General features: G+C 57.2%; 22 protein-coding genes, 1 tRNA gene, 32 pseudogenes and 1 other annotated feature (1 of these 56 running past the window's edge). Of the genes and pseudogenes, 28 read left to right on the top strand and 27 right to left on the bottom strand.

The window, feature by feature from the left end; all coding sequences use genetic code 11:
• Nucleotides 1–14: pseudogene (locus ACTBDU_RS04595) on the top strand (FecCD family ABC transporter permease); it begins 861 nt to the left of the window's first position.
• Nucleotides 7–787, top strand: a pseudogene (locus ACTBDU_RS04590) (heme ABC transporter ATP-binding protein). The pseudogenes ACTBDU_RS04595 and ACTBDU_RS04590 overlap by 8 nt, the downstream one beginning before the upstream one ends.
• 68 nt (nt 788–855) lie before the next feature.
• Here ACTBDU_RS04590 and ACTBDU_RS04585 read toward each other — a convergent pair.
• The 4 genes and pseudogenes from ACTBDU_RS04585 to ACTBDU_RS04570 all read right to left on the bottom strand — a co-directional run bounded on the left by ACTBDU_RS04585 (nt 856) and on the right by ACTBDU_RS04570 (nt 4,934).
• Nucleotides 856–1,712 (bottom strand): annotated as a pseudogene (locus tag ACTBDU_RS04585) (oxidoreductase).
• A 61-nt stretch (nt 1,713–1,773) separates the two neighbouring features.
• A complete protein-coding gene (locus tag ACTBDU_RS04580; RefSeq protein ID WP_438805693.1) occupies nt 1,774–1,941 on the bottom strand; it encodes a hypothetical protein in 168 nt (55 codons plus the stop codon).
• Between the two features lie 60 nt (nt 1,942–2,001).
• Complete coding sequence (locus ACTBDU_RS04575) at nt 2,002–2,451, bottom strand: hypothetical protein (protein ID WP_438805692.1); 450 nt, start codon at nt 2,449–2,451, stop codon at nt 2,002–2,004.
• Between the two features lie 374 nt (nt 2,452–2,825).
• Complete coding sequence (locus ACTBDU_RS04570; protein WP_438805691.1) at nt 2,826–4,934, bottom strand: TonB-dependent copper receptor; 2,109 nt, start codon at nt 4,932–4,934, stop codon at nt 2,826–2,828.
• Nucleotides 4,935–6,610: 1,676 nt separating this feature from the next.
• Here ACTBDU_RS04570 and ACTBDU_RS04565 point away from each other — a divergent pair.
• The 3 genes from ACTBDU_RS04565 (at nt 6,611) to ACTBDU_RS04555 (ending at nt 7,571) form a co-directional block, all read left to right on the top strand.
• Nucleotides 6,611–6,745 carry a hypothetical protein gene (locus ACTBDU_RS04565; protein WP_438805690.1) on the top strand — a complete coding sequence of 45 codons (135 nt, stop codon included), beginning with the start codon at nt 6,611–6,613 and terminating at the stop codon, nt 6,743–6,745.
• A 63-nt stretch (nt 6,746–6,808) separates the two neighbouring features.
• Complete coding sequence (locus ACTBDU_RS04560) at nt 6,809–7,012, top strand: hypothetical protein (RefSeq protein ID WP_438805689.1); 204 nt, start codon at nt 6,809–6,811, stop codon at nt 7,010–7,012.
• A gap of 181 nt (nt 7,013–7,193) precedes the next feature.
• Complete coding sequence (locus tag ACTBDU_RS04555; protein ID WP_438805688.1) at nt 7,194–7,571, top strand: GGDEF domain-containing protein; 378 nt, start codon at nt 7,194–7,196, stop codon at nt 7,569–7,571.
• A 226-nt stretch (nt 7,572–7,797) separates the two neighbouring features.
• Here the strand turns inward: ACTBDU_RS04555 and ACTBDU_RS04550 are convergent, their stop codons facing one another.
• The 3 genes and pseudogenes from ACTBDU_RS04550 to ACTBDU_RS04540 form a co-directional block, all read right to left on the bottom strand.
• Entirely contained in the window at nt 7,798–8,130 is a 333-nt protein-coding gene (locus ACTBDU_RS04550) for a hypothetical protein (RefSeq protein ID WP_438805687.1), read from the bottom strand.
• Nucleotides 8,127–8,894, bottom strand: coding sequence for an alcohol dehydrogenase catalytic domain-containing protein (locus tag ACTBDU_RS04545; RefSeq protein ID WP_438805686.1), 768 nt, complete (start codon nt 8,892–8,894; stop codon nt 8,127–8,129). Before ACTBDU_RS04545 ends, ACTBDU_RS04550 begins: the two co-directional genes overlap by 4 nt.
• 14 nt (nt 8,895–8,908) lie before the next feature.
• Nucleotides 8,909–10,077 (bottom strand): annotated as a pseudogene (locus ACTBDU_RS04540) (IS3 family transposase).
• Nucleotides 10,078–10,108: 31 nt separating this feature from the next.
• On the opposite strand from ACTBDU_RS04540, the pseudogene ACTBDU_RS04535 reads away from it, so the two are divergent.
• The 4 genes and pseudogenes from ACTBDU_RS04535 to ACTBDU_RS04520 form a co-directional block, all read left to right on the top strand.
• Nucleotides 10,109–11,529: pseudogene (locus tag ACTBDU_RS04535) on the top strand (ABC transporter ATP-binding protein).
• 639 nt (nt 11,530–12,168) lie between these two features.
• Nucleotides 12,169–13,540 (top strand): annotated as a pseudogene (locus ACTBDU_RS04530) (anaerobic C4-dicarboxylate transporter).
• A gap of 140 nt (nt 13,541–13,680) precedes the next feature.
• A tRNA-Asn gene (locus ACTBDU_RS04525) sits at nt 13,681–13,756 on the top strand.
• 160 nt (nt 13,757–13,916) lie between these two features.
• A pseudogene (locus ACTBDU_RS04520) lies at nt 13,917–14,912 on the top strand (tyrosine-type recombinase/integrase); the annotation flags it as partial.
• A gap of 7 nt (nt 14,913–14,919) precedes the next feature.
• Here the strand turns inward: ACTBDU_RS04520 and ACTBDU_RS04515 are convergent.
• From ACTBDU_RS04515 to ACTBDU_RS04505, 3 pseudogenes are all read right to left on the bottom strand, one after another.
• Nucleotides 14,920–16,093, bottom strand: a pseudogene (locus ACTBDU_RS04515) (IS3 family transposase).
• Nucleotides 16,094–16,166: 73 nt separating this feature from the next.
• Nucleotides 16,167–17,043, bottom strand: a pseudogene (locus ACTBDU_RS04510) (sigma 54-interacting transcriptional regulator); the annotation flags it as partial.
• A gap of 119 nt (nt 17,044–17,162) precedes the next feature.
• Nucleotides 17,163–17,267: pseudogene (locus tag ACTBDU_RS04505) on the bottom strand (hypothetical protein); the annotation flags it as partial.
• Between the two features lie 135 nt (nt 17,268–17,402).
• Here ACTBDU_RS04505 and sapA point away from each other — a divergent pair.
• The 4 pseudogenes from sapA to sapD form a co-directional block, all read left to right on the top strand.
• Nucleotides 17,403–18,797 (top strand): annotated as a pseudogene (gene sapA / locus ACTBDU_RS04500) (ABC transporter substrate-binding protein SapA); the annotation flags it as partial.
• Nucleotides 18,789–19,341, top strand: a pseudogene (locus ACTBDU_RS04495) (ABC transporter permease subunit); the annotation flags it as partial. The pseudogenes sapA and ACTBDU_RS04495, both read left to right, overlap by 9 nt.
• Nucleotides 19,328–20,235 (top strand): annotated as a pseudogene (gene sapC, locus ACTBDU_RS04490) (putrescine export ABC transporter permease SapC). The pseudogenes ACTBDU_RS04495 and sapC, both read left to right, overlap by 14 nt.
• Nucleotides 20,235–21,225 (top strand): annotated as a pseudogene (gene sapD, locus ACTBDU_RS04485) (putrescine export ABC transporter ATP-binding protein SapD). The pseudogenes sapC and sapD overlap by 1 nt, the downstream one beginning before the upstream one ends.
• Here sapD and ACTBDU_RS04480 read toward each other — a convergent pair.
• On the bottom strand, nt 21,198–21,452 hold the full coding sequence (locus ACTBDU_RS04480) for a hypothetical protein (protein WP_438805699.1): 255 nt from the start codon (nt 21,450–21,452) through the stop codon (nt 21,198–21,200). The pseudogene sapD and the gene ACTBDU_RS04480 overlap by 28 nt on opposite strands.
• Between ACTBDU_RS04480 and ACTBDU_RS04475 the strand changes: the two are divergent.
• Nucleotides 21,351–22,044: pseudogene (locus ACTBDU_RS04475) on the top strand (ATP-binding cassette domain-containing protein). The gene ACTBDU_RS04480 and the pseudogene ACTBDU_RS04475 sit on opposite strands and share 102 nt — an antisense overlap.
• Nucleotides 22,045–22,226: 182 nt before the next feature.
• Nucleotides 22,227–23,015 (top strand): enoyl-ACP reductase FabI, encoded by a 789-nt coding sequence (gene fabI / locus ACTBDU_RS04470; protein ID WP_438805685.1) that lies wholly within the window; start codon nt 22,227–22,229, stop codon nt 23,013–23,015.
• A 29-nt stretch (nt 23,016–23,044) separates the two neighbouring features.
• Here fabI and ACTBDU_RS04465 read toward each other — a convergent pair.
• Together ACTBDU_RS04465 and ACTBDU_RS04460 are read right to left on the bottom strand one after the other, a co-directional pair.
• Nucleotides 23,045–23,958: pseudogene (locus ACTBDU_RS04465) on the bottom strand (LysR family transcriptional regulator).
• 116 nt (nt 23,959–24,074) lie between these two features.
• On the bottom strand, nt 24,075–25,673 hold the full coding sequence (locus tag ACTBDU_RS04460) for a PTS transporter subunit EIIC (RefSeq protein ID WP_438805684.1): 1,599 nt from the start codon (nt 25,671–25,673) through the stop codon (nt 24,075–24,077).
• Between the two features lie 254 nt (nt 25,674–25,927).
• On the opposite strand from ACTBDU_RS04460, the pseudogene ACTBDU_RS04455 reads away from it, so the two are divergent.
• Both ACTBDU_RS04455 and ACTBDU_RS04450 read left to right on the top strand, forming a co-directional pair.
• A pseudogene (locus tag ACTBDU_RS04455) lies at nt 25,928–28,111 on the top strand (molybdopterin-dependent oxidoreductase).
• 190 nt (nt 28,112–28,301) lie between these two features.
• Nucleotides 28,302–30,228, top strand: a pseudogene (locus tag ACTBDU_RS04450) (exoribonuclease II); the annotation flags it as partial.
• 349 nt (nt 30,229–30,577) lie between these two features.
• Here the strand turns inward: ACTBDU_RS04450 and ACTBDU_RS04445 are convergent.
• Both ACTBDU_RS04445 and ACTBDU_RS04440 read right to left on the bottom strand, forming a co-directional pair.
• Nucleotides 30,578–31,174 (bottom strand): annotated as a pseudogene (locus ACTBDU_RS04445) (2-keto-3-deoxygluconate permease); the annotation flags it as partial.
• A gap of 425 nt (nt 31,175–31,599) precedes the next feature.
• Nucleotides 31,600–32,295: pseudogene (locus ACTBDU_RS04440) on the bottom strand (L-ribulose-5-phosphate 4-epimerase).
• A gap of 284 nt (nt 32,296–32,579) precedes the next feature.
• On the opposite strand from ACTBDU_RS04440, the gene ACTBDU_RS04435 reads away from it, so the two are divergent.
• Nucleotides 32,580–32,744, top strand: coding sequence for an osmotically-inducible lipoprotein B (locus tag ACTBDU_RS04435; protein WP_438805698.1), 165 nt, complete (start codon nt 32,580–32,582; stop codon nt 32,742–32,744).
• 80 nt (nt 32,745–32,824) lie between these two features.
• Here ACTBDU_RS04435 and yciH read toward each other — a convergent pair whose 3' ends face one another.
• From yciH to pgpB, 5 genes and pseudogenes are all read right to left on the bottom strand, one after another.
• Nucleotides 32,825–33,148 carry a stress response translation initiation inhibitor YciH gene (gene yciH, locus ACTBDU_RS04430; protein WP_438805683.1) on the bottom strand — a complete coding sequence of 108 codons (324 nt, stop codon included), beginning with the start codon at nt 33,146–33,148 and terminating at the stop codon, nt 32,825–32,827.
• Nucleotides 33,141–33,850 (bottom strand): annotated as a pseudogene (gene pyrF / locus ACTBDU_RS04425) (orotidine-5'-phosphate decarboxylase). The gene yciH and the pseudogene pyrF overlap by 8 nt, the downstream one beginning before the upstream one ends.
• A 155-nt stretch (nt 33,851–34,005) precedes the next feature.
• On the bottom strand, nt 34,006–35,175 hold the full coding sequence (gene lapB, locus ACTBDU_RS04420; protein ID WP_438805682.1) for a lipopolysaccharide assembly protein LapB: 1,170 nt from the start codon (nt 35,173–35,175) through the stop codon (nt 34,006–34,008).
• A 6-nt stretch (nt 35,176–35,181) separates the two neighbouring features.
• Nucleotides 35,182–35,505 carry a LapA family protein gene (locus ACTBDU_RS04415; protein WP_438805681.1) on the bottom strand — a complete coding sequence of 108 codons (324 nt, stop codon included), beginning with the start codon at nt 35,503–35,505 and terminating at the stop codon, nt 35,182–35,184.
• Between the two features lie 250 nt (nt 35,506–35,755).
• Nucleotides 35,756–36,512 (bottom strand): annotated as a pseudogene (gene pgpB / locus ACTBDU_RS04410) (phosphatidylglycerophosphatase B).
• 261 nt (nt 36,513–36,773) lie between these two features.
• Between pgpB and ribA the strand changes: the two are divergent.
• Nucleotides 36,774–37,373 (top strand): GTP cyclohydrolase II, encoded by a 600-nt coding sequence (ribA, locus tag ACTBDU_RS04405; RefSeq protein ID WP_438805680.1) that lies wholly within the window; start codon nt 36,774–36,776, stop codon nt 37,371–37,373.
• Nucleotides 37,374–37,499: 126 nt separating this feature from the next.
• On the opposite strand, the gene acnA is transcribed toward ribA, so the two are convergent.
• From acnA to topA, 3 genes are all read right to left on the bottom strand, one after another.
• Complete coding sequence (gene acnA / locus ACTBDU_RS04400) at nt 37,500–40,193, bottom strand: aconitate hydratase AcnA (RefSeq protein WP_438805679.1); 2,694 nt, start codon at nt 40,191–40,193, stop codon at nt 37,500–37,502.
• 459 nt (nt 40,194–40,652) lie between these two features.
• A complete protein-coding gene (gene cysB, locus ACTBDU_RS04395; RefSeq protein WP_438805697.1) occupies nt 40,653–41,627 on the bottom strand; it encodes an HTH-type transcriptional regulator CysB in 975 nt (324 codons plus the stop codon).
• A gap of 196 nt (nt 41,628–41,823) precedes the next feature.
• On the bottom strand, nt 41,824–44,412 hold the full coding sequence (topA, locus tag ACTBDU_RS04390) for a type I DNA topoisomerase (RefSeq protein ID WP_438805678.1): 2,589 nt from the start codon (nt 44,410–44,412) through the stop codon (nt 41,824–41,826).
• Between the two features lie 419 nt (nt 44,413–44,831).
• On the opposite strand from topA, the pseudogene ACTBDU_RS04385 reads away from it, so the two are divergent.
• Nucleotides 44,832–45,082, top strand: a pseudogene (locus ACTBDU_RS04385) (DUF2498 family protein).
• Nucleotides 45,083–45,362: 280 nt separating this feature from the next.
• On the opposite strand, the pseudogene sohB reads toward ACTBDU_RS04385, so the two are convergent.
• Nucleotides 45,363–46,399, bottom strand: a pseudogene (gene sohB, locus ACTBDU_RS04380) (protease SohB).
• A gap of 356 nt (nt 46,400–46,755) precedes the next feature.
• Here sohB and ACTBDU_RS04375 point away from each other — a divergent pair.
• A complete protein-coding gene (locus ACTBDU_RS04375) occupies nt 46,756–47,520 on the top strand; it encodes a YciK family oxidoreductase (protein ID WP_438805677.1) in 765 nt (254 codons plus the stop codon).
• A gap of 54 nt (nt 47,521–47,574) precedes the next feature.
• Nucleotides 47,575–48,156: pseudogene (cobO, locus tag ACTBDU_RS04370) on the top strand (cob(I)yrinic acid a,c-diamide adenosyltransferase).
• Between the two features lie 226 nt (nt 48,157–48,382).
• Here cobO and rluB read toward each other — a convergent pair.
• The 3 genes and pseudogenes from rluB to rnm form a co-directional block, all read right to left on the bottom strand.
• Nucleotides 48,383–49,276: a 23S rRNA pseudouridine(2605) synthase RluB gene (gene rluB, locus ACTBDU_RS04365; RefSeq protein WP_438805676.1), complete on the bottom strand. Its 894-nt coding sequence runs from the start codon at nt 49,274–49,276 to the stop codon at nt 48,383–48,385.
• Nucleotides 49,277–49,722: 446 nt separating this feature from the next.
• Nucleotides 49,723–50,342 (bottom strand): annotated as a pseudogene (locus tag ACTBDU_RS04360) (L-threonylcarbamoyladenylate synthase).
• Nucleotides 50,343–50,378: 36 nt separating this feature from the next.
• Nucleotides 50,379–51,284, bottom strand: a pseudogene (gene rnm, locus ACTBDU_RS04355) (RNase RNM).
• Nucleotides 51,285–51,484: 200 nt separating this feature from the next.
• Nucleotides 51,485–51,590: a sequence feature (Trp leader region), on the top strand.
• A gap of 100 nt (nt 51,591–51,690) precedes the next feature.
• Between rnm and ACTBDU_RS04350 the strand changes: the two are divergent.
• The 6 genes and pseudogenes from ACTBDU_RS04350 to ACTBDU_RS04325 form a co-directional block, all read left to right on the top strand.
• Nucleotides 51,691–53,180: pseudogene (locus ACTBDU_RS04350) on the top strand (anthranilate synthase component 1).
• A pseudogene (gene trpD / locus ACTBDU_RS04345) lies at nt 53,180–54,752 on the top strand (bifunctional anthranilate synthase glutamate amidotransferase component TrpG/anthranilate phosphoribosyltransferase TrpD). Before ACTBDU_RS04350 ends, trpD begins: the two co-directional pseudogenes overlap by 1 nt.
• 7 nt (nt 54,753–54,759) lie before the next feature.
• Nucleotides 54,760–56,019: pseudogene (gene trpCF / locus ACTBDU_RS04340) on the top strand (bifunctional indole-3-glycerol-phosphate synthase TrpC/phosphoribosylanthranilate isomerase TrpF).
• Nucleotides 56,020–56,052: 33 nt separating this feature from the next.
• Nucleotides 56,053–57,223, top strand: a pseudogene (trpB, locus tag ACTBDU_RS04335) (tryptophan synthase subunit beta).
• Nucleotides 57,223–57,391, top strand: a pseudogene (locus ACTBDU_RS04330) (tryptophan synthase subunit alpha); the annotation flags it as partial. The pseudogenes trpB and ACTBDU_RS04330, both read left to right, overlap by 1 nt.
• A gap of 73 nt (nt 57,392–57,464) precedes the next feature.
• The coding region (locus ACTBDU_RS04325; RefSeq protein WP_438805675.1) for a transposase at nt 57,465–57,671 on the top strand (207 nt) is incomplete at its 3' end.

The following is a 57,671-nucleotide window of genomic DNA, read 5'->3' as shown; positions in this document are numbered from 1 at the left end:
CGGCCGGTGTCTAACGCCTTATTGCACGCCGACAATCTCCACTATCGCGCCGGCGGCCGCACGCTGATTGAAGGCGTCTCGCTGACGTTGGCGCCTGGGGAAATGGTGGCGCTGATTAGCCCCAATGGCGCCGGTAAATCGACGCTTTTGCGGCTGTTGAGCGGCTATCTCGATCCTCTACAGGGGCAGTGCCGGCTGCAAGGACGGGAGGAGCTGGCCGCCTGGCCTGCCGCCCGCCGTCGCACGCGACGGCGGGCGATAATGGCCCAACAAGGCAGCGTGGCATTTCCGTTCCGGGTCAGCAAAGTGGTGGCGATGGCGCGCTCGCCCTGGTCCGGCACGCCGGCAACCACCTTACTTGCCGAGGTTATGACGTTGACCGGCTGCGAAATGCTGGCGTCGCGCGAGTTTCGCCGTCTGTCCCGGCGGCGCGCAGCAGCGGGTTCGGCTGGCAATGGCGCTGGCGCAGCTTTGGCGTCAGGACGGCCCGGAGGGCTGGCTGTTTCTGGTCAGCGCTGGATCTCTATCATCAGCAGGCGCTGTTGCGCCTGCTGTATCAACTCACCCGCGCGGGCAAGCTGGCCGTGTGCTGCGTATTGCATGATGTGAATCTGGCGGCGCTGTGGGCCGATCGGATACTGCTATTGCAGCAAGGGCGGCTTGCTGCCAGCGGGACGCCGGCAGAGGTGTGTTAACTGAAGCGCAGTTGCGCGCTTGCTATCAGCCCGACCTCCGGGTACAGACCCAGCAAGAGAACGGTGTGCCGCAGATTTACCTGCGGCGCTGACGCGTTCTTAGAGCATTCAGCCTGCCACCAGTTACACCGTCGAGGGGGAAAGGCACGGTAGCGGCGTATCACGCCTGTTGCGGATAATCGGCGCCGAGACTGACATCGCGCAAGGCCTCCATTTCATCCAGTCGCTCGCGTAATTTGCCGGTCACCGTCTCGAAACCCCAGGCGCCAAGCAGCAGATGGCGCGGCGGTCGCGCATTGAATTGAGGGTAATATCCAGCATGGCGTCAGCGGCGCGCACCGGATCGCCGGCCTGCTTACCGCTGTTGGCGGCGGTGGTTTTCATCCGCACCGCGGCGGTTGTGGCGTAACCCGCCAGGGCGCTTGGCGTTTAGCGTAACGATCGCCCGGCCCAGTCGGTACGAAACGGCCCCGACTCAACGCAGGTCACCTTGATACCCAACGGCGCAACTTCCGCCCATAGCGCATTGGACCAGCCTTCGACGGCATGTTTGCTGGCCGCGTGATAGCTGGAACTGGGGAAACCCACCAGCTCCGCCACCGAGGTAATATTGATCACATGCCCCTGACGCTGCGCGCGCATCAGCGGCAGCACCTCGCCGGTCAAGGCGAACAGGCCGAACACATTGGTATCGAATTGGGCGCGGATCTCCTCCTTGACGCCTTCCTCGACGGCGCTTTGATAGCCATAACCGGCATTACTTACCAGGACATCAATAGCGCCAAATTTGTCGACCGCCGCTTTGACCGCGTCGGCTATCGCTGCGTCATTGGTCACGTCCGGCGCCAGCGCCAGCGCGTGATCGGGCGCCTCCTGTGTCAACGCCTTGACCTGTTGCACATCGCGAGCGGTGATAACCGCCTGCCAGCTGCGGGACAGTACGCGCTGCGCTAGCTCCCGGCCAAACCCTGTCGAGCAGCCGGTAATAAACCGTACGGGGATTTTTTCTGCGGACATAATGTTTTCCTGTTGTTTTGGCCATAAACGCTGGCGAACCGTGTAACCGATCCGCGCCAGATCAGGAACGCAGGTCGCGCGCGAGTTGTTCCACCCGGCGCAGTGCCGATGCGATCTGCTCTTCGGTCACGCCGGGCAGTGCCAGCCGAAACGTTTCTTGCTCGCTGGCGGCATAATAATGCGCCAGTAGCCTAACGGCCTCTTCGGCGGGCCTAGTGATGCCCAGCATGGCAAAATCATAAAGAAACCATTGTGGCGATAAAATGGCAGCGGCCGCACGACCTCCTGTTCATCGCCGGTAGCGACCAGCTGTACCAAGAATGCCGTAAGCGACTTTCATGCCGTGCAGCACCGGATGGGTTTCTGACAGATGGCTCATGGCGTTATGGATGGCATGCGCACCGGTTATGAGGTCCGACTCCCCTGCACAACCGCCCACCATGCCTGCTACGGCAATGATCGCTTCCTCCACGCGCTGAAATGCCGGCGCATCGCGCAATAAGACGTTTCGACATTTGCGCGCTGCCGTCAGCCCCATACGCACCATGACCGGCAGCGTTTCCGCCGGCGCATGGCGAGTGATGGCTTCCGCTTCATACCACTTCGCCAGCGTATCGCTGATGCCGCCGAGAAAATAATCACGCGGCGATGTGATTAGCAGCGTCAAATCAACCAGGGTCAGATAGGCGGATCGGTGATAGTAATCCACCGAGCGGAACGCATGATCCGGCCAATACACCGTTAATTAGGACATCTGCGCCAGCCGGCGCATGTCTTCGCAACTGGCGCTACCGTCGTAAAGCAACGTCGGCAGCGCCAGTGTTTCCGGCATGCCTCGCTGAAACGCAGCAAGCGCCTTCTCACCGGCGATAATGCAAGGTTATTGAAAATGCCGTAACTTTGCTGCCAAAAAACGCAATGCGCCGGCCTGACAAAGAAAGATATTGACCAGGTCCGCTTCTCACTACCTGACTTAGTCGCATGTCATTGCCTTACGCAGGGGCGTTAAATTGACAGTGTAGCACCGGTTAGATCAGCGGTTAAACGGTTATCCCTGTAGTGCGGGCTTTTCTGGCGCACCGCCGGGGCTTATCGGCCCGACGGTGCGCGGCGTTAGAAGGTGATGCCGGCTCTGGCCCATAAGGTACGGCCGGGCTCCATCAGCGGCGCATCGGCGGCGTAGCCGAAACCGCGGTTGCCCACCAGATTAAGATGTTCGCTATAGCCCCGGTTCAACAGATTATCCACCCCGGCGCTTAATTTTATCGTGGTGGCGGCCTGCCAGGCCACATTAGCTGACAATACGCCAAAACCTGTGCTGCGGTCAAAGTCTTTACCCACTACATTTCCCTCGTTCAGCGTAACCCGCTGCTGGGCCGCCACCAGCCGCCACAACCCCGTGGCGCTCCAGTCGCCCTGTTCCCAGCTCAGCGCCAGCCGGCCTTCAAGCGGCGGGATCTGAGGCAGCGGCCGCCGGTGCGTATCCCGATTTTCCCCGAACGCCCAAGCCAGACTGCTTTCTAACCGCCAATGGTCGTTGAAGCGGTAGGCGAGCCCCGTCTCGCCGCCGTGAATGCGGGCGTCGATATTATCCGCGCGGCTGATGTTTTCGGGCGGAATACCGTAACGGAACAAGATAAAGTCTCGCACCTGCCCAACATAGGCCGATACCCAGGCATCCAGGGGCGCGAATTGCAGATGCGCGCCAAGATCGATCTGGGCGGTTTTCTCACGCTTGAGCCGGTAAAAGGCATCCTGCCCGGCACGGCGACCGGAGGAGAGCGTAATAAGTTCCCAATAATCCGGAAAGCGCTCACTCAGTCCCGCACCGACGTAGGCCATCAGCGGCAGCGTCTCGGCCTGGTGCTCCAGGCGAACAAAGGCGGTGGGATACACTTCGCTGCGGCGCTCTGTTCTGCGCGCGCAGTTATACTGCGCCGCGGTATGCTCAAGCCGCATACCGCTTATCAGCGTCTGCGCCGGTTTGAATCGCCAACTGACCTCCGCGAATACCCCACTATCCTGAAATTGGGCATCCTGCTGCCATTGGCCGCCACTCTTTCTCCGATGCCGATTGACCTGAATATCCGCCCCGCTCTGTAGCTGTACCTCTTGCCATTGCCAGGTGCTGATGCCGCGCCCCCCCAGCGTCAGGCGATCGACGTTGCTGCGACAGGGGGTCCAATTTCCGGGCACGGCGCTGGCCTGGCACGCCAAACGCCGTGCGATCCGGCGGGCGTGATTGTCCATAACGTGATCGGTATAATGGTACCAGCCTTGCATCTCGACGCTTTCCAGCATTTCGCCCAGCGCGCGCTGCTCGAAGCGCATGCCGAGGCTTTCCCGTGCAAAACGGGTGCCGTCCATACCACGCCCGGCGTAGCGGGCCTTGCCGTCTCCGCGCCCCACCGTCAGCTCCATGACGGCATCGGGCGTCGGGGTAAAGCCGACCGCCACATCGCTATTCCGTTTATGCCAGCCAGAATGGACCCGCTGACCCGCGCCATCTTGATAATCCCCGGCGCGGGAGACATTGCCCAGCAGGCGCAGATAACCAAACGGGTTGCCGAAAGCGCCATCAACATTCTGGTCCAGCCGCCCGCTTGAGCCGGCAAGCGTACTGGCATGCAGCGTTATTCCCGGTGCGTCGAAGCGCGGTCTCACCCTTTCAAACCGTAAGGTCCCGGCGGAGGCCCCCGGTCCCCAGAGAACAGTCTGGGGGCCTTTCGTCAACGACACGAGGTCAAAACTTTCCGGGGGAATATAGGCGCTGGGAGAGTCCATGCGCGAAGAGCAGGCGCCGAGCATCTCGCCGCCATCTACCAGTATGCGCAACCGGGAACCGAACGTCCCCCGAAAAACCGGATCCCCGTTAGTGCCGCCGTTACGGACCACGGCAAAACCGGGGATGGTTTTGAGGTAATCGGCGCCGTCGCTGGCGGGCACGGGCTGGCGTGGTATTTTGGGCGCCATTATCGCCATGAGCGGAGACGCCTTGGGCGCGGTAACAGTAATAACATCCTGTTCGCGGACGTTGGCCGGCGCAGTCGTCACGGCACCGGCGGTAGGCGGCAACGCCTGGGCGGACCGAGGATCGCTCCCGGCAGGGGAGATTTCCGGTGCGCGCGCACCGGGGGACATACTGTAGGCCAATAACGCCAGCAGCGACATTGCGCGCGGCGCCAGGATGGCGCGCGATCGCGCCTGTAGGTCAACGTACATTTCTTTTCTTCCCTTATGCAGAAAACCGGCTTCCTGGCCATGACCCTCTGGCGCACGCCTTAGCGAGCGACAGCTGTTCCCTCACGTAAACCGGGTTTGTGTGCGGTTGCGCGGACGTCATTAAGTGGACTAGTGCCGGATGGATGTTGGTCCGTCCCGGCTGATGAAATTGTAACTGAATGCAACAAAGACGTGTGGCAATTTTCTTAAGGGAAGCGCACTGCCGTTATTCTATTTAGCGATGGTATACGGAATAGCATTATAATTATTAATTTATTTAAAAGCTAGCTAAATAATAATTAGCGTTATTATCCTGCACTTTACATTCTCGCCACAAATGAAGCCCACGCGGCTAGCAGACGGATTGGGCCGGCGGTGTCATAGTGTCGCTACACTGATACCGCACCCCCGGCGCAATAGCAATCCCGCACCCGAGATAGCCAAAGAGGCATCTGATACCCCATGGACTGTCAATTCAAATCAGCCGCGAGTGCCCTTTCTTAGCAACCTCAGCAGGACTACCAACTAGAGTTTGCCCCGCGCATCAGGTGAGACGCCCCCCTGCGGCACACCCTGACGGCATGCTTTATCTGCTTCGTCCCGCCATGTCGGGGGCCGCGCCCGCAGAGCCGGCCACGCCCGCCGCATTCCATAATGATGACGGTCATACTAACGCCTATAAGCTTCGGCGACGTGTTTCTGTGAACCGGGGGGCATTCACGCGCCTGGGTATAGGGATGCTCAAGCTATTTCTTTCGGGCCAGCGGAATTAGAGCAAAACGAGATGGCCCGGGCGGATATAAGCATTTCTGATACCCGCATGATATCGTTTATATTGCCCAGGCAGCATGGCATCCGTTATTTACCTGATTGAGTAACCTTATAGCACCTGAAATAGTGTTGTCATGCATTTTTGCCGTCAATTTGTCTATGTACTGCTAAAATTATGGTTAAATCGCCTCGTTATTTCGCAGGCTGAAGGATTACTCTCTTTTTTTGTCGCTTGTGAGGCCCCGGTTTTGGTCAATTAAGGTGTTCTATGTTATTTTTTCTAATTTTTTTAAATTTTAAAATAAAAAGCCTCTTTTTGAGAATTAATAAGGATATAATCCTGAAAATATGATAGTTATCCAATTTGCGGCCTTCGTAACGCGAGAATTCTGTTCACGGTATTATGCGCAGAAAAGGCAAAGTCTTATTTTTAATAGGTACATCTATTCACAGAAACGTCTAGTATAAATATTGACCAGCGGCTGGTCAATATGGAGTAGCCAATGAAGTATATTATCAATTCAACCCTGGCGTTTGATACTACCGAATACCCTCTTACGCTGGTGGATGATGCTGATACATCAGTGAAACTGTCCAATTCCGCGGGTAGGGTAATTGGAGGAGCTTATTCAGTATCGCGGGACAGGTCACCTGGGAGCACGTTTTCGCCAGGGTATTGAGCGCCTACGGGATACAATTCTCCAACGGTAATTTAAATTAACAGGTTAGTTTAATACGTAAAAGATTAACCTCATTAGGCTTGGACGCTTCGGCGATAATCACCATCCAAAAACGCGGTCCAAAATTAAATGATCAGTTGGTGATAGGCACGCTGGAAGAGGATATCTTTCGGGCCACATGCATTCCTACGGTTAACATTCCCGATGGAATTAGCACCGCCCGTCATGCTTGGCAGCGGGCGAAAAAATATCAATGGCGCGCTGACCTTGTCAATGGTGATTGTCACGCTGCTGGTAGTTATCATGGTGTATATTTATTATGAAGATGATGACAACCAGAAATTATACTTCTTCAGTTAGATCAACTCATGTAAAGTCTATACTTTTCATCCTATTCCCAGTTTGGAAAAAGAGGACTACCGTTTGCGGATCGTCGAAGCTATGAAAGGGAATATCGAAAAATACAAAAACAACTATATCGTCATTTTTTCTAAAACGCTCATTTCTGACCCGCTTATCCAGGATAATATCAATGTCCGCACTTTCATGGCCAAGTGCCGCAAAGACGAGGACGACTACATTTCCAATTGTTTGGATTTCTTTTTTTATAATTGGAGCGAGACATAAAAAAGTTCATTGTTATTGTGGTGATGTGCTTTATCGCGGGTTTTCTTTTTTATCTGCATCAGCATAAGCAGTCGCTATCAGGTTTCAACTGTTCCGGACTGATGGTGATGAAGGCTAATACCTTCCCCGGCACCTACAGCTATGTGGTGGATGTTCGCATGTATTTTACCAACGCCGCCGCATGCGCGTGGAAGAAGGGTTACGCTACGCCCAGCGCGAGCTGCGCAAGTTGAAGCAATCACTGGAACATTTAGCGCGCCGTGACGGCCTCACCGGCCTGTATAATCGCCGCCATTTCGATTTGGCCCTCACCGATGAGTTCAACCGTGCGGTGGTTAGCCAGGATTCACTAGGTATCATCTTGCTGGACATCGACTTTTTCAAGCAATATAACGATCCCTACGGCCACGTCGCCGCCGATAATTGCCTGAAACACATTGGCGAAGAGCTGAAAGCCCTTCCATTGCGACACCGGGATCGGGTGGCGCACTACGGTAGCGAGGAGTTCATTATTCTGCTGCCGCAAACTGATGCGGCGGGCGCGCGGGAAGTTGCATAGCGGGTGTATGACGCGATAACCGGCCTGGCGATTGCGCATCAGGCAAGTCCTACCGGTACCCTTACGCCAAGTATATCGGCGTCTATGTGGGGCAGCCGGCAACCCGTGACGACTCCCCGTCGAGGATGCTCAGACGGGCCGATACTGCGCTCTATCAGCCCAAGGGCGAGGGACGCAACCGCATTTGCATCGCCTGATGAAGAGCGCCGCCCCTGTTCTCTCCCGCTCAGGGTTTGAGGATCACCTTGGTCCAGCCCGGGTTGCGGTCGCCAAAATGTTGGTACGCCGCGGGCGCTTCACTCACTTTCAGCCGGTAGGAGATGATCGCCGCGGGATGGGCTTTGCCTTGGTGGATAAGACAGCGCCAATGGCCGGTTATAGGCCTTGACGTTTGCCTGCCCGGTGCGTATCTGCTGGCCTTTAAACCAGAAATTGCCAAAATCGAACGGCATTTTTCCGGCGTGCGCCAGCTCGGTAGGTCCACCGGATCCTGCGGCACAAAGACGCCCACCGCCCCAATGCCGCCGGGGGCGCGGGTAGCGGCAACCAAACTGTTCATGGTCGCGGCGTTATCTTCATGCCCATGTGTATTGAAGCACTGATAACCAACGCGTTCACACCCACACAATCGGTCCCCCGGCCGTCGGTCAAATCGAGGATCTTTTGCACGGCGGCTTCACCCACCGCATTCACGGTTGTAGCGCCGAGCTTTTCGGCCAGCGCTAACCTGTCAGGATGTGTATCCACCACCAGCACTTGAGATGCGCCCTTAATGACTGCCGCATGTGCCGCCATCAACCCGACGGGACCGGTGCCATAGATAGCCACGCTATCGCCGGGTCGCGAACCCGCCAGTTCGGTGGCATGCCACCCGGTCGGGAAGATGTCGGATAGCATAACATAGTCATCTTCTTTCTCCGTGGCGTTCTCCGGCAGCATGAGACAATTGGAATCCGCATAGGGAACGCGAAGTGATTCCGCCTGACCGCTATCCCACGGTCCCATCTCGGCAAAGCCATAGCCCGCGCCCGCTGCGCCAGGGTTTGCGGTCAGACAAAACACCGTCAGCCCTCGTTCGCAATTCTCGCAAAAACCACAACCGATATTAAACGGTAAACAGACATAATCCCCGATTTTTACCCGTTCTACCGCGCTGCTAATTTCCACCACCCGGCCCAGATTTTCGTGGCCGAAAGTCCGGCCTGGCTCAAAGCTGGTTCTTCCTTCGTACATATGTAAATCAGAGCCGCATATATTCGTTGTGGTAATGTTAACCAACACGTCGGTCGGTTTGACGATCCTCGCATCCGGTAGCGTTTTCACTTCAACTGTAGTGATCAACTAAAACTGGCCACCGCGTTAGCGTTTTTCCAGTATCTATTTTTTGATTCGTTTGGTGGCAACCCACCGTTATATTCATGCGGCCTGAGTGCGCTGTAATATCCCACGATATAGTCGGTAATTTCATGAGCTGTTTTACTGAAGCTTATGTAGCCCGTTACCGGTATCCACTCGTTTTTCAGACTTCTGAAGAAGCGCTCCATCGGACTGTTATCCCAACAGTTACCCCGCTGACTCGTGCTTTGTTTGATCTGGTAACGCCATAGCAACTGTCGGAACTGCCTGCTCGTATAGTGGCTACCCTGATCGCTGTGGAACATCACTCCGGCTGGTTTACCACGCGTTTCTCATGCCATTTCCAGTGCTTTGATAGTCAGTCTGCTGTCCGGGGAGAACGACATAGCCTAGCCCACCGGTTTCCTCGCGAACAGATCAAGAACAACCGCAAGGTATGCCCAGCGTTTCCCGGTCCAGATGTACGTCACCTCGCCGCATCATACCTGGTTTGGCTCCGTTACAGTGAACTGGCGCTCAAGATAATTCGGGATCGCAACATGCTCCTGACCGCCGCGCTTATACCTGTGCGTCGGCTGCTGATAACTGACCAGCCCCAGCTCTTTCATGAGCCTGCCTGCGAGCCAGCGCCCCGTCCTGAAGCCTCTCTGGGTTGCCATGGTGGCGATACTTCTCGCGCCAGCGGCACCATGGCTGATACTGTGCAGTTCATGAACCTGACTGCGCAATACCGTTCGCCTGCCGTCTGGCCTGTCAGGACGACTTTTCCAGTATTTGTAACTGCTGCGATGAACCCTGAACACGTGGCAGAGTGTGGCGACAGGATAATGCGCTCTGAGTTTCCCGATTAACAAGAACTGTTCAGGGAGTCTGACATCAAGAGCGCTGTAGCCTTTTTTAATATTTCGTTTTCCATTTCGATGCGTTGTACCTTCTTCTTAAGCTCACGTATTTTGATTTGTTCCGGGGTTACGGGAGAGGCTTTTGGCGTTTTCCCCTGTCGCTCATCACGCAGTTGTTTTACCCATTTCGTCATCGTAGAAAGGCCGACGTCCATGGCTTTTGCTGCTGGCGCGGCGGTGTAATTTTGGTCGACAACCAGTTGAGCGGATTTGCGTTTGAATTCAGGACTAAAATTTTTTCTTTTCATTGGTGCACCCGTGTTGTTCTGAGGTGAGCATATCACCTCTGTTCAGGTGGCCAAATTCAGTGTGCCACTACACATCAACACGAGATTGATGGCGGTAGTGAATTACTGGGGGCATGCGCTCGGTGTCGGCATCGAGACCGATATGCGCCGGGAAGCGTTCAATCATCTGTAAAAGCTGTCTTTTTCTTATTATGACAATACCAAGACCGGCCACATTATTATCGTGCCGTCGGTGACCTGGCTGGTCAGCCGCCACGGCGCGCAAATGACCGAAACCTGGCGTCGTTTGTTCGGACAGGTCGGCAATTTCAATGCACGCATTGAGGAGAGCATTGGCGGTATTCGGGTGGTCAAGGCGTTTGCCAATGAACATTAGGAAGAAAAGCTGTTCGCCCAGGATAACGATAATTACCGCACGACCAAACTGCACGCCTACCGCATCATGACCGTCAACCTGACCTTGAGCTATCTCAGCACCCGGCTGGTGCAATTGATCGTCATGGTCGCCGGCACCTAGTATGTCGTGGATGGCGAGCTGAGCTACGGCGGTTTTGTCGGCTTTTTATTACTGGTCGAAGTTTTTTTCGCCCGGTGGCGAAGATTTCTTCGGGGCTGGAAAGCTACCCGAAGGGTATTGCCGGTTTTAAACGCTTTACCCAATTAATGGACACGGATCCTGCGATCACTGATAAACCCGGTGCGATCACGGTCACGCGATTACGCGGTGACATTTGCTATCAAGACGTGCATTTCAGCTACACCGCCGACAAATCGCTGCTCAAAGGACTCAATCTATCCATCCGCGCCGGCGAAACCGTTGTGTTCGTCGGGCCCTCCGGCGCCGGGAAAACGACGCTATGCTCGCTGCTGCCCCGTTTTTATGAACCAACCGCCGGCGCCATTACCATTGACTGTATCGATGTTAACAACATGACGCAGGCCTCGCTGCGCAGCAATAGCGGCATCGTTCAGCAGGATGTGTTTCTGTTTAGCGGCTCGATACGTAAAACATCGCCTACGGCCGCCTTGACGCCAACGATGAGGAAATTTGGCAGGCGACGCGGTGCGCCAAGCTTGACGAACTTATCCATACGCTGCCGGCCGGCATGGGTACGGTGGTGGGCGAACGCGGGGTCAAACTGTCCGGCGGCCATCAGCAGCGTCTGTCCATTGCGCGGATTTTCCTGAAAAACCCGGCCATCCTGAATTCTCGACAAAGCAACTTCCGCTCTGGACACCGCCACCGAACAGGTAATCCAGCAGGCTCTGACCGCGCTTTCCGCGGGGAGAACGACGCTGGTGATTGCCCACCGGCTGGCCACTATCCGCAACACCAATCGGATTATTGTCGTCGACAATGATGGGATACAGGAACAGGGCAGCCATCATGAGTTACTGCAACGTCAGGGCACCTATGCCCGGTTGCACCAGGCGCAATTCGGCGCCGTTTGAACGGCTGACGGCCGCCCTGAGATGCTGTGGCCCCGAAACGGGGCACCACGTTGGACCCGCCCGCTGTCCGCCGGTGCTGCCGCATTCCCCTTGCCTGTCGTTCGCCGTGATCTCGGCGTGGCGCTGAGCTGAATAGATGCCTAGCGGGGCTTGCCGAGAGGCATAGTCCAACGCCCGACCCCACTACCTCGCTGCATTGTCCAAACGCTTACCGCTACTATACCCCCCTGCATTGTCCAAAGGCTTACCGCCTCCACCACTCTGCATTGTCCAAACGCTACCGCCACCCTTGCCTGTTACCGAGATGGCGTCCTACGGAGCCAAGATTTTCTTATGCCAGCCTCCACCAGTAATATTTTCATCGGATATTTTGCGACGCCTGTTATTTATTCTGTTACTTATCGCAAGGTCATTATGGGCGAAGATTTATTTTTGCTGGCCCTGATATAATTCGTTAAAATCCGCAGCGGCCGCGCGGAAGGAATTAATGCAACCACTTCAATGAAGTATAAAAATATCGTCATCGCACGCCCAAAATTCGATCCTAAGCAACGATTTTTCGGTCACAAACCGCCATGGGATCGACAGAAAAAAGCGTCACTGATTATTAAAATATTACATGAGGGAACCGTGTAATTTATTATTCGACTCGCCGGCGTTGTCATTTGCTTGTTATTCGGCGCGCGTAAAGGTGGTATCGGCCTGGGATTAGCGGGTGGCGACGGCATGCTGGCATTGGTCTGGTTTTTTGGTCTGCAGCCGGGTCAACCGCCGGTGGATGTAATGTTAGTTATTATTGCCGTGGTCGCCGCCTCGGTTATGTTGCAGGCCTCCGGCAGGACTGGAGGTCCTGCTGCAACTGGCGGAAAAGCTGCTGCGCCGCAACCCGAAATATATTTCGGGGGCCGCGCCGCTGGTCACTTGTTTGCTCACTAGGCTTTGCGGCACGGGTCATGTGGTGTATACCCTGCTGCCCATCATCTACGATGTGGCGTTAAAAAATAACATCCGCCCGGAACGTCCGCTGGCCGCCAGCTCTATCGGCTCGCAAATGGGCATCATCGCCAGTCCGGTATCGGTGGCTGCCGTCTCGCTGCCGTCTCGCTGCCGGCAATGCTGACGTTGCCCGGCGTTGACGCAACCATCGATTTCATCACCCTGCTCTCGCTAACCATACCATACCATACCATACCATACCATACCATACCATACCGGCCACGCTGTGCGGCATCCTCGCCATCGCCCTTTTCAGCGGCTTTCGCGGCAAGGAATTGCGGGACGATGACGCCTTTCTGGCGTTTATCGATACCAAGGAAAATCATGACTATGTCTATGGTACTGCGCCGGCGCTACTCAACACTGCGCTGCCGCGCTACCGCGCGGCAGTTGGCGGGCGATGGGCATTTTTATCGCCACGATCGCGCTGTTGGGCGCTTCCCCGGCCCTACGGCCGCAGTCCGACGGCGCACCGCTCTCGATGGTGCTGATGATCCAAATGTGCATGTTATGCGGCGGAGCATGCATTGTACTATTGACTGGCACCGCACCCGCCGCCATTGCCAAAAATAACGTCTTTCGCTCCGGCATGGTTGCCATTGTCGCCGTATATGGCGTTGCCTGAATGGCCGATACGCTGTTCAGTAACCATTTAACGCAAATTGAGGCCTCGTTAGCCGGCACGGTCGCCGACTATCCGTGGGTCTATGCGCTGGTGCTGCTGTTATCGCAATTTGTCAATTCCCAGGCGGCGGCCCTAGCAGCCGTGGTGCCAATCGCCCTGGCGGTTGGCGTGCCGCCGGCGCTTATCGCCGCTACGGCCCCCGCCTGCTACGGTTACTATATTTTACCGACCTACCCCAGCGATTTGGCGGCGGTCCAGTTCGACCTCGCCGGCACAACGCGCATTGGCCGCTGGGTCATCAACCACAGCTTTTTGCCCGTCGGGCTGATTGGCGTAGGCGTTTCCTGCGGCGCCGGCTGGTTGCTGGGCCACGCCTACGGGCTGATGTAGCCGCAGCGTCCGGATAAGTAAAACGCTTCCAGGCCGGTTTGACCCAAGATGCGCATTCTCTGAGCGATCGGCCGATTTTCCCCGTTTACCCCTTTGACAACCCTCCAGGCCCCCGCTATCATGCCAACCACTTTTGCGATTCCTCTGTAGTTCAGTCGGTAGAACGGCGGACTGTTAATCCGTATGTCACTGGTTCGAGTCCAGTCAGAGGAGCCAATTTTCTGCTTTCATGTTTCTTTACGAATTTTTATCTGATGTTGTTTCGATAGGTTAGCGTGAAAAATCTTCCCGCTGTACTTTGATTTTACCCTCCGCATCGGGAAAAATTGGTGGTCAAATCTAAGGTCAGGTTAGTTCGATAATGGAGTGACCCCATATGTCCCTTACCGACACGAAAATTCGCACTCTTAAACCTTCTGATAAACCTTTTAAAGTCTCCGATTCCCACGGTCTGTATCTTCTTGTCAAACCGGGCGGCTCCCGTCACTGGTATCTCAAGTACCGTATTAACGGTAAAGAATCCCGCATTGCGCTGGGTGCATATCCTGCCATCACCATCCCTGATGCACGACAGCAGCGAGAAGGTATCCGCAAAATGCTGGCGCTGAACATCAACCCCGCACAGCAACGCGCTGCTGAATGTGGCTCACGGACACCGGAGAAAGTTTTTAAAAACGTGGCGCTGGCGTGACATAAAAGTAACAGGAAATGGTCGCAGAACACCGCTGACCGTCTGCTTGCCAGCCTGAACAATCATATCTTTCCGGTCATCGGGAACCTGCCTGTATCAGAACTTAAAGCTCGTCATTTCATTGACCTGCTGAAAAGATCGAGGAAAAAGGTCTGTTGGAAGTTGCGTCCCGCACGCGGCAGCACCTGAGTAACATAATGCGCCATGCGGTCCATCAGGGATTAATCGATACCAACCCGGCAGCAAACCTTGGCGGCGTGACGACACCTCCCGTCAGACGGCACTATCCCGCCCTGCCGCTTGAGCGGCTACCTAAGCTGCTCGAACGCATTGAAGGGCATCCCCCATCAGGGCCGCGAACTTACCCGGCTTGCCGTCCTGCTGACGCTGCATGTGTTCATTCGCTCCAGTGAACTGCGTTTCGCCCGCTGGTCAGAGATTGATTTCAGAAACAGAGTCTAGACGATACCCGCGACGCGAGAACCCATTGCTGGAGTGCGTTATTCCGGGCGCGGTGCCAAAATGCGAATGCCGCATATCGTCCCCCTCTCAGAACAGGCCATGGCCATTCTGAAACAGATTAAGGATATCACCAGTAATAATGAATTGGTCTTCCCCGGCAACCATAACCCGTATAAACCGATGTGTGAAAATACGGTCAACAAAGCACTGCGGCTGATTGTAGTGGTCAATTAAAACTGGCCACCGCGTTAGCGTTTTTCCAGTATCTATTTTCTGATTCGTTTGGTGGCAACCCACCGTTATATTTATGCGGCCTGAGTGCGCTGTGATACTCCACGATATAGTCGGTAATTTCATGAGCTGCTTCGCTGAAGCTTATGTAGCCCGTTACTGGTATCCACTCGTTTTTCAGACTTCTGAAGAAGCGCTCCATCGGACTGTTATCCCAACAGTTACCACGCCGACTCATGCTTTGTTTGATCCGGTAACGCCACAGCAACTGTCGGAACTGCCTGCCCGTATAGTGGCTACCCTGATCGCTGTGGAACATCACTCCGGCTGGTTTACCACGCGTTTCCCATGCCATTTCCAGTGCTTTGATGGTCAGTCTGCTGTCCGGGAAGAACGACATAACCCAGCCCACCGGTTTCCTCGCGAACAGATCAAGAACAACCGCAAGGTATGCCCAGCGTTTCCCGGTCCAGATATACGTCACATCGCCGCACCATACCCGGTTTAGCTCTGTTATAGCGAACTGGCGCTCAAGATAATTCGGGATCGCAACATGCTCCTGACCGCCACGCTTATACCTGTGCGTCGGCTGCTGACAACTGACCAGCCTCAGCTCTTTCATGAGCCTGCCTGCAAGCCAGCGCCCCATGCGGAAGCCTCTCTGGTGGGTTGGCATGGTGGCGATACTTCTCGCGCCAGCTGCACCATATAGCTGATACTGTGCAGTTCATGAACCTGACTGCGCAATGCCGCTCGTCTGCCGTCTGGCCTGTCGGGACGACTTTTCCAGTATTTGTAACTGCTGCGATGAACCCTGAACACGTGGCAGAGTGTGGCCACAGGATAATGTGCTCTGAGTTTCCCGATTAACGAGAACTGTTTAAGGAGTCTGACATCAAGAGCGCTGTAGCCTTTTTTAATATTTCGTTTTCCATTTCAATGCGTTGTACCTTCTTCTTGAGCTTATGTATTTCGATTTGTTCCGGGGTTATGGGAGAGGTTTTTGGCGTTTTCCCCTGTCGCTTATCACGCAGTTGTTTTACCCATTTCGTCATCGTAGGAAGGCCGACGTCCATGGCTTTTGCTGCTGGCGCGGCGGTGTAATTTTGCTCGACAATCAGTTGAGCGGATTCGCGTTTGAATTCAGAACTAAAATTTTTTCTTTTCATTGGTGCACCCGTGTTGTTCTGAGGTGAGCAGATCACCTCTGTTCAGGTGGCCAAATTCAGTGTGCCACTACACAAGCGCATTGGGATAAGCGCCCGCGGCATGGCCAAACAGCTCGCTTTCGGCCACTTCGTCGGGCAAGGCGGCGCGATTGAGCGCCAAAAAGGGCTGGTGTCCCAGTCCGCGCGCTAAGCAGATGCCAGGCGTGCGCCAGAAGATCTTTACCGGTACCAGTCTCGCCGATAATCAGTAGCGGTGCGTCGAGCATCGCCAGCTTGCGGGCATTGTTGATGACCTGGCGCATACGCTCGCTGCTCGCCAGCAGATGCCTGAACGCGCTGTCGTCGTTGACCGAATGGTCTTTTAATTGCCGATCTATGCGCAATGCCGATTTCAACATCACGACTCCGCCGACGGTGGCGGTATGACCATCGTCCCCGGGCAGTTGCACGGGCGTGATATCCAGCAGAAAATCCTGGCCTTGAATCACCACCCGTTCACCACCCGTTCAGCGGCCGGCTGCGGCAGGGCATTCTTCCAGCCAGCGAGTGAAATCAAACCCGCCGATCAGCGCCGATACCGACTGGCCGAGTAATTTCTCCCCGCTGGCATTAAACAGCAGCGCGGCCGCCGGATTGGATAACGTGATCCGGCCTTTCAGGTCGATGGACAACACGGCTTCCGGCATGGCGGCCAGTATTGCCTGCATGGCGCGGGAGTCGCGTTCGGTGGGCATAAAAGCCACGGTCCGCACATCGGTAACGCCCTTTATGCGGCAAATTTCCGCCATTAGCGAGCGAAAAATATCAAATTCCAGCGGCGTACAATTAAGATAGACGCGGCCGGTGGGGGTAATTTCGATGCCGCGTAAATCGATTGCGCGGGAGACCAACAAATCCAATAACTCCCGCACCAGACCCAAACGGTCCTGACAGACTACTTCCAAATACATGTATTGCCTCGCTCAAGCGATCAGGGTGTCTGGGGCATGTCATACTGGCCATTGCACCGCGGTTGAAGCTGTCTGTCACAAAAAGTTGACAGTATGGACAGTAAAGCGTCCATTCAACTTCAGTCGCTGGACCGACGCTTGTCCAGCGCCGCTTTCAACTGAGCCAATAATTCGCGGCGGAAATCCCCCAGGCGGGGGTTTTCCCCCGGCAGCCACGGCAGCGGCCAGTCGGACCGTCCCGGCCGCCGCCGAAGAAACGTCAGATAAAAGTGACATTGTCACTAAGAACAGCGTCCCCGCCGCGCTTAATGTCATCGCGGCGCAACGGGACGCGGACGCCACGGAACGAAGACGGCGATATCGCCCCTGAACTGCCATTGGCGTACGGCAGTCCGGTCGCCGCTGCTGCTCCGCCTATCCGCCAGAGCGCCTTTGTCTATTGTGTCAGCGGTGTGGTCAATACGTTCAACCCGCAGATGGCCAGTAGTGGCATCACCGTTGATACCCTCTCCGCGCAGCTTTACGATCGGCTGCTGGCGGTCGACCCCTACACCTATCGCCTCATCCCTGAGCTGGCACAGCGTTGGGAAGTGTTGGATAACGGGGCGACTTATCGTTTTCATTTGCGTAAGAATATCGCCTTCCAGCACACCGCCTGGGTTACACCAACCCGGACGTTAAACGCGGACGATGTGGTGTTCAGCTTTGCGCATATGTTTGATACGCATCATCCCTGGCACGGCGTTAACGGCGGCGATTACCCCTATTTTGACAGTTTGCAGTTCCCGCAAACGGTGCAAAGCGTCAAACGTATCGATAATGAGACGGTCGAATTCCGTTTGGAAAGCCCCGACGCCTCGTTTTTATGGCATCTGGCGACCCATTATGCGCCGGTCTTGTCGGCAGAATACGCCGACCAGCTGACGGCCAGCGGCCCCCAGGAGCAATTGGACCGCCTGCCGGTGGGCACCGGCCCGTTTATGCTTAATGAATACCATACTGGACAGAGTTTATCCGGCTTACCCGCCATCAACACTATTGGTGTGGCATGCCGCGTATGGCTCAGGTGGTCATTGATTTGAGCACCGGCGGGATCGGCCGCCTGTCGCGGCAATTGACCGGCGAGTGCGATGTCCTGTCCCAGCTCGCCGCCAGCCAGTTGTCTATCCTGCGCGACGATCCCCGCCTGCGTCTGACGCTGCGTCCCGGGATGAACATCGCTTATCTGGCCTTCAATACCCGTAAGCCTCCGCTCAATGATGTCCGGCTCCGACACGCCATTGCGCTGGCGATCAATAATCCACGTTTAATGCAATCCATCTATTACGGTACCGCTGAAACCGCGGCATCGCTGCTGCCGCGTGCGTCCTGGGCTTATGGATAGCGAATCACGGGTAACGGAATACAATCCGGCGAAGGCGCGCGCTATCCTGCGCGCGCTGGGCAAGACCTCATTGCAGCTTAATTTGCTGGTGCCGACCGCCTTGCAATCCTATAATCCCAGCCCGTTGAAAACGGCTGAATTGATTCAAGCTGATTTGGCGCAGGTGGGCATCCGCTTGACGATTATTCCCGTAGAGGGACGCTTTCAAGAGGCGTGACTGACGGCCGTGAATCACGATATGACCCTTTCGGGCTAATCCACCGACAGTAACGATCCGGACAGTTTTTTCCGTCCGCTGTTAAGCTGCGCCGCCATCGCTTCGCAAACCAACTATGCACGCTGGTGCGATCCGGAGTTTGATGCGCTGCTGCTGACCCTCTATTTTTCCCTGCATCTGGGCTGGTTCCCCGTCGCCGGTCGCTTCGATTTGCTGTATCCCGTACAACGCATCACCGGCTTCGCCCTGCTGGACGCCTGGCTGTCGGATTCCCTCTACCGTAATGAAATGTTACTGAGTGCGCTCAAACATATGGTGATACCGATCGCCGCGCTGGCGGTGGCGCCGACCACCGAGGTGGTGGGGCTGATGCGCATCAGCACGGTTGAGGTGATCGGCCGCAATTATATCCGCGCCGCCGCGACCCGCGCCCCGCGGGCTGTCGCGCTGGACCATTGTGCGCCGTCATTTATTGCATAACGCCCTGCCAACGATTATTCCCAAACTGGGGCTGCAGTTTTCTACGATGCTGACCCTGGCGATGATTACGGAAGTGGTGTTCAGCTGGCCTGGTCTGGGCCGCTGGCTTATCATCGCCATCCGTCAACAGGACTACGCCGCCATCTTCGCCGGGGTGATGGCGGTGGGCGCGCTGGCGAACCCGCTGCGCCATAAGGAGTGGTATGCCCTCAGATAATGTTTACCGCGAGAAGCGCATGCCCGGGCCGCTGGCGCGGCGATGGCGGCGCTTTTACCCGACGCCATGTCGATGCTGGGGCTGTACGGCTTTGCCCTGCTGATCCTGCTTTGCCTGTTCGGCTCGCTGTTTGCGCCCTATCATCTGGACCAGCAATTTCTGGGCTATCAACTGCTGCCGCCTTCCTGGTCGCGCTACGGTGACGTGTCTTTTTTTCTCGGTACCGATGATCTGGGCCGCGATGTACTGAGCCGGTTGCTGGCCGGCACCGCCCCCACCTTCGGATCGGCGCTGGTGGTGACCCTGGTGGCGGCGCTGGCCGCCGCCGCCCGTGGTTTGCGTTCGGCGGCGCTGGCCGGCGTCACCCGTGGTTTGCGTTCAGCGGTGCTCAATCACGTGCTGGACACTGTGCTGCCCATCCCCTCGCTGCTGCTGGGCATTGTGGTGGTGGCGTTTCTCGGCCCCCGCCTGGAACATGCCATGTTGGCGGTTTGGCTGGCGTTGCTGCCGCGCATTGTGCGCACCGTCTATACTTTGGTGCATAGCGAACTGGAAAAAGACTATATTTTGGCGGTGCGGATGGATGGCACATCAATGCCGCATATTCTGCGTTATGCGGTGCTGCCAAATATCGCCAGTCAATTGGTTTCAGAGTTCACCCGCGCACTGTCGATGGCGGTCCTAGATATCGCCGCGCTGGGGTTCCTCAACTTGGGCGCGCAGATGCCGGCGCCGGAATGGGGGCAATAATGATGGACGACCAGCTGGAGTTGGTGTATGTCGCGCCCTGGGCAGTCATGCAGCCGGGCTACGCCCGCCATTATGCTAAGCGTGCTGATCGTCAATATCTTCGGTGAAGGCGTACGCCGCGCCATAGTTGCGGAGGTGGAGTAATGCCGTTGCTGGATATTCGCAATCTCACCATCGAGTTTATGACCCCTGAAGGGCCGGTGAAAGCGGTGGATCACCTAAGTATTGCGAAGGGGAAGTCCGCGGGCTGCTCGGAGAGTCCGGCTCCGGCAAGAGCCTTATCGCCAAAACGATCTGCGGCGTGACCCGCGATAACTGGCGGGTTACCGCCGATCGCTTCCGTTTCGACGATATCGACCTGCTTGCCTTAACCCCGCGCCAGCGGCGCAAGGTGGTGGGACACAATGTGTCGATGATTTTCCAGGAGCCGCAATCCTGTCTGGATCCGTCGGAACGCATCGGCCGGCAGATAATCTTGGCGATCCCCGGCTGGACCTATAAGGGCCAATGGTGGCAGCGATTCGGCTGGCGCAAGCGGCGTGCCATTGAATTGTTGCACCGCGTTGGCTTCAAAGCCCATAAAGCGATTATGCACGCCTATCCCTACGAGCTGACCAAGGGGGAGTGTCAAAAGCTCATGATCGCCATCGCGCTGGCCAACCAGCCGCGGCTGTTGATTGCCGACGAACCTACCAACGCCATGGAGCCGACCACGCAGGCACAGATTTTCCGCCTGCTGGCGCGCCTGAATCAAAATAACAGTACCACTATCACTATTTTGTTGATAAGCCATGACCTGCAAATGATGAGCAAATGGTGTAACCGCATCAATGTGCTTTACTGCGGGCAAACGGTGGAGAGCGCCCAGAGCGAGGATTTGATCGCCACGCCGCACCACCCCTATACCCAGGCGTTGATCCGGGTGATTCCCGACTTCGGCCGATCCATGCCGCCCAAAAGCCGGCTAAATACCCTGCCCGGCGGCATTCCGTCGCTGGAGCATCTGCCTATTGGCTGTCGCCTTGGGCCGCGCTGTCCCTATGCGCAGAAAACCTGCAATCAGGCGCCGCCGTGCTGCCGGTGAAAAATCACTTTTTCGCCTGCCATTATCCGCTTAATCTGGAGGAGCAGTAAGCATGGAAACCCTGCTTGAAGCCCGCAATTTGAGCAAAACGTTTCGCTACCGCACGGGCCTGTTTCGCCGTCATCAGGTGGCAGCGGTGCAAAACGTCAGCTTCACCCTGCGTGAGGGTCAGACGTTGGTTATTATCGGTGAAAACGGTTCCGGTAAATCGACGCTGGCGAAAATGCTGGCCGGTAGCGTCGAGCCCAGCGCCGGCGAGATCTTGATTGACGATCATCCTCTGCATTTTGGTGACTATCGTTACCGCAGTCAGCGTATCCGGATAATTTTCCAGGATGCCTGCAATGCCCTAAATCCGCGCCAGCGCATTGGCCAATTACTGGATGTGCCGCTGCGGCTGAACACGACGTTGACAGGCAGCGAACGCGAGGAAGCCATCAACACCACCCTGCGCCAGATCGGCCTGCGGCCTGATCGATCACGCCTACTACTATCCGCACATGCTGGCGCCGGGGCAGAAACAGCACGTCGGTCTGGCGCGCGCGTTGATTTTGCAGCCCAAGGTTATCGTGGCGGACGAAGCGCTGGCGTCGCTGGATATATCGATGCGCTCACGGATTATCAACCTGATGCTGGAGCTACAGGCGAAAAAAGGGATTTCGTTTATTTACGTGACGCAACATTTGGGCATGATGAAAGATGTAAGCGATCAAAGCATCGTGATGCAAAACGGCGAAGTCGTAGAACGGGGCAGCACTGCCGATGTGCTCGCGGCGCCGCTGCACGATTTGACCCGCCGGCTCATCGCCAGCCATTTCGGCGAAGCGCTGACCGCCGACGCCTGGCGGCGCGATGGCGCCACGCCGTAAGCGTCCCCTCCTCGTCACGCCATGGCGCCGAGACCTGAGCCCCCCGTCGCGCAGGGCGCGGATCTACACTCCGGCGAAAGATTCATGTTACACTTCGCCGGGTTTATCAACGACGAACGGTGGTGCACGGATTGACCGTAGGCACACGATCGCATGAAATAATGATCACAAGGATTAATGCTATGGGTTTTCTTACCGGTAAACGCGTTCTGGTGACTGGCGTTGCCAGTAACCGTTCAATTGCATACGGTACCGCTCAGGCTATGCACCGTGAAGGTGCGGAGCTGGCTTTCACTTATCAGAATGACAAATTGAAATCACGGGTGGAAGGGTTTGCCGCCGATTTCAATTCCAGCATCGTGCTACCGTGCGACGTGGCGGAAGATGCCAGCATCGACGCGCTGTTCACCCGTCTGGCCGACGGCTGGCCGACTTTCGACGGTTTTGTGCACGCCATCGCTTACGCGCCTAGCGACCAATTGGACGGCGATTATGTCAACGCCGTAACCCGGGAAGGTTTTGCCATCGCGCACGACATCAGCGCCTACAGCTTCGTCGCCATGGCCAAGGCCAGCCGGGCAATGCTTAATCCTAACGCCGCCCTAGTAACGCTGACTTATCTGGGGGCGGAACGCGCCATCCCCAACTACAACGTTATGGGCCTGGCCAAAGCCTCGCTGGAGGCCAATACCCGCTACATGGCCAACGCTATGGGCCCGCAAGGCGTTCGGGTGAATGCCATTTCCGCAGGCCCTATTCGCACCCTGGCCGCGTCCGGTATCAAGAATTTCAAGAAGATGCTGTCCCACTGCGAGTCGGTGACGCCTATCCGCCGCGTGGTGACCATTGAGGACGTCGGCAACACCGCTGCTTTCCTGTGCTCCGATTTGTCAGCAGGTATTACCGGCGAGGTGGTGCATGTGGACGGCGGCTTCAATATCGCCGCCATGAACAAGCTTGATCTGGATTGATTCCCCCGGGGCCGGACAACCGGCCCCTTTTACACCGCGCCGTGCCCCTCCGCCTGCGCCAGCCAGGCATGTGTAAAATCGAACACCGTTTGCGCCAGCGGAATGGCCCGCCCGGTTTGCACAATCACCACCGCCGTCTGCCGTTTCATCGCCGGCATGGCGATCGGGATGCTGGTTAACGCCTACGTCATGTCCGGCAACAAATGGCCGCGCGGCACCATGCCGCAACCCAGGCCGGTAAACACCCCCTGCAACAGTTGGAAAATCGAGGCGCTTTCGAGGATAACCCGCGGCTGAAGGCCGTCTGCGCGAAAGTTCTCATCCAGATAACGGCGGAAATAACGGCTTGGCTCGGCCAGACAGAGCGGCAACTCAGCGACCTGAGCCAGACTTACCGGTGCCGGCGGCGTGGAAAAAAACGCCGGATGCAATACCAGATCCACGCCGCGATCCGCAATGGACGCCGTCTGGAACTTGAGCTCTTCCAGCAGCGCTAGTTCAAAAAAGCCAATTCCCAAATCGACACTATGATTGGTCAGGGCTTCCAGCAGTTGATCGGCGTTCAGCACCGCCACCTGGTAGCGCACATCCGGATAGCGCGCCTGCGCCTGCTGTAGCAATTGCGGTAGCGAGAGGCCCGCATTGGGGCACGATGCCGAATACGCAATGTGCCTCCCACGCCTTGCTTGAGCGACTCCACTTCCAGCTTCAGCCCCTGATAGACCGAGACAATTTCCCGCGCCCAGGCCAGTACCCGCTCCCCCTCGGCGGTAAAGCCCTGAAAACTGTTGCCGCGGTGGATAAACGCCACCCCCAGCTCACGTTCGAGATTTCTCAGCCGCATTGAGAGGGTGGGCTGACTGACAAAGCTGGCGTCGGCGGCGGGGCCGAAATGGCGCTCCCGCTCCAGGTTGCACAAGTAAATGAGTTGTTTGATATCCATCAGTTTGATCGGTAGCCGGGGGTAGCAAACAGTATATCACCTCCGTATAGGCAAAAATCAGCCGGGATATCCGCGTTAGTGCGTCAATGGCAGCTATCGTCTGCCCCGATGCGAAATTAACTGCTCACGCCTAGCGTCCGTTTCACATCGTGGGCGATTTTTTCCACATGCGGGCCATAGATAACCTGCACATCGTTGCCGCTGAGCCGTTTAACGCCGCTGGCCCCGGTGAGCATTAATGTACGATCCACCACCTGCTGCATGTCGCGTACCCGCACGCGCAGCCGGGTAAAACAGCAATCAACGTCGGCGATATTCTGCCGCCCTCCCAGGCCATTGATGATGGTTTGCGAGCGTTCATCGGCGCTTTGCTTTTCCTGCTCCGGCGGCGTCTGCTCGTCCGATTCCCGCCCCGGCGTCTCGACATGCATGCGGCGGATGACCGCGCGGAACACCACATAGTAAAGCGGACAATACACCGCCCCCAGCAGCACCGGATACCACCATTGGGTCCGGGCGCCGCCGAGTACCCCGAAGATAACCAGATCAATGGCGCCGCCCTGCACATTGCCAATCATTACATGCAGCAAATCCATCAGCATAAACGCAACGCCGCTCAACACCGCGTGGAAAATAAACAGCACCGGCGAGACGAAAATAAAGCAGAACTCCAGCGGTTCGGTGATTCCGGTGGTGAACGAAACCAGACCGCCGGCCAGCATTAGCGCCTTGACGCGTTCTTTATGTTCGGGCCGCGCGCACTGATACATCGCCAGCGCCGCGCCCGGTAAGCCAAACATCATGGTGGGGATCTTGCCTTGCGCCAGGAAACGCGTAGCGTGACAGATAACGTCGTCGCTTAGCAGACCGGGATGGGTGAGAGAGGTGTTAAAGATGGTTAATGCCCCGACCAGCGTCCGGTTGTCCGCGGTAACCACGCCGCCGATAGGAGTAAAACGCACCGTTTCGTTCAAAATATGGTGCAGGCCGGTCGGGATCAGCAGCCGCTCGCAAAATCCGTACAGCCACATCCCGAGGGCGCCGCTTTTGCCGATGAGCTGCCCCACCCAGGCGATGCCATGGCCAATGGCGGGCCAAATGAACGACAGGCCGAGTCCCACCAGTGGCAGCACGACCACCGTGATAATCGGCACGAAGCGTCGGCCGCCGAAGAAACTGATGGCGCTCGGCAATACCACGGTATAAAAACGGTTATGCAGCGCCACCGTCACCAGCCCGGCAATGACCCCGCCGAGCACGCTCATATTATAGGAAAAAATGCCCAGCGTCGGGGTGAACTGCGCGGCATACATCATCGCCCCGGTCTGCGACATGCCGCGCGCGGTGAGCGACGCCAGGGTGGTGGTGGCCGGGGTGATAGACTGCGCCGCCAGCGAAGCGCTTACCCCCACGTGCAGGCTGATGAAGCCGATTACCGCGACAAAGGCGGCCGTCGGTTTCTCCTCCCGCGCCAGGCCGATAGCGCTGGCGACGGCGAAAAACAGCGGGAGGTTGGCGAACAGTGCGCTTGCCACCTGACGGATAAAGCCGATGATCATCTGCGGGTAATGCAGCCGGGCAAAAGCCTCGCCGCTCACCGCGGGGTTTTGCATCGCCGCCGCCAATCCCAGGAAAATCCCGGCGGCGGCGATCACCGAAATCGGCATCATCAGCGCTTTGCCAAATCCATGAATTTTGCTGCCTATCTCTTTCATCGCGCGGGCCACTCCAGATTGAACGACTCCATCAGTATGCGACAGGGCCAGCGGCGATGAGGAACTCGGGCAGGGTTGATGGCCAGGAATATGAACAAGATCACAAATAGCATGCAATAACCGCGCTCTATACCACGATAAAGCGTTTCGATTAAACGCTTGCCGGCGGCGCGATTAAACTTTTACGCAATTGAAGCAAAATGTTAAACAAAATTTAACATCTCATCGAAGTTATTATCTGCGAAACCCTAATGATGAAATTCAAACCTGCGATAAAACCTTACGACGGCGCGGCGGGCGGCTGGGGAGCCCTGGAATCCACCACCCGCTATGTGCTGAACAGCAAACAGACTTTCAAAAACATCCGCAATCTGCTGCGCGTCAACAAGTCAAAAGGGTTTGACTGCCCGGGCTGCGCCTGGGGCGATAATAACGGCACCTTCAGCTTTTGTGAAAACGGCGCCAAAGCGGTAAGTTGGGAAGCCACGCGCAAGGCGGTGGATGCGGCTTTCTTCGCCCGGCACACCGTTAGCCAGCTTTATCAGCAAAGCGATTATTTTCTTGAGTATCAGGGTCGGCTGACGGAGCCGCACCGCTATAACGCCGAAAGCGATAAATACCTGCCCATTCGCTGGGAAGAGGCCTTTGCCCTTATCCGTTCATCTGAATAATCTGACGCATCCCGATCAGCCTGAGCTGTACACCTCCGGGCGCGCCAGCAATGAAGCGTCCTATCTGTATCAGCTGTTTGGCCGGATGTTCGGCACCAATAATTTTCCCGATTGTTCCAACATGTGCCATGAGGCCAGCGGCAGCGGCCTGAAGCAAAGTATCGGCGTCGGTAAAAGCACCGTTCGCCTTGATGATTTTGACCTGGCCGACGCCATTTTCGTTTTCGGTCAGAACGCTGGCACCAACCATCCCCGTATGCTGCACAGTCTCTGCGTCACGCCGCCGACCACGGCGCCAGCATCGTCAGATTCAACAATCTGCGTGAGCGCGGGCTTGAGCGTTTTGTTGATCAGCAAAAACCGCTGGAAGTTATCACCCCAAAATCCGGGCGTATCAGCTCGCGCTACCTTCAGCCCAATCTGGGCGGCGATATGGCGGCGGTGCGCGGGATAATCAAAGCGCTGCTGGAAACCCATCGTCAACATCTGGCGCGTGGAGAAGACGGCCTATTCGATGACGCTTTTATCCGCGGCCCATACCCAAGGCGTTGAGGTTGTACCTCGCCGCCGTCGACGCTACCTCCTGGCAGTAGTTGACCCGGCAGTCTGGCCTCAGCGAGCAGGATTTGCGCGAGGTCGCGGAAATTTACCGCGGCGCCAGGCGGGTTATCTGTACCTGGGCAATGGGGATAACCCAGCACAAACATTCCGTCGCCACGGTGCGCGAAATCGTCAATTTGCAACTGCTCTTCGGCCAGTTGGGTAAACCGGGGGCCGGCCTGTGCCCGGTACGCGGTCACAGCAACGTTCAGGGCAACCACACCATGGGCATCGACGAAAAGCCCTCGGCGGCAATCTGGCCGCCGCCGCGCCGGATACGCCGCGTACCGAGGCCTCGCTGCAGCGTTGCGCCCTGACCGTGATATCAGTACCAAGCTTAACCGCAGCCATCTGGTACCCGGACAGGATGCGCTCATTCTGCCGACGCTTGGCCGGACCGACCGTGATACCCAGGCCAGAGGCGATCAGTATATTACCGTCGAAGATTTCTTCAGCATGCTGCATGCTTCTCAAGGGGTTAACCCGCCGATTTCCGACCAGTTGCGTTCCAAAACCGCGATTGTCGCCGGTATTGCCGCCGCGGTATTAAGCGAGGACAAGCTCAATTGGCGCGAGCTCGCGGGCAACTACGATTTGATTCGCGATCACATCGCTGCCACCCAGCCGGGCTTTACTGATTTTAACCGCCGCTGTGACGTGCCTGGGGGGGATTCTATCTCGGCAATACGCCGCCGAACTGCGTTTTGCTACGCCGAGCGGCAAGGCGCAATTTAGCGCCGCCTCACTGCCTGAAACGCTCATACCGCAGTTGCAGGGCGAGAATGCGCCGTTCACCCTGCAAACCCTGCGCTCCCACGATCAGTACAACACCACCATTTATGGTCTGGATGACCGCTATCGCGGCGTTTATGGCCAGCGGGAGGTGGTGTTTATTCATCCGCAGGATCTGGCCGAGCTGGGTCTTAAGGAGGGAGATCGGGTCGATATCGAAACCCTGTGGCATGACGGTGTGCACCGTAAAATGACGGGATTTAAAGCGGTCAGCTACGCTATCCCGCGCGGCAACCTGGCGGCCTATTACCCGGAAACCAACCCGCTGGTGCCGCTATTTAGTTTCGGTGACGGCACACTTTCACCCCGACCTCCAAATCGGTCCCGATCAAACTGACGCCGAGCCTGACGCCGTCGACTCAGCGCATCTTGTGATTGGTCGGCCACGCCGGCTTAACATGACAAGGGGCGCGCTCATTGCACGTCCCTTCCCCCTGAAAACCACCTTGGGTCAACCGGGTGGTTTTTTTAGCTTCATATGACCGGTAAGCTTGCCGCCGCAGGCCGAATCGCGTAAAACTATCTGCCGCTACTCAGCACATTACAATCCACTTTTCCGGACATTATGTTTCAAGACAATTCCCTGCTTGCACAGCTAAAACAGCAACTGCATTCCCAGACACCGCGTGTCGAAGGCGTGGTTAAAGGCACTGAGAAAGGGTTCGGCTTCCTTAAGATCGATGCCCAGAAAAGCTATTTCATTCCGCCGCCCTTCATGAAGAAAGTGATGCACGGCGATAAAATCTCGGCCGTAGTGCGCACAGAAAAAGAGCGGGAGATTGCCGAGCCGGAAGAACTCATTGAACCCTTTCTCACGCGTTTTGTGGGTCGGGTACAGGTCAAAGACGAACGTCTTGCCGTCGTGCCGGATCATCCGCTTATCAAAGAGGTTATCCCCACGCGACCGCAGCGCGGCGTCGACCAGACGTTTCAAACCGGCGATTGGGCGGTCGCGGAAATGCGACGCCACCCGCTGAAAGGCGATCGCCAATTTTATGCCGAAATTACCGCCCTGGTCACTCGCGCCGACGATCACTTCGCCCCCCTGGTGGGTGACACTCGCCCGCCATAATCTTGAGCACGCTGCGCCGGCCATGCCGGAAGGGGTTAGTCTGCAGGAAGACGTGCCGGCGCGCGAAGATCTTACCGCGCTCGATTTCATCACCATCGACAGCGCTAGCACGGAAGATATGGACGACGCTATCCATCTGGCTCCGGCTCCGAACGGTGCCGGGGTCATGACCGTCGCCATCGCGGATCCGACCGCCTGGGTGCCGGCAGGCAGTCCGCTGGATAACATCGCCCGCGAGCTCGCCTTCACCATTTACCTGCCCGGTTTCAATATTCCCATGCTGCCGCGGGCGCTGTCCGACGATCTGTGCTCGCTGTGCGCCCACGAGCGGCGCCCGGCGCTGGCGTGCCGCATTACGGTGCGCCCTAACGGGACCCTAGCCGACGATGCGCGCTTTTTCACCGCCTGGATCGAATCCAGGGGTAAACTGGCCTACGACAATGTGTCCGACTACTTGGAAAACCGCGGTTTCAGGCTGCCAGGAACCGAGGCCATTGCCGATCAGATTCGCCTGCTGCATGATGTTTGCCTGGCACGCAGCGCCTGGCGGCAGCACCACGCGCTGGTGTTCAGAGATCGCCCTGATTATCGCTTCGTGCTGGATGAGAAGGGCAATGTGGATGATATTGTCGTCGCGCCGCGTCGCATCGTTAACCGCATGATCGAAGAGGCGATGATAGCCGCCAACGTCTGCGCCGCCCGCGTGCTGCGGGACGGCCTGGGCTATGGGCTGTATAACGTGCACCACGGCTTCGACCTGCTGCTGGTGGATCAGGCGGTCGCCATTCTGCGCAGTCACCAGATTGAGGTCGACCCCTCCTGTCTCCTGACGCTGGAAGGTTTTTGCGCCCTGCGTCGGCGGTGGACGCCCAGCCCACTAGTTATCTGGACAGCCGCATTCGCCGCTTTCAGACTTTTGCCGGAGTCAGTACGGTGCCGGGTCCCCACTTTGGTCTGGGGCTGGACGCCTATGCCACCTGGACCTTGCCAATCCGCAAGTACGGCAATATGATCAATCAGCGCCTGCTTAAGGCCCTGATTGGCGTTGGCGACGCCGAGCGGCCGAATGAGGAAGTCACGCTGCGTCTCGCCGAGCGCCGCCGCCAGAACCGTATGGCGGAACGGGACGTCGGCGATTGCCTTTATGCCCGTTTCCTGCAACCGAAAGCCGGCAGCGACAGCCGCTTCGCGGCGGAAATCATCGACATCTCGCGCGGTGGCATGCGAATGAGCTTGCTCGACAACGGCGCGGTGGTGTTCATCCCTGCCCCCTTCATCCACAGCGTGCGCGACAAGCTGATGTGCAGCCAGGATGCCGGCACCGTGCAGGTGAAAGGCGAGAAACGCTACCGGCCAGGGCGATACCCTTGAGGTGATCCTCGCCGAAGTACGGATGGAAAACCGCTCGGTGATAGCCCGAGGCGGCTTAAACCTGTCCCCGGCGACGGCGGCGCGGCTACCCCCCCTCCGCATCGTTTTTGGCGATGCGTTTTTTTAGCGGGTTACCCTCTTTCGCCGCGCCGACGGGCGCAGTCGATCGCCGCAGGCGCGCTCCCACTCCCGCTTAAGGAAGCAGTCGATCGGCACCCGCGGATTCGCCGTCCACCGCCCGTTCACCGTCCACTGCCCCATGACCTGTTCCACGCTCAGCGCCCACCTTGGCTGGCTGCCCCCGTTTAACGCGGCGAGAATAGAGCGCGGTTATCACCGGACCAGAATCGAGGTGACAATCACTGACGGCGTTATGGGCGCAAACTGGGGGCCATGCCGGCAATCACCGCCGAATTGATGGTGTTGCCCAGCGCAAAAACGAAGAACGGGATTAGCCGTCTGTACCGCGTTAGTAAAAAATTCCCGTAGCGCCGGATCCAGATTGCCGAGCACGAAGCCGATGATAAAGGGCAATACCGCGCCGACGAACACCTGCGGTTCAAAGGAAGCGATGCCGGCTGTGCCGATAATGATCATGGTCATTATCGGCCTGAACTCTAGCGACATTAATACAAAAACACCGGCTTCTTCCTTGCTGCCGTACTGCTGCATAATGGAGGCATATAAGCCGCCGTTGGTCATGTCCATCAACACCCGCGACGCAAGCGCCGCCAGCAGCCAGGCTACCGCTATTTTCGTTACCACCAGCGTGCCAGACTTACGCAGTACCGTACCGGTAGCGCTCAGCTTGATGGATGCGCCCATCAAAAAAACTAGATAGCCAGAATCGGCACGGTGCCGGTAATCAGTCCATTAGTGAAAGAACCAAAGTAGGCGTCGGCGCCTAACGAAAATGTATAACACAGGGCCCCGAGGAACAGCGGAATGAGCATCATACCGCCCGGAATTTTATCGATAGCACGTTTAATTTGCATTCTGCTGCCACCTTATCTCAAAGACCACCCTGGGGCGCTAGGGCCAGTCGCTGGCCGGGTCCCCCGGGGGGGGAAATGTAAGCATGAACTAGCCGCAAATATGGGGGCAAACAGTGATTGGCTGCAAAATTAAAATAACGTTTCTATTTTTAAAATACGTCATTTTAATGGAAACGCAAGGCGGCGCACACGCTTGCTGGCATCCTATGACAATGGCCTATGACCGCCCGGTCGGGGCGACATAGGCGCTTAATGGACGGCTTCTGTGGGGTCACACCGCTCTGTATGGGAAGGCGTATCGCCGTGGGATAGCGCCGTTTGGCGCGGCGCCTCAGCGCCGTGCGGCGCAAAGCCCAGTGTGCGCGCCCGCAACTTGAGGATCGCGAAAACGCCGGCATACGAGCGTGGCCCTCTGGAGGGGCTGGTTATTGACCGTAATAGGCGTCTTTGCCGTGCTTGCGCAAATAGTGTTTCACCAACAGGCTGCGCTGTATCGCCGGTAGCTCCGGACTGAGCTGGCGAGAAAAATTCCCATGTAGGCGATTTCTTCCAGCACCACGGCATTGTGCACCGCACTCGCCGCATCATTGCCCCAAGCAAAAGGTCCGTGGGCATTAACCAGCACTGCTGCCGGTGCCGCCGCCGGATCGGGTTCCCGATGCCGGAAGGCCTCCACAATGACCTGACCGGTTTCCCATTCGTAACGTCCGCTGATTTCGGCCTCGATCATTGGACGGGTACAGGGGACCGCGCCATAGAAATAGTCGGCATGCATCGTGCCCCAGGCGGGAATATCCCGCCCCGCCTGCGCCCAGATGGTGGGATGACGGGAATGGGTGTGGACGATACCACCTAGCGCCTCGAACGCCAGATAAGGGGCCCGATGGGTGTCGCTATCGGATGAAGGTTTCCGCCGGCCTTCCACCCGCCGGCCGCACCAGCTTCACGGCGACCATGTCGTCAAGGGTCATGGCGCTATAGTCCACGCCGGACAGTTTAATCACCATCAGACTGTTTTCCCGATTGACCACGCTGACATTACCCCACGTAAAGGTAACCAGCTGATGCTGCGGCAGCGCCAGATTCACCTCCAACACCTGTTGTTTCAGACTGTTTAGCATGGCGTTCTCCTTATCCCAAGATAAGGCTATTGTCCGGTCCGGCGTGCGGGTCCTGTATGAGTAAACCGGCTGAAGATCGGGCGTGGTTCTGCTATTGGGGCGCTGGGAAATGAGTCAGTCAAAAATCAGAAGGAAAATTTCGGATTATTTAATTTTTGCAAAACTTGTAACACATTGATTTATGAAAACTGTTACTTAAACACCAAATAAGCTAAATGTTGCGAATAAGTCTATAATTATTTCAAGGTAATTCAATATAACAGCTGAAAATGGAGAACGTGATGATGAGCTCAACCTCTAAACGCATGGCTGCCGCGGCGCTGGCGGTCACCCTGGCTTTATCGCTAAGCGCGTGCTCGAATTGGTCGAAACGCGATCACAACACCGCCATCGGCGCCAGCGCTATCGGCGGCGCCGATGGCGGGATTATTGGCCATCAGGTGGATTGATGGCCGTTGTCCGTTAATCCTGCCGCCGCCACACCGTCATCTAACGCAGTGTGGCGGCCAGGTAAGGCGGGCGCCTCCCTTCAACCGCCCGCCAGCTTGACCTTCAGACCCCTCGCTTCCAAAAGCTGTTTCAACATATCGCGTTTATCGCCCTGAATCTCAATAACGCCGTCTTTCACTGCCCCGCCGGTGCCGCATTTCTTTTTCAGCTCGCGGGCAAGCGACTGTAACGCCGCGTCATCCCAATCGAGGCCGGTAATCAGACATACGCCTTTGCCTTTTCGACCGCTGATTTGCTGCTGCAGGCGCACAATGCCGTCTCCTGGCGCTCGCGGCGCGGGCGTCTCGTCCGTTTTTATGCACCCGCCGTCGGTGGAATACACCAGCCGGTTTGCATCAGACATCGGTGCCTCCGGCTTGCAGTTCCTGCAAGATCGCCGCTAGGGCGGCAGCGGGGTCGGCGGCCTGGGTAATAGAACGTCCGATCACCATATAGTCCACGCCCGCCTGCAGCGGCGTCATCACCCGGCGCTGATCCCCCGCATCGCTGCCGGCGGGGCGGATCCCCGGCGTCACCAGCGCGAAATCCGCGCCGCAGTCGGTTTTCAGCCGCACGCTTGCGCCAGTACGGCCAGCCGCACGGCGTGGTCCGAGGCGCTGCCGGCAATGCCTATCCCCCGCAGATCTTCATCATTCATACTAGTGAGCACCGTGACGGCGATGAGCAGGGGCGCGTCAGCCCCGAACGGCAACAGCGCTTCGCGCGCCGCCGCCATCATGCGTTCACCGCCGCTGGAGTGCACATTGACCATCCATACTCCCAGTTCCGCCGCCGCGCTAACCACTTTGGCCACCGTATTGGGGATATCGTAAAATTTCAGGTCCAGAAAAACCTCGAAACCGCGCTGCTGCAGGTCGTGTACCAGCGCCGGTCCCGCTTGGGTAAACATTTCTTTGCCGATTTTTAGCCGGCACTGGAACGGCGCCACACGGTCGGAAAACGCCAACGCCTGGCGGGCATCGGCATAATCCAGCGCCACAATCACCGGCGAGCCCGCCCGTTGCGGGGCTAAAGAAGAAGAGGAAGATAAAATCGTGCGCGTCATGAAACATCTCTGGTTGGCGGCCCGCCAGCGCAGGCCCGTTAGCATCAGGCCATTTTACCTGCCGGCGGCGCCAGCCGGACCCAGAGTCGCCTGCAGCGCCACTCGACAGCGACGGGGCGTTAGCCGATTTTCCTGGCGGTGCCTGTCTACCGGGATTATTGGCCGTCCAGACCGCGTATGGGCTTGACCGAGGCCCAGGATTTACACGACGGACAATGCCAATACAGGCTGTGGGAGGTGAAACCGCATTTCTGGCAGCGGTAGCGAGGTTTGGTGTAAATCTGTTCGCCGACCATATCGCGCAGCGTCTGCAAACTTTCCTTGGCGCGACCGTCTTCCGCCTCGCTGAGGTGAAAATTTATCAGTCGGTGAAACATGCGCATTGTCGGATGCTGGCGCAATTGCTGGTTGATATAGCCCTGCGCCACCTCAGGCCCCTGTTCGTGCTCAATAATATCGGTCAACAGAAGTCCCGCCGCCGAGCCGGTGTCTTCTTCCACGCAGCGTTTAAGAAATTCCGCCCATTGGGCGGGTTGTTCCAACGCCTGATAACATTCCTGCAGCATCGGCAGCGTTTCGCTGACCATTTCGCGATCCTGATCCAACACCTGCGTCAGTTCGCCGACCGCGCCCGCATAATCTTGCTGCGCCATGTAGATTTTGGCGCGCATAATGGACACCCGCGCGCTGTTTTTGTCCGCGGCCGCCCCTTTTTTCAGCAGCGCGACGGCGCGATCCATATCGTCACTGCCTATCGCCTGGAGGACCAGCTCGCAGTAAAAATGGGCTATTCCTACCCGGTGCTGCTCTTTGCCGAGCTTGACCAGTTTTTCCGCGACGTCTATCGCCTTCGACCATTCGCTGGTCGCCTGATGAATCTGCAACAGCAGACTCAATGCGCTCACCCGGAAGTCATCTTCGTTCACCAACTGGCTGAACGTATCTTCAGCGCGATCGTAAAAACCAGCCGCCATATAATCGCGGCCCAGTTGCTGAATGGCCAGCAACCACTGTTCAAAGGTTAACGACGTGCTTTCCATCAATGCCTGGTGAATGCGGATGGCGCGGTCGACTTCGCCGCGGGAACGGAACAGATTGCCCAGCGTCAGGTGCGCCTCAAAAGCGTTGTTGTCCTCCTTTAGCATATCAAGGAACAGGTCCACAGCCTTGTCCTGCTGGTTGGACAGCAGGAAATTCACCCCGGCGACGTACTCCCGGGAAAGACGATTAGCTTCCTGCTGTTTATCCTGCTGCGCGCTCCTGCGCCCCATATACCAGCCATAGGCGGCGGCCACGGGCAGCAACAGAAACAGCAGCTCTAACATAATACGTTATTCCTTAGGCGCAACGGCAGGTACCCCGGCGGCCGCGGCGGTCGTCCTTTCCAGCGGCGCAAGCTGTTGTTCTAAGCGTTTCACCTTGCGTTCGGCCCGCATCAGCGCCATGCGCGTGCGCAGCCAGAACAAGCCGCAGATAACCCAGCCTATGACGAAGCCGGTGGCGAACAATGAGGTGAGTAAGGTCGACACACGAAATTGACTCTGCACCAGAAGGTAGTTGAAGGTTACCACCTGATCGTTGTGCGCGCCAAAGGTAACGGTGATGATAAAAATCACCAGCACCAGCACCAGCAAAATTATCAGAACATATTTCACATGATTTCCTGCAAGCCGTCTTAGTCGTATGTTCAGACGCTTAGCTCGTCTGACACGGTCAAATTACCATTTCCCCGGTAATGAAGGAAATTTCCCCCTGCGATAAACGATACTGCCATCCGGCAGCGCGCTTCGTCGCGGCGGCGATACCTGCGCACGCTAAATAATTACTATAGGGCCGCCACAGGGAAAACCCAACCGCTGGCGGTGCTTTTCTCTTTGCCGGTTAAACGCAGGGAGCTTGGCCCCCTCAATCGCGCGAGCGGATATCCGGCGCTTCTTCCGGCGTCGGCGTCAGCGCACCTATCCAGCGCTGCCCCAGCCAGCACCCAAGGGTTATCACCAACCAACTGACGGCAACGCCCATGACCACATTTCGCGGCCAGTGCATGCCGAGCGCCATGCGGCTGACCATCACGCCGCTGGCCCAAAGCATCAGCACCACGGTGGAGACCCTGTGCCGACCGCGGCCAGAGCAATCCCACGGCCAGTAACGCCCAACTGGCGGCGGAAATCGTGTGGCCAGAGGGAAACGAAAAACCGGTTTCAGCCCGCCAATGCTTCTGCAGCCAGGGCGGAATCACCTGCTGCTCTTTCAGTTCCCGCGCCACCGCCACACTGCGCGCTTTGCGCGGCATGGCGTAAAACGCCCTATCATCGATTGCATAATGCTTTACCAGCCACACCACGTAGGGCCTGGGTTCCTGCACCCGTTCTTTGATGACCGATTTCATGCCTTGGCCGATAAGTAACGTCGCGGTTAATATCGCCGCCAGCCTTAGAGCCGGCTTGAGACGATAACGCAAGCACCAGAGAAACCAGCTTATCAACAGTGCGCTGGTCAGGATGCTCCACGGTGAGGTGACGGTTTGCGTCAGCCAGTACCACCCCTTTAGCCAGCGGTGATTATTTTCCGGCTGCCACTGCCAGCCGCTGGCCCAGAGCAGTAACGGTAAGACCATCAGCAGCAGCGCGCCCATATCGGTGCGTTTTGCAATTTTAACCATTGAATTTTCTTTATCCGGATAGCCGTCAAGGTGCGCGACGGACGCAGGCAGGCTTAACAAAAAGTGCCTTAAACAATGGCAAAAGGCGTGTTAGTTGCGTATTTTGTCGCCAGTTGACCGCAACACATCCCGTCATAGACTAAATTTATGGCAAAATAGAATCCAGAGGATTTCGATCGGCGCTCCTTCTTTGCGCTGGTGCTAGTCAAACGGCGCGCCAAGCAGTAGGATGCGCGTCATTCTTAGGTTTTGGGGAGCAACATGCAGCTTAAACGTGTAGCAGAAGCCAAACTGCCGACACCCTGGGGTGATTTCCTGATGGTGGGCTTCGAGGAAATCTCCACCGGGCACGACCATCTGGCGCTGGTGTACGGCGATATCACCGGGCCGGCGCCGGTGCTGGCGCGTGTCCATTCCGAATGCCTCACCGGCGATGCTCTGTTCAGCCTGCGCTGCGATTGCGGCTTCCAACTGGAGGTGGCGCTCAGCCACATCGCCGAAGAAGGCCGCGGCATTTTGCTCTACCATCGTCAGGAAGGCCGTAATATCGGCTTGTTGAACAAGATTCGCGCCTACGCCCTGCAGGACAAAGGCGCCGATACGGTCGAGGCCAACCATCAGTTGGGCTTTGCCGCCGACGAGCGGGATTTCACCCTGTGCGCCGATATGTTCAAACTGCTGGGCGTTGAAATGGTACGTTTGTTGACCAACAATCCCAAAAAGGTCGAGATTTTGACCGAGGCAGGCATCCATATCAGCGAGCGGGTGCCGCTGATCGTGGGCCGCAACCCCAAAAACGCCCGCTATCTGGATACCAAGGCCGCCAAAATGGGGCATTTGCTTAACAGCCCCGCCGAATAAGCGCCAGTGCGGATCATCGTACCCCTTGCGCGGCCCCACCCGTTTCGACGGGTCGTCTTCCTATATCGGTTCAGCCATCCATCGGCCCGGGTTACCCTTGAGCATCACCGGGCCCGGTGTCCAACATCAGGCCGGATCCCCCACCGGTTCATTTAGCATATTGCGAATGACATAGTGCAAGATGCCGTCGTGACGGTAATAGGTCAGCTCGTTGCCTGTATCGATACGGCACAGCGCATCGATAGTGCGGCTGCGGCCGTCGGGCCAGGTAAAAGTTACCGGCACGTCGCAGCCGGGTTTCAGCGCCGCGAGATCGGGTATGTCAATCGTCTCGTCGCCGCTTAAGCCTAACGTCTTGCGGGTTTCGCCGTGCGGGAACTCCAGCGGCAGGATTCCCATGCCGATAAGATTGGAGCGATGGATGCGCTCAAAGCTCTCGGCAATCACCACCCGGATACCCAAAAGTCTCGGCCCCTTCGCCGCCCAATCGCGGCTGGAGCCGGAGCCGTATTCTTTACCGGCGATAATCGCCAACGGCACCTGCTGGGCGGCATAACGCATGGCGGCGTCGTAAATTGCTAGCGCTTCACCGGAAGGGACATGGCGGGTATAGCCCCCTTCGATATCGGGTACCATTTCATTACGAATACGGATATTGGCGAAGGTGCCGCGCATCATCACTTCGTGATTGCCGCGCCGTGACCCGTAGGAGTTAAAATCTTCCGTGCTCACGCCGTGCTGGTGCAAATAACGCCCCGCGGGGCTGTCTACCTTGATATTGCCCGCAGGCGAGATGTGGTCGGTCGTCACCGAGTCCCCCAGCATGGCCAGGGTGCACGCCCCGCGGATATTTTCCACCGGTTTCGGTTGATGCAGCATATCCTTGAAAAACGGCGTCAGGCGGATATAGGTCGAATCCGGTTGCCAATGGTAGGTTGGGTCGCGGTTGACCGCGATAGAACGCCAATCGCGGTTGCCGGTGAACACTTCCCCGTATTCTTTGTGAAACATTTCGCTATTGACCAGCGCCACCGCGTCGGCAATTTCTTCCGAGGTGGGCCAGATGTCACGCAGATAAACCGGCTTGCCATCGGTTCCGCTGCCCAGCGGATCCTCGCTGACATTGATTAGCATATTGCCCGCCAGCGCATAGGCCACGACCAGCGGCGGCGACGCCAGCCAGTTGGTTTTTACCAGCGGATGGATGCGCCCCTCGAAATTGCGGTTGCCGGACAAGACAGCGCCGACGGTGAGATCGCCGGCCTTGATGGCCGCCTCGATACTGGGTTTGAGCGGGCCGGAGTTGCCGATACAGGTGGTACAGCCGTAGCCCACCAGATTGAAGCCCAACTGGTTGAGGTACGGCGTTAAACCAGCCGCGGCAAGGTAATCGGTCACCACTTTAGAGCCCGGCGCCAGCGAGGTTTTTACCCAGGGTTTGGTGCGTAAACCCTCATTGACCGCGTTACGTGCCAGTAGCCCGGCGGCCATCAGAATGTTGGCGTTGGACGTATTGGTGCAGGAAGTAATGGCGGCGATAACCACCGCGCCCTGATCCAGCCGGTAGGTTTCACCGTCCAACTCGAACGGCTGCGCAACCGGTTCGGCGCGTTTACCTAACGCCAGCTCATCAGTGGCTTTAAAAGCCCCCGGCACGGCCGGCAGCGCCATCCGATCCTGGGGGCGACGCGGGCCGGCGAGGCTCGCCACAACGCTTTCCATATCAAGCTCCAGGGTGCTGGTAAACACCGGCTCGTCGCCCGCCTGACGCCACAGCCCCTGACGTTTACTGTAGGCCTCAACCAGCGCCACCTGCTCCTCGCTGCGTCCGGTCAGCCGCAGATAGTCGAGCGTAATGTCATCCACCGGAAAAAAACCGCAGGTCGCGCCATATTCCGGCGCCATGTTGGCAATCGTCGCCCGGTCCGCCAGCGGCAGTTTATCCAGCCCGTTGCCGTAAAATTCGACGAACTTGCCGACCACGCCGTGCGCCCGCAGCATTTGCGTGACGGTCAGCACCAAATCGGTCGCGGTGATGCCTTCGTTAAGCTTACCCGTCAATTTAAACCCTACTACGTCCGGGATTAGCATCGACACCGGCTGGCCAAGCATGGCCGCCTCCGCTTCAATCCCGCCGACGCCCCAGCCCAATACCCCCAGTCCGTTGACCATCGTGGTGTGGGAGTCGGTGCCGACCAGCGTATCCGGATAGGCAATTTCTTGTCCGCCCTGCTCTTCGTGCCAGACAGTCTTGGCAAGGTATTCTAGATTGACCTGGTGACATATGCCGTTTTCCGGCGGCACCACGCGGAAACGGCTGAATGCGTTTTGCCCCCAGCGCAGAAAAGTGTAACGTTCGCGATTGCGCGACATTTCCAGATGGTTGTTTTCAGCATACGCATCCTCATCACCATAGGCGTCCACGGTGACCGAATGGTCAATGACCAGATCCACCGGCGAGAGAGGATTCACTTTATCGATATTCCCTCCCAACCGTTTCACCGCCTCTCGCATGGCCGCCAAATCGACTACCGCCGGCACCCCGGTGAAGTCCTGCATTAATACCCGGGCGGGACGATAGGCGATTTCCCCCTCCGCATGGGCGGTTTTTAGCCAGCCCGCGACGTCGCGCAGGTGCGCCTCGGTGACGATAACGTCATCTTGATGCCGCAGAAGATTTTCCAGCAGCACTTTCATGGATTTGGGCAGTCTATCAACTGGCCCCAAATGTTCTGCCGCCAGCGCCAGACTGAAGAAATGATAGGTTTTATGGTGTGCGGTGAGCGTATCCCTGCTTGCTTTTTTAATTGATAACGACATAACTCCTCCAAACAAAATCATTATTGTCATAACCCTATTCGGGTTGAGGTAATCATTTAAAATAGTACAAACAAACGGCAACGTTTTCATAACATAGGCAAATTATTACTGCGATTGGCAAAACCCTGCACACAGCGGCGGCATGGCCTGGGACGCGCCTGTCCGCTCGCCGTCCTTGATTGCGGCCGCGCCCGTCATTACCTGCAACCGCGTTGTCGACTCGTCCATTTGCTCAATAGCGACTGCGACAGGGGCCAGGATAGGCCATGATAGCGACTGCCTTAGCGCCACGTTAAGCTACAGCCGCGGTAGCGGCAAAGAGAATGGAATCATGCGCGGCCGCCGGTATAAGCCCCAACAAGGTAGTCAGTGCGTGTTAGCTGCACGCCAAAGTGGCAAGTCGGCGCCGCGGCGGCCAGCGCCGGGTGTTGCGAAGCAAACGCCGCTTACGGGGGGCGGTTACTTCAAGGGCAGCTTGATGTCCTTGAACATCGCTTCGATATCATCATTGGAGCGCAGCGCCACCGCCATATCGACCACATCGCGGGTCAGGTGCTGGGCAAAGCGATGGATAAAATCATACATATAGCTACGCAGGAAGGTGCTGCGACGAAACCCAATTTTAGTGGTGCTCTGGGCAAACAGATCGTCGGCGTTGATTTTGACCAAATCCGGATCCGCTTCGGTATTTACCGCCATGTTGGCGATAACGCCAACCCCCAACCCCATGCGCACATAGGTTTTTATGACATCCGCATCAGTGGCGGTAAACACGATGCGCGGCGTCAGGCCGGCGCGGTGGAAGGTGGTATCCAGCTCGGAGCGGCCGGTGAAACCAAAGGTATACGTCACCAGCGGAAACGCCGCCAACTCCTCTATAAACAGCGATGTCTTGTCGGCGAGCGGATGGTCCGGCAACACCACGACGGCCTGGTTCCAATGATAACAGGGCAGCATCACCAGATCGTCATACAGATGCAAAGCTTCGGTTGCGATGGCGAAATCCGCTGTCCCCTTTGACACCGCTTCGGCGATTTGGGTAAGCGAGCCTTGATGCATATGCAGCGAAACCCGTGGATAGCGCGTGATAAACCCTTTAATCACCTCCGGCAACGCATAGCGCGCCTGTGTATGGGTGGTCGCCACGTACAGCGACCCTTTATCAGGATAAGTATGTTCCCCTGCGACCGCCTTGATGGCATCGGCCTTGGACAGCACCTCGCGCGCGATGCGGATGATTTCCTGGCCCGCCGGTGTGACCTGGGTCAGATGCTTGCCGCTACGGGCAAAAATCTGCACACCCAGTTCATCCTCCAGCATCCGCACCTGCTTACTGATGCCGGGCTGAGAGGTGTAAAGTCCCTCGGCGGTGGAGGAGACATTCAGGTTGTGGTTGACCACTTCCACAATATAACGAAGTTGCTGCAATTTCATTGGCTTGTCCTGACGAATACCGTGAACCTGACGCACGGCTATAGGCCGCCGGCCCGGGGACGAACCAGGTTCTGCGAAAGCGCTTAAAAGCGTTGGTTATGACTAATACTATTTAATCATAAAAAACACTTAATATCACTTAATTATCAATTAAAAAAAGCCAATCGCGAGGTTGGCTCTGGGACGCTGGCGGCTTTTACTTTTTTGTCACCTGCCATTCGCCATCGATGTAGAAAGCGGTCCAGCCGGTGGCCTTGGCGTCTTTTTCCGATGAGACATATTGTTGCTTCGTTTTACGGCTAAAGCGCACTAACGTACTGTTGCCTTCGTCATCCTCGACGGGCGCGTCGCCCAGATAGCGCAGCTTTTCCGGTAGGCGATCGCGGAAGCGGGCCAACTCGGCTACCAGTGGCGCGCGAGTCTCGCGGGATTTCGGAAAGGTATTGGCGGCCAGAAATACGCCCGCCGCACCGTCGCGCAGGACAAAGTAAGCATCCGACTTCTCGCACGGCAGCTCGGGCAGCGGCACCGGATCTTCCTTCGGAGGCGCCACATCGCCATTGCGCAGGATTTTGCGAGTGTTCTTGCAGTCGTCGTTGGTGCAGGCCATGTATTTGCCAAAACGCCCCAGTTTCAGGTGCATATAGGCACCGCATTTCTCACACTCCACGACCGGACCGTCATAGCCCTTGATGCGAAACTCGCCCTGCTCGATATCATAGCCGTTGCACAGCGGGTTATTGCCGCACACGTGGAGTCTACGCTGCCCGTCGATAACATAGCTGTCCATGGCGGTGCCACATTTCCCGCAGCGCCAGCATGCGCGCAAGGCATTGGTTTCCGCATCGTCGCCCTCCAGCACGTTTAGGGTCTCTGATTCCGGGATCAGATTGATGGTATTTTTGCAGCGTTCTTTCGGCGGCAGCGCATAGCCCGAACAGCCGAGGAACACGCCGGTGCTGGCGGTACGGATCCCCATCTTGCGGCCACAGACCGGGCAGTCGATGCTGGTCATCACCGTCTGATTGGGCCGCATGCCGCCGTCTTCCGGATCTTTCTCGGCGTTTTCCAACTGCCGACTGAATTCCTGGAAGAAGGCATCCAGCACCCGCTTCCACTCCTGCTGATTGGAGGCCACCTGATCGAGGGTATCCTCCATCTTGGCAGTGAAATCGTAATTCATCAGCTCGCGGAAGTTTTCCTCCAGACGATCGGTGACGATTTCCCCCATTTTTTCGGCATAAAAACGGCGGTTTTCCGCATGGACATAGCCACGATCCTGGATGGTGGAGATGATGGAAACATAGGTCGACGGTCGGCCAATCCCGCGCTTTTCCAGCTCTTTCACCAGCGAGGCTTCACTGTAGCGGGCAGGCGGTTTGGTGAAATGCTGACTGGGCAGCAATTTGATAAGCGTAAGCGTCTGGCCTGCTTTTACCGCCGGCAGGGTCCGGTTTTCGTCGCCTTTGCGCAGCGCCGGCATGACCTTGGTCCAGCCGTCAAAACGTAACGTGCAGCCGCGGGCGCGCAGTTGAAACTCGCCGGCGGTAACGGTAAGCGTGGTGGAATCATATTGCGCAGGCGTCATTTGACAGGCGACAAACTGACGCCATATCAGCTGGTAGAGTTTCTGCGCATCGGCTTCCATGTCTTTCAGTTGTTCCGCCAGGGCGTTAACGTCGGAGGGGCGGATCGCCTCATGTGCTTCCTGGGCGTTATTTTTACTGGCGTATTCATTGGCCTGCTTCGACAAGTAGGGACTGCCGAAAGATGCGTTGATGTAGCCGCGCGCCATATTAAGCGCGTCCTGACTCAAGTTGGTGGAGTCGGTACGCATATAGGTGATATGTCCGGCTTCATATAAGCGCTGCGCCAGCGTCATGGTTTTCTTTACGCCATAGCCCAGGCGGGTGCTGGCCGCCTGTTGCAGCGTCGATGTGCTGAACGGTGCACCCGGCTTGCTGCTGGTCGGTTTATCGTCACGATCGCTGACCACGTAATCCGCATTTTCCAGCCCGTCTAGCGCCGCCTGGATTTGCTTCTGATTCACGGGCTTGAAAGGTTTCTCCTGTTGATGCGTCACCTGCATCGCCAGCGGCGCTGCCTGCGCCGTTTGCAGGTCGGCATGCAGTTCCCAATACTCTTCGGGGACAAACGCTTTGATTTCCCGCTCGCGTTCCACAACCAGGCGGACCGCGACCGACTGGACTCGTCCAGCCGACAGACCACGGGCAATTTTTTTCCACAGCAGCGGCGATACCATATAGCCTACGACGCGATCCATGAAACGCCGCGCCTGCTGGGCATTGACCCGATCAATATTCAGCTCGCCTGGCTGCTTAAAAGCCTGGGTAATGGCGTTGTGGGTGATTTCGTTGAACACAACGCGGCTGAAACGTTTATCATCACCGCCGATGACTTCGCGCAGATGCCAGGCGATAGCCTCCCCTTCGCGGTCAAGGTCGGTTGCGAGGTAGATGTGATCGGCTTTTTCCGCCAGCGCTTTCAGCTCGGTCACCACGTTCTCTTTACCGGGCAAAATCTCGTACCGGGCTTTCCAGCCATGGTAAGGATCGACGCCCATCCGGTTGACCAAGGCGAGTTGCGGGTCCGGTTTGCCTTTTTTCTTTTTACTGACGTCGGTGCTCTTTTGACTCGCTGAACCGCTGGTCGGCAAATCGCGGATGTGACCAACGCTGGACTTAACCACGTAATCGTTGCCTAAATATTTATTAATCGTTTTAGCTTTGGCTGGCGATTCAACGATAACGAGAGCTTTACCCATTTTTACCTTTACCTGAGTGATGTCTTCTGCAATAAGAAGTTTTTAGCGCCAGACCTTGGCTGGGCATACCTCTTTTTTTATATTGCGGCAGCGACGCCAAAAATCAACCTGTTTTTTGTCGCACTTCCCAAACGGGAGAACATTCGGTCAACTTCTTGTTAATCCGCTTATTTTTATAATAATCGCAGGCAATCGCTGCTTATTTTCCCGCTAATAGGTAACTAAATAACCACCCGATGCGCGGAGGGCCACACTGTACATGATAAAAAGACGGGTGCAACCAATAAGCGGGGAAAAAATGGTTTTACCTGATACTCAATTAGCAAAGTCGCAATCTAAACGAATAAACCTTAGTCGGTTTGCCGACAAACACAACCGGGTATTACAATAGGGCACGCGTTAACACAGGAGTGACAAATATGCACAACTTCACCATCGTCATAGACATAAAAAGTCTGTTAGAAGAAGCGAACCGAATAATTCGCTAGCACGAAGACTATATGCAGGGAATGCTGGCCACCGAGGTTGAATAGAAAGGACCGGTGCTAATTTTCGTGGTGAGTTTTTTCTTGATGAGCAAGAAATACCCACGCCAAAGACGACCGTCGTCTTTAATATGTTTAAGCATATTGCCCATGTCCTGTTGGAAAAATATCATTTGGCAGATTGATCTAGCGCGCCGGGTCAACTCCGCCGTCGTGCTACGAGCGGCGCCACTCGCTTTTCGGTGTGAAAGGGTCTGAAACGTGACTCAAAAATTCTCGTCTTCCCGGCAATAACTTATGTCCCGATGATCACATAAAGACTACGGTCATCACGGCCCCGCGGCTCCGTTAGGGCAAGCTGCTGGTAGCGCTTGCTGTTCCCGCACCGCGAGAGTAACGGCTTTGCGCCCTCTAAGCGGCGGCGAGCCCACCACCGTTTTGCGGCAGCTGACGCCCGATTGTCCGTTACAGCAGCGGCTTCTGCGCTCCTGGCAGCGCGCGCAGAAGCCGCTGCTTCAGGCTTAACGCGGCCCTATCGGTAAAGCGGACTCATCCAGCGTTTCGGCCGGCTAAAGCGTACGCTGATTACCTCATGCCGCGCCAATTGTCCAATTGGCAAATCGTCGCTGGTGCCGATAGCGTCCACCAGTCCCAAATGTTGCGCCTGCTCGCCATACCAATGCTCGCCGGTAGCGACGGCGTCGACATCAAGCGTAGGGCGCATACGCTGGACAAAGGACTTGAACAGTTGGTGTGTCTTATTCAACTCCTGCTGGAACTTCTCGCGCCCGGCGGGGGAATTTTCGCCAAACAGCGTCAGCGTCCGTTTATAAGCGCCGGCGGTGTGCAGCTCCATATTAATATTGTTACGTTTCAACAGGCGCTGAAAGTTAGGGATCTGCGCGACCACGGCTATGAAGCCGATAATAGCAAAGGGGTCGGCGACCTTATCTACCGCGACGGTGAGCGGGATGCCTTTTCCCCGCAGCCGCTGCAGCTCTGACGCCGCCAGAGCCATAGCCGTGCACCACGCCGCCGGGGCTTTCGAGCCGCAGCAATACTTCATCTCCCGACTTGGCCACCGACAACACGGCGGTAATTTCCTCGCGCAGCGAGCTCACCTCTCCCGCGTCCATACTACCGGTAAAGTCCAGCACGTACAGGCAAGAACGGGCCCCAGCGTTATTCCCCCGCATCGCCAGAAGTTTGGCCTGTTTGGCTTCGACGTTATCCTACTTTTTGTGCCGTTTGTGCCGTTTGTGCCGTTTGTGCCGTTTGTGCCGTTTGTGCCAAACGCCCTTCTCGGCTTCGCTTAGCCTTGCCAGTTGCATCTCCCGCTGTCTCTCGCGGTAGTCCTTGCCCAAATCCTCGATTTGGATCTGTCCTTTACGCTAACGCGTCCGCAGGCGTAAACCAAACACCACTAATAATAGCGCGCCGATCGCCAGTACTACGGTGAGGGTTTTGGCCAGAAAAAGTCCGTACAACACAAAATATTCCACAAAACCGCCTTGCTAATTATGAGTACAGTTGCCAACTATTCTAGCCAAGGGTCTGCGCCGCGTCGCCTGAAAAATCAGAATAATGCCGCCAGGGGGAGAGGCTCGCTTCCCGTCTAAGGCGAAGTGTGCCGGCCTGCGTCAGACCAGGGCTCGCAACCCTTATCGCCGGGCAACCGGTCGCCGAGCACCGCGCAGGGCGCGCGTGCGCGCCGCTTTCTTGCGAGCGTGACGCACAGGGGTCGGAATGCCGGCGATTGAAATACCCTGCTGGATCAGGCATAAAAAGAAACAAATCTGTCCATACGGGCGGCGATAATTAACGATTGGTGGCAAAGTTCACAGCAGAGGAGTGCGGCGTGTATTATCAGCCCAAACGTAATTTATTGGATCAAAAACACATTCTGGTGACCGGCGCCGGTGACGGCATTGGCCGTGAAGCGGCCCTGACCTATGCCCGCCACGGTGCGTCGGTACTGTTGCTCGGCAGAACGGAACATAAACTCAACGCGGTAAAGCAGGCCATCGCCGAGGCCGGCGGCCCTGAGGCGCGCGTGCTGGTGCTGGATTTGGCCTGTCCCGATCCTCAACCCTATCAGTCGCTGGCCCAGCGCCTGTCCCATGACCTTCCCCACCTGGACGGTTTGCTGAATAACGCTGGCTTATTGGGGGAAATCGCGCCCATGACCGAGCAGACGCCCGCGCGCTGGTCGGAAGTCATGGCGGTGAATATTAATGGCACCTTCATGCTGACGCAGGCGTTGCTGCCGCTGCTGCTAAAAGCCAGCGGATCGTCGCTGATTTTCAGCACCTCCAGCGTGGGCCGCCAAGGACGCGCAAACTGGGGGGCTTATTCAGTGTCCAAGTTTGCCACCGAAGGGATGATGCAGGTGCTGGCGGACGAGTATCCCGCATCCACGCTGCTGCGGGTTAACTGCATCAACCCCGGCGGCACCCGCACCGGCATGCGCGCCAGCGCTTACCCTGCGGAAGAGGCCGATCGGCTGAAAACCCCGGCGGATATCATGCCCATCTATCTTTATTTGATGGGTGACGATAGCCGGGGTAAAACCGGCATCAGCTTTGACGCGCAGCCCGATCGCAAACCCGGTCCAGCCACCTGATACCCGTGCATGGCCGTCCGCGCTGCTGTGCGGCCTTTGTGAGAAAGCGCTTATATGGACGGCAAACGCCACCAACAGCGGCAACAACGGTTAAAAGAGCAGGTCGACGCCCGCATCAGCGCCGCCACTGAACGGCGTGGGATCCTGATGATTTTTACCGGCAATGGCAAAGGCAAAACCACCGCCGGTTTCGGGACCCTTACTCGTACCGTTGGCCACGGACTTCGCGCCGCGGTGGTGGAATTTATCAAGGGGCAGTGGCCCAACGGCGAACGGCAGCTTTTGGAGCCGCACGGCGTCGAGTTTTAAGTGATGGCCACCGGTTTTACCTGGGAGACGCAGAATCACGAGTTCGACCGCGCCGCCGCGCAAGCGACCTGCCGCCATGCCCAGCGCATGTTGGCAGACGATACGCTGGATATTGTGCTGCGTGATGAGCTGACCTATATGATCAGCTATGACTATCTGGATCGCGAAGAGGTTATCGCAGCCCTTGCCGCGCGCCAAAGCGTCATCATCACCGGACGGGGCTGCCACCGAGCATTGCTGGTGATGGCGGATACGGTCAGCGAGATGCGTCCGATGAAACACGCTTTCGACGGCGGCATCATGGCGCAGCAGGGAATTGATTGGTGACACTGTCACGTAGGCAGGCGTTTTTTTAAGTCAGGCGCCGAAACCGCACTGACGACGCCACGTGACACGATCGCTAAGACGCGACCCCGGCGTAGGTTGCCCACCCGCACTTCTTGGGCGTTATAACCGGGAGAAATGCTCAAGCGCATTGGTCATGCGGCGATGGGTCCCGGCCTTAAGGCGAACACAGGTTCTGGCGCTCGCCTCAGCCGGGGCGCGGGCGCCGTTAACCGACACCGTTATTACGTTTGCTGCTTTGGCCAACGCGTCGCGATGGCACTCTCTGGCTGTTGCGCTTCACCGCACGGCGAATTTGCGTTGCTTTCAGGCGGCGGCGATCGCGCTCGACCGGCAGTTTGGTGACCGATTCAAGCGGCAACTGCACTTTTTCGCGCAAGTAGTTGGTCTGCTCAAGCGGCAGTTCGGTCCAGCCGCCGCGCGGCAGCCCTTTCGGCAGCGTAACGTCGCCGTAGCGCACACGGATAAGCCGGCTGACCTGCACCCCAACCGCCTCCCATAGGCGCCGCACCTCGCGATTGCGCCCTTCCGTCAAGGTCACATTGTACCACTGGTTGAGACCTTCGCCGCCCTGGAACGTCAAACTGCGGAAAGCCGCTGGGCCATCATCTAGCTGCAGGCCGCGGGTCAACTGACGCTGCTTATCCTCATCCACTTCGCCAAAAACGCGCACGGCATATTCACGCTCGATTTCACAGCTTGGATGCATCAGACGATTGGCCAGTTCCCCGTCGGTGGTGAATAACAACAGTCCCGAGGTATTGATGTCCAGTCGTCCGGCGGCCACCCAGCGGGCATTATTAAGACGCGGAAGGCGATCGAACACCGTTGGCCGACCGTCCGGATCAAGGCGCGTACACAGTTCGCCTTCCGGCTTGTAATAGGCCAGCACGCGGCATACGGCATCTTCCACCGGTTTGATGACGATGATGCGCCCATCAATACGGATTTTGGTGGTGCTGGTGACGTCAACGCGATCCCCGAGGGTGGCGACTTTGCCGTCAACGCTGACGCGGCCCTGTTCGATTACGGCTTCGATTTTGCGGCGGGAACCCTGACCGGCGCGGGCCAGGACTTTTTGCAGTTTTTCGCTTTCGCTCATGGCGAATCTCACATGTCGCCTTCACAGGCGTCGAATGGATTAAAAATACATTAAAATCAAAATGTTAACTGAAACGCTTGCGTTATTATACAGATTTATCCTTCCCCTGTAATCTTTATTCTACCCCCGCTGGGGCAGCATGATGGCGAACAAACGGCACAGCTCAATCCTGCTGTCGGCAGGCGCTCTTAAGATGAGCGGCGTAACCTGGAGCGCCGGCGATCCCCGGACGGCAAGCGCCGATCCGGCCCATTTGCTGCACCTTGGCAAACCGGCAGTGCGGATTAGGCTATCACCGCACTGCCTTGATGCAATGCAGGCGCATGGCCGCTCTGGTGCGACAGGCTTTAGCCGCCACCGCGGATCAAGTCTCTGTGCTCACGCTCACCGGCATGCCGCCAGACTACCGCGTCGGTTCAGTTACACCCCGCCGGGTGGCGCGTGGCTCACAGAAACGGTGAGATATCGCCAACCCCCTGGCGCACCACCCGCAGCGTCGGATCGGTCAAATCGATGAACGTCATGGGTTGCTGACCGAGAAAGCCGCCGTGGATAACCAGATCGACGTGTTTACCCAGGTGATCACGAATGGATTCCGGGTCGGATTCGGCAAAATCATTGCCCGGCAGCATCAAGGTCGTGGACATCATCGGTTCATCCAAGACCTCAAGTAGTGCGAGCGCGATAGGATTCGACGGCACGCGCCGGCCGATGGTTTTACGCTTGTCGCTCATAAGCCGGCGCGGCACTTCCTTGGTAGCCTTAAGGATAAAGGTGTATTTACCGGGGTGTTATTTTTCATCAGTCTGAACGCCTGGTTGTCCACCTGCGCATAGGTGAATAATTCAGAAAGATCGCGGCATACCAGGGTAAAATTATTATGACCGTCCAACTGACGTATGCGGCAAATGTGCTCCATGGCCGTTTTGTCTTCAAGCTGGCAGCCCAAGACATAGCCAGAGTCGGTTGGATAGACAATGACCGCGCCTTTGCGTAGCAGATTCACCGCCTGGCTCACCAGACGCAGCTGCGGATTATCCGGGTAAAGGGTAAAGAGCTGACTTATTAATCAAACACTCCTTATTAGGGCGCCCGGCAGAGCTCACGGGCAGCCTGGTTTATCCCTCTGCGGCGCCGGGAGGTTTGGCGCAGGGGGTAACACCGGCCAGTCACGCCATACCGGCTCAATGCCTCCCGGCAGCCACAATTTGCGCCCCAGCTCAATCTAGGCGCAGGGTCGATGAAAATCGGACCCTTGTGAAGCGAGAAGTCGATAATCACGGGCATAGGCCGCAAGCTGACTCCTCTCTTGCGGAGACTGCTGGCCCTGCGCGACTTCCATGGCATCGCCGCCGGCGGCGGTAAAATGCGCCGGCGGCTGTTTCAACCACTTGGCCGACAGATGATAACGCCCGGGGTGGGCCACTACCGCCTCTCCCCCTGCCAGGTGGATCGTTTCAATCGCATCTTCTATTGTACACCACTGTGGCGGGACATAGCCGGTTTTCCCCCGCGACAGATATTTTTTAAAGACGTTGGCGACGTTAGTGGCCACGCCAAGGCTGACCAGATAGCGCGCAAAATGGCCGCGGGTCACCAGATCGTTTTGCGCCAACTGCCGGGCTCCGTGCGAGGGGTCGTGGATGCCCGACTTGACCAGCCGCTCTGCAATGGCAGGCGCGCGCGCCAGGCGCTGCAGACGCTGCGACGCCAGCAATGCCGTCAGCGCCGGGGGAGGCGGCGCAACGTTCAATCCAACGATATGGATTTCGTGATGCTGCCAAAGGGTGGAGATTTCCACCCCCGCCACCAGGTTGAGCGGCAAATTGAGCGCGGCAATGGCCTCCTCGTCGGGGGCAATACCCTCGACGGTATCATGATCCGTTATCGCCAGCACATCGAGGCCCATCCCATGGGTGCGCACCACCAGTTCCCGCGGCGTGAGCAGGCCATCGGAGGCGGTGGTATGGCTGTGCAGGTCATAAATAACGCGTAAGGCTGTCGTCATCGGTTGTGCCGTCAAGGGATCTCCCCGTGGTGTTCATTGCCCTCCATGATAACGATAAACAGAGCTGAATCGAACTAGTGGATTTATTTTCGTGAGTTCATCCATTGTGGTTGACTTTTTATCTTTGAAATAGTTTATTAGTACGTTGTTCAACAACAACCTTCGAGACGCGCAAAATAATGACCTTTTCAAGCGTAATGCTTCACTGGTGGCGCACCTCCCTTTAGGGGGTGGTGAAATCATAAGTCGCTGTCATCAGACAGAGCACGATCCCAAATAGCCCGCTGCGTTAGCGGGTTTTTTTATGGGCGATAATCAGGAAAACAGATAATGCCAATACTAACCAAGTCAGTACCAGATAGAATTGCTGCACGCGCAGGCCTCTTACCGCCCCGATCCGACGGCCATGTTCAATCAGTTGTGCGTCGCGCGGTCCGCGACGCTATTGCTGGAATCGGCCGAGATCGATAAGAAGCATGATCTGGAAAGCATGATGGTGGTGGATAGCGCGCTGCGTATCACCGCTCTTGGCCAGACCGTCACGCTACATACAGGGGCTGAGCGCCAACAGTGCAGCGCCGTTGGCGCTATTGGATGCCGCCTTACCCGAAGAGGTCACGATCGTCGCCCATCCCTACGGCCGCGAATTAACTTTCCCGCCGTCGGTACAGGACGTGGATGAAGATGCCCGCCTGCGCTCACTGTCGGTATTCGATTGCCAGCGCCTGCTCCTCTGCTCCTGACGCTGGTCGGCCAGCCGCTGGACGCGCCGAAAGCAATGTTTGTCGGCGGACTGTTCGCCTATGATCTGATCTCGTCGCGGGCTTTGAATCTCTGCCGCTGCTGCGTCCGGGACAACGCTGCCCCGATTACTGCTTCTATCTGGCGGAAGCGCTGCTGATCCTCGATCATCAGCAACAAACCTGCGAACTGCAATGCAGCCTGTTCAGCCCCAGTCCGTCGGAAAAGCAGCGGTTGCAGCACCGCCTTGAGCAGTTGCAGCATCAGCTCATCCAAGCGCCGGAGCCCATTCCGCATCAAATCATCGACACCATGACATTGACCTGCAGCCAAAGCGACGAAGAGTATGGCCAGGTCGTGCGCTGGATGCAGCAGGCGATCCGCGAAGGAGAAATTTTCCAGGTCGTGCCTTCGCGGCGCTTCTCACTCCCCTGTCCTTCGGAGCTCGCCGCCTACCACGTTGAAGAAAAGCAATCCCAGTCCGTATATGTTTTTTATGCAGGATAATGAGTTCCTCCTGTTTGGCGCCTCGCCGGAAAGCTCGCTGAAATACCCCCCTGAGACCGGACAGATTGAAATCTACCCTATCGCCGGCACCCGGCCGCGCGGCCGGAGCGCCGACGGCGCGCTGGATGCCGATCTCGACAGCCGCATTGAGTTGGAAATGCGCGCCGATCATAAAGAACTGGCCGAACACTTAATGCTGGTGGATTTGGCGCGCAATGATCTGGCGCGTATCTGCGAGCCGGGCACCCGTTATGTAGCCGATCTGACCAAAGTCGATCGTTACTCCTTCGTGATGCATTTGGTATCGCGGGTCGTCGGCCATCGGCGCGACGATCTTGACGTACTGCACGCCTACCGCGCCTGCATGAATATGGGCACCTTGAGCGGGGCGCCGAAAGTCCGCGCCATGCAGCTTATCGCCGAGGCAGCTACGGCGGCGCGATTGGCTATTTTACCGCCGCCGGCGCGCTCGATACCTGCATTGTCATCCGTTCCGCCTACGTCGAAGACGGCATCGCCACGCTGCAGGCCGGCGCAGGCGTGGTACTGGATTCCGTTCCACAGGCGGAAGCCGACGAAAGCCGCAACAAAGCGCGTGCCGTTTTGCGCGCCATTGCTACCGCCCACGACGCAAAGGAGCTGTTCTAATGGCCGACATCTTGTTACTTGATAATATCGACTCTTTTCACCTATAACCTGGTGGATCAGCTGCGCGCCAACGGCCACCGGGTAGTGATTTAGCGCAACCGGCTACCGGCCGCACTCATCACGCGGACGCTGTCCGAAATGGAAAACCCGATCCTGATGCTCTCGCCAGGCCCCGGTGCGCCGGCCTAGGCGGGCGGCATGCCAGCATTGTTCACGACGCTGCGCGGCCGGTTACCCATCATCGGCATCTGCCTGGGCCATCAGGCGATTGTGGAAGCTTACGGCGGCCACGTCGGCCAGGCGGGCGAGATTTTGCACGGTAAGGCCTCGCCCATCCGCCACGATAACCAGGGCATGTTCGCCGGCCTGCTGAACCCGCTGCCGGTGGCGCGCTATCATTCGCTGGTCGGGAGTCAGGTGTCGGCAACGCTTACGGTCAACACTTACTTTAACGACATGGTGATGGCGGTACGCAATGATGCCGATCGGATCTACGGCTTTCAGTTCCACCCCGAATCCATTTTAACCACTCAGGGAGCACATTTGTTAAACCAAACGCTCGCCTGGGCACTGGCGTAATCAGAAGGACTTTTTCATGCAAGCGATACTGGAACATCTCTATCAGGGTGGGCGTATCAGCCGTGGACAAAGCCAGCAGCTGTTCGGGGCCATCATTCAAGGGCAACTGGCTCCGGAACGGCTGGTGGTCGCGCTTATCAGCATGAAGGTGCGCGGCGAATAGCCCGAGGAAATCGCCGGTGCCGCCAGCGCGCTGTTGGCAGATGCCAGCCCGTTTCCGCGTCCTGATTATGCTTTTGCCGATATCGTCGGCCCCGGCGGCGGCAACAGCATCAACATTTCTACCGCCAGCTGCGGCGCCCGGGTGGCTAAGCACGGCAACCGCAGCGTTTCAAGCCGCTCAGGCTCGTCGAACCTCCTGGCAGCGTTCGGTATCCGGCTGGATATGCCGGCCGCGCTGTCGCGTCAGGCGTTGGATGAACTGGGCATGTGCTTCCTGTTCGCCCCGCAGTACCACTCCGGCTTTCACCACGCGATGCCGGTGCGGCAACTGTTGAAAACTCGTACCCTGTTTAATGTACTGGGTCCGCTAATCAACCCGGCCCGACCGCCGCTGGCGCTGATTGGCGTCTACAGCCCGGAACTGGTGCTGCCAATTGCCGAGACGCTGCGCGTGTTGGGCTATCAACGCGCCGCGGTGGTACACGGCGGCGGCATGGATGAAGTCGCCCTGCGTGCGCCGACGCACGTGGCAGAGCTGCGCGAGGGGACGATTGAGAGTTACACCCTGAATGCGGCGGATTTCGGCCTGTCGGCCCACTCAGCAGAGGCGCTGCGGGGGGGGGATCGCCGGAAGAAAACCATGACATTTTGGCGCGTTTGTTACAAGGTAAAGGTGAACCCGCGCATGAATCCGCCGTCGCCGCCAACCTGGCCCTGCTGCTCAAATTGTTCGGGCAGGAAAATCTCCGTGACAACACCCATCAGGCGCTGGAGGAAATTCACGGCGGTGCCTTCTATGCGCGCGTGATGGCACTGGCAGCAAGAGGATAAGAAAGTCATGCAGGACACGGTACTTGCGAAAATCGTCGCAGATAAATATGAATGGGTTGCCGAGCAGCAACGGCTGAAGCCGTTGGACGGTTTCCGCCATCAGGTTGCGCCCAGCACACGGAGTTTTTATCACGCGCTGTCCGGTACCCGCACGGCATTTATACTGGAGTGCAAAAAGGCATCGCCGTCCAAAGGCCTTATTCGCGACGATTTTGACCCGGTCACCATCGCGGACGTTTACCGGCATTATGCAAAGATTTTATTGTCGACCCCTGGCAGATTTACTTCGCGCGCCTGCATCAGGCGGACGCAGTTCTACTGATGTTGTCCGTCCTCGACGACGAAACTTACCGCGCGTCGGCGGCGGTGTGGCCCACAGCCTGAATATGGGTGTGTTGAGCGAAGTCATCAGCGATGAAGAGGGCGCGCGCGCCATTGCGCTGGGCGTAAAAGTCGTGGGCATCAACAACCGCGATCTGCGCGATCTGTCGATTGATTTGAACCGCACCCGCACGCTCGGTCCGCGGCTGCCGGCGCGCGTGACGATCATCAGCGAATCCGGTATCAACCACTATCGCCAGGTGCACGAGCTCAGCCACTACGCCAATGGCTTCCTGATCGGCAGCGCGCTAATGTCTGAACCCGATCTGACGATGGCGGTGCGTCGGGTCCTGGTGGGCGAGAACAAAGTGTGCGGACTTACTCGCGCCGTCGATGCGCGCGCTGCCCTGGAAGCGGGCGCGATTTACGGCGGGCTGATTTTTGTTCCCGGCTCCCCGCGGTGTGTGGATATCGACACCGCCTGCACCGTGATGGCCGGCGCTGCGTTGCGCTATGTCGGCATGTTTCGCGATGCGCCGGTGGCAGACGTCGCTGCGACCGCCAGCATGCTGTCGCTGGCGGCAGTTCAACTGCACGGCGACGAAGATCAGATCTATATCGATGCGCTGCGCCCTGCCGCCCGAGTGCCGCATCTGGAAGGCGCTGGATATGCGCCAGGCCCTGTCGGCGGGCGATTCTGACCCAGGTCGATCGCTATGTGCTGGACAACGGCGGCGGCAGCGGCAAACCTTTCGCTTGGTCGCTGTTAAACGGGGCCTCGCTGGATAACGTCATTCTGGCGGGCAGCCTGGCGGCGGACAACTGCGTGGCGGCAGCCCGTCTCGGTTGCGCCGGACTGGACTTCAACTCCAGCGTGGAAAGCGCGCCGGGTATTAAAGATCATCATAAACTGGCTACGGTATTTCAAACGCTGCGCGCCTATTAACCTTCAGCCTGACACCGTAAGAGATAATCAAGCATGACACGACTTAATCCCTATTTTGGCGAGTTTAGCGGCATGTATGTGCCGCAAATCCTGATGCCTGCGCTGATTCAGCTGGAAGACACGTTCGTCAGCGCCCAGAGCGACCCGGCGTTTCAGGCCGAATTCAGCAATTTGCTGACAAACTACGCCGACTGACCGACCCCGCTCACGCTGTGCCACAACCTGACTGCCGGCATCCGGACCAAACTTTATCTCAAACGCGAAGACCTGCTGCACGGCGGCGACTATAAAACCAATCAGGTGTTGGGGCAGGCGCTGCTGGCCAAACGAATGGGCAAAACTGAAATCATCGCCGAAACCGGCGCCGGTCAGCACAGCGTGGCCTCCGCCCTGTCCTCCGCACTGCTGGGGCTGAAATGCCGTATTTATATGGGCGCCAAAGACGTCGAACGCCAGTCGCCCAATGTTTTTCGCATGTGGCTGATGGGAGCCGAGGTCATTCCGGTCCACAGCGGGTCCTCCACCTTAAAAGACGCCTGCAACGAAGCGTTGCGCGACTGGTCGGATAGCTATGAACGCGCCCACTACATGCTCGGCACCGCCGCAGGCCCGCATCCGTTCCCGACCATCGTGCGCAAATTCCAGCGTATGATCGGCGAGGAAACGCGTGCGCATCTGCAAGAGCAACGAGCAGCGTCTGCCGGATGCGGTTATCACTTGCGTCGGCGGCGGCACCCCCCGCCATCGGCATGTTCGCCGATTTCATCGATGAACCGGCGGTTCGCCTGATAGGTGTAGAGCCGGGCAGCATGTGGCGTCGTTGAAACATGGCCGCACCGGCATCTATTTCGGCATGAAGTCGCCGATGATGCAATCCGCCGAAGGGCAGATTGAGGAATCCTACTCCATATCGGCCGGCCTGGATTTTCCCTCGGTGGGTCCCCAGCATGCCTACCTTAATAGCATAGGCCGGGCGGAATACGTATCGGCTACCGACGAAGAAACCCTGGATGCCTTCCGTCGTTTTTCCCGCCATGAGGGCATTATTCCGGCGCTGGAATCGTCCCATGCGTTGGCCCACGCGCTGAGAATGATACAAGCGGAACTGGAGAAGGAGCAGATCCTGGTGGACAACCTGTCCGGCCGCGGCGATAAAGATATTTTCACCGTTCATGATATTCTGAAGGCGCGAGGAGACATTTAATGGAACGCTATCAGCAACTATTCAGCCAGCTCGCGGCGCGCCATGAAGGCGCATTTGTGTTTTTTTGTGACGCTTGGTGATCCCAACCCCACGCTCTCGCTACGCATCATCGATACGCTGATTGACGCCGGCGCCAATGCACTGGAGCTGGGCATCCCGTTCTCCGATCTGTAGTGTCACACTGAATTTGGCCACCTGAACAGAGGTGATCTGCTCACCTCAGAACAACACGGGTGCTCCAATGAAAAAAAGAAATTTTAGTCCTGAATTCAAACGCGAATCCGCTCAACTGGTTGTCGACCAAAATTACACCGTCGCGCCAGCAGCAAAAGCCATGGACGTCGGCCTTTCTACGATGACGAAATGGGTAAAACAACTGCGTGATAAGCGACAGGGGAAAACGCCAAAGGCCTCTCCCATAACCCCGGAACAAATCGAAATACGTGAG

Origin of the sequence: Sodalis sp. (in: enterobacteria) (assembly GCF_051710625.1) — a bacterium.
Taxonomy (GTDB): Bacteria; Pseudomonadota; Gammaproteobacteria; order Enterobacterales; family Enterobacteriaceae; genus JBPESN01.
Note: the sequence above shows the minus strand (reverse complement) of the source record. Positions and strands in the feature narration are given on the sequence as shown.

What these genes read in the sequence shown, in the direction of transcription:
- ACTBDU_RS04580 (WP_438805693.1), bottom strand. Translation starts at nt 1,941, where the DNA reads ATGCTGGGCATCACTAGGCCCGCCGAAGAGGCCGTTAGGCTACTGGCG.
- ACTBDU_RS04570 (WP_438805691.1), bottom strand. Translation starts at nt 4,934, where the DNA reads ATGTACGTTGACCTACAGGCGCGATCGCGCGCCATCCTGGCGCCGCGC.
- ACTBDU_RS04565 (WP_438805690.1), top strand. Translation starts at nt 6,611, where the DNA reads ATGCTTGGCAGCGGGCGAAAAAATATCAATGGCGCGCTGACCTTGTCA.
- ACTBDU_RS04555 (WP_438805688.1), top strand. Translation starts at nt 7,194, where the DNA reads ATGCGCGTGGAAGAAGGGTTACGCTACGCCCAGCGCGAGCTGCGCAAG.
- ACTBDU_RS04550 (WP_438805687.1), bottom strand. Translation starts at nt 8,130, where the DNA reads ATGAACAGTTTGGTTGCCGCTACCCGCGCCCCCGGCGGCATTGGGGCG.
- ACTBDU_RS04480 (WP_438805699.1), bottom strand. Translation starts at nt 21,452, where the DNA reads ATGATCGTCAATCAAGATCTCGCCGGCGCTGGGCTCGACGCTACCGGC.
- fabI (WP_438805685.1), top strand. Translation starts at nt 22,227, where the DNA reads ATGGGTTTTCTTACCGGTAAACGCGTTCTGGTGACTGGCGTTGCCAGT.
- ACTBDU_RS04460 (WP_438805684.1), bottom strand. Translation starts at nt 25,673, where the DNA reads ATGAAAGAGATAGGCAGCAAAATTCATGGATTTGGCAAAGCGCTGATG.
- ACTBDU_RS04435 (WP_438805698.1), top strand. Translation starts at nt 32,580, where the DNA reads ATGAGCTCAACCTCTAAACGCATGGCTGCCGCGGCGCTGGCGGTCACC.
- yciH (WP_438805683.1), bottom strand. Translation starts at nt 33,148, where the DNA reads ATGTCTGATGCAAACCGGCTGGTGTATTCCACCGACGGCGGGTGCATA.
- lapB (WP_438805682.1), bottom strand. Translation starts at nt 35,175, where the DNA reads ATGTTAGAGCTGCTGTTTCTGTTGCTGCCCGTGGCCGCCGCCTATGGC.
- ribA (WP_438805680.1), top strand. Translation starts at nt 36,774, where the DNA reads ATGCAGCTTAAACGTGTAGCAGAAGCCAAACTGCCGACACCCTGGGGT.
- acnA (WP_438805679.1), bottom strand. Translation starts at nt 40,193, where the DNA reads ATGTCGTTATCAATTAAAAAAGCAAGCAGGGATACGCTCACCGCACAC.
- cysB (WP_438805697.1), bottom strand. Translation starts at nt 41,627, where the DNA reads ATGAAATTGCAGCAACTTCGTTATATTGTGGAAGTGGTCAACCACAAC.
- topA (WP_438805678.1), bottom strand. Translation starts at nt 44,412, where the DNA reads ATGGGTAAAGCTCTCGTTATCGTTGAATCGCCAGCCAAAGCTAAAACG.
- rluB (WP_438805676.1), bottom strand. Translation starts at nt 49,276, where the DNA reads ATGAGCGAAAGCGAAAAACTGCAAAAAGTCCTGGCCCGCGCCGGTCAG.